Source organism: Rhizobium sp. 768_B6_N1_8 (assembly GCF_051811225.1).
Taxonomy (GTDB): domain Bacteria; phylum Pseudomonadota; class Alphaproteobacteria; order Rhizobiales; family Rhizobiaceae; genus Rhizobium.
Window position 1 is genome coordinate 288022 of sequence record NZ_JBPWPV010000002.1, and the last position, 56281, is coordinate 344302.

Sequence of the window (56281 nt, forward strand, 5' to 3'; positions counted from 1 at the left end):
TGGAGTGCGGCAGAAGCGCATCTGAAGCTGTTCAATGAGATCGCTGCCGGCTTCAAGAAGGACCACCCCAACGTCACCGTGACCTTCGAGTCGCTGCCGTTCGACACCTATACGACGGCGCTGACCACCCAGATTGCCGGCGGCAATGCGCCTGATATGGCCTGGATCTTCGAGACAGCTGCCTATGACTTCGTCAATTCCGGCGCGCTCTATCCGCTCACCGATACGCTGAAGGCGACGCCAGGCTACAATCTCGACGAGGTGAGCGCGACTGCCACGGAGCGCTGGCAAAAGGACGGCACGCTCTATGCCTATCCTTTCTCCACTTCACCCTTTGCGGTGTTCGTCAACAACGACCTGATCAAGGCGGCAGGGGCAAAGACACCTGCCGAGTTGATCGCGGCTGGCGAATGGACCTGGGACAATGCCATTGCTACCGCTTCGGCCGTTGGCGAGAAGGGCAAGGGTGGCCTGATCGTGCGCGATTTCAACTACCAGATCTGGCAGAACCTTGCTTCGATCTGGAACGGCTTTGGTGCGGCTCCCTGGAGCGCCGATGGCAAGACCTGCACAATGACCGAGAAGCCGATGGTCGATGCGCTCACCTTCGTCCATGACGCGATCTTCAAGAAGAAGGCGATCCCCGGTCCCGGTGAAAATGTCGATTTCTTCGCCGGCAATGCGGCGATGACCATCACTCAGATCAGCCGCGCCTCGCTGCTGCCGAAGGATAAGCCCTTCTCCTGGGATCTCGTGCCGCTGCCGAAGGGACCGGCAGGAGATTACGCGCTGATCGGCCAGGCCGGCATCGGCGTCATGCAGTCGGGCAAGAACGCCAAGACAGCCGCTGAATTCATCGCCTATATGACGAACGCGGAAAACTCGGCCAAGCTCAGCCAGTTCTTCCCCTCGGCCCGCAAGTCGCTACTCAACGCCGAGGTGCTGAAGAAGACCAATCCGCTGCTCAGCCAGGAACAGATCGACAAGGTCGTCATCGCGGGCATCGCGACCGGCAAGGTCATTCCCGGCCATACCGGCTTTGCCCAGATCCAGCAGACAGTTCGCTCCGGCCTCGATGCCGTCTGGCGTCCGGATGCGGATGTCGCCGGCACGCTCCAGACGATCTGCGGCCAGATCGGCCCGCTGCTCAAGCGCTGAGGAGATAAGAGATGGCTGTCACGCAGGATAACGCAATACCGGAAGGCCGCTCCTCGTCGCCGTTCTGGACGGTTGCGCGGCGCGACAGCCTTGCCGGCTTTCTGTTCATTGCCCCGCAGTTGATCGGCATCATCGTCTTCGTGCTGATCCCGCTCGGTCTGGTCTTCTGGTATTCGCTGCACGAATGGAACGTGCTTGCCAATACCTTCACGTATACGGGTACGCAGAACTACCAGATGCTGATTGAGGATCCGAACCTGCTGCAGGTGCTCGGTTCGACTGCCATCTTCTCCGCCGGGCTTGTGGTTCTCAACCTGTCGCTGGCCTTGCTGCTGGCGGTGCTGTTGAACCAGAAGCTCGCGGGCATCACGATCTTCCGGACGTTGTTCTTTTCGCCTGTTGTCGTGTCGCTGGTGGCCTGGACGATCGTCTGGGGGTTTCTGTTGCAGAAGAACGGCGGCATCAACGGCATGCTGCTGCTGTTTGGCATCGAGGGTCCGAATTGGCTGCGGGGCGAAACCTCCGCGATGATCTCGGTCATCGTCGTGCAGGTGTTCAAGAATGTCGGCCTCAATATGATCCTGTTTCTTGCAGCCCTTCAGGGCGTGCCGAACGAGCTCTATGAGGCGGCCCGCATCGATGGCGCCCCGCGCTTCAAGCAGTTTCGCCGCATTACCCTGCCGCTGATCAGCCCGACTATCCTTCTGACTTCGATTATCACCATCGTCGGATCTCTGCAGGTCTTCGCGCAGATCGCTGTGCTGACGCAGGGTGGTCCAGGTCTCTCGACGACGGTGCTCGTCTATTACCTCTACCAGCAAGCCTTCCAGTTTCACTTCTTCGGCTACGGTTCGACGCTTTCGATCCTGCTCTTCCTGATCGTGGCCATTCTGACATTCGCCCAGTGGCAATTGCGCAAGAGGATCGTATTCTATGAAAGCTGAGATCTCGCCGCGGATGAGGGTTATTCTCTACGGGCTGATGTGCGTGCTGCTCATCCCCTTCGTCTTCCCGACCTGGTGGATGGTGACGTCTTCGGTGAAGCCGATCAGCGATATCTTCGCCTTTCCACCGCAACTTTTCCCGCAGAGCTATGACTGGACGACCTATGGCAAGGTCTTCGGGCTGCAGCCTTTCGTCAAGCAATACTGGAATTCGGCCTATATCGCCGCCCTGGTGACGATCGGCACGATGATCGTTTCGTCGATGGCCGGCTACGCTTTCGCACGCATCAGGTTTCCCTTCGCCAACACGATCTTCATGGTCGTGCTGCTCGGCCTTTTGATCCCGTCGGAAGTCACGATCGTGCCGCTCTTCCAGATGTTTTTGAAGGCGGGCATGGTCAACACCCATTGGCCGCTGATCCTCGTGCCGATCTTCGGTGCGCCGAGTGTTTTCGCCACCTTCGTCATGCGGCAGTTTTTCGTGACGTTGCCGGTCGAGTTGGAAGAGGCAGCGCGCGTCGATGGCCTCGGACGTTTCAAGATCTTCCGCAAGATCGCGCTGCCACTTGCCAGGCCGGCACTGGCCTCCGTTGCGATCTTCACCTTCCTGCATTCCTGGAATCTCTATCTCGAACCGATCGTGTTCCTGTCGAGCGCGGAGAAGTTCACTTTGCCCCAGGCTCTCACCCAATATACCGACGCCTATGGCGGGCCGATGTGGAATATCCAGCTCGCCGCGGCAACACTCACAGCGTTGCCTGTTCTCGTCGTCTTCATCATCGCGCAGAAGCAATTCGTCGAAGGGCTCGCGCATACCGGCCTCAAGGGCTGAAGAACCGGATTTTCCTCATGGCTGACGTTACCCTTTCCCATGTCCGCAAGAGTTATGGTGCACTCGACATCATTCATGGCGCCGACCTTGGCATCCGCGACGGCGAATTCGTCGTGCTGGTCGGGCCTTCGGGCTGCGGCAAGTCCACATTGCTCAGGATGATCGCCGGGCTTGAGACGATTACCGGCGGAGATATCAGGATCGGCGGGCGGGTGGTCAACGATCTAGACCCAAAGGATCGCGACATCGCCATGGTCTTCCAGAACTACGCGCTCTATCCGCATATGACGGTCGCGACCAATATGGGCTTCTCACTGGAGCATCGCGGTACCAGCAAGTCGGAGATCGCGAAGCGGGTGAAATGGGCGGCCGATATTCTCGGCCTGTCTCAGCTTCTCGATCGCTATCCGCGCCAGCTCTCCGGCGGCCAGCGCCAACGCGTCGCCATGGGCCGAGCGATCGTTCGCAATCCGCAGGTCTTTCTGTTCGACGAACCTTTGTCGAACCTTGACGCCAAACTGCGCGTCGTCATGCGAGGCGAGATCAAGAGCCTGCACCAGAGGCTCAAGACCACGACCATCTATGTCACCCATGACCAGGTGGAAGCCATGACCATGGCCGACAAGATCGTCGTGCTGAACGCTGGCAGAGTGGAACAGATTGGCGCGCCGCTTGACCTCTACGACCGCCCGGCCAACCAGTTCGTGGCCGGTTTCATCGGATCGCCATCCATGAATTTCCTGAACGGCACAATCACCGACAAGGGCTTTGCAGCACCCGGCATTGTCTTGCCACTGCCACAGACTGCACCTGAATTGAGCGACCGCGAGGCTGTTTACGGCATCCGGCCCGAACATTTCTCGCTCGACGACGCTGGCGTGCCGGCCGAGATTGTCCTGGTCGAGCCGATGGGTTCGGAAACCCAGGTGACGATGAAGCTCGGCGAGACGCAGGTTGCCGGCGTCTTTCGTGAGCGCGTATCGATGTCTCCGGGCGTGAGGATCCGCGTCCGGCCGGAGCTCTCCAGTATCCACCTCTTCGCCGCCGATGGTGGCCAGCGTCTGAACTGAGGCCGTTCCCATGCCTTCCTATCCGGAAACCAGGCTAACAAAAGCGCTGCGCGAGGGCGAATTCCCGATCATCGTCTCGCTCGCGCGTCACGATCTCGACCTCGCCAGGGCTGCTATCGACGCGGGTGCCTTTGCGATCAAGGTCCATCTCAACGCCTATCATCGCGCCACAGGCACCACCTTCGGCAGCTTTGCCGAAGAGCGACCGTTTTTCGAGGATCTTGCAACGCTCGGCGTGCCGCTTCTTGTCATGGCCGGGCAGGAAAGGGTTCCGAGCCCGCAAGAGATGGACGCGCTCGCCGATCTAGGTTTCGAGGGATTCAACATCTATGTCAGCGACATGCAGCCGCATCTGCTGCAATCGAAGCTACGGCCCATTCCTGCGCTTGGCGAGGCGAGTACCGACGAGGACCTGACGAAGATTCTCGACATTCCCGGTGCGATGATGGAAGCCTCGGTCGCTTCCTTTGCAGACTATGGAAAGCCGCTCGACGGGACCGATCTTGATCGCTACCGGACCATCGCGAGCAAGGCGGGTATTCCGGTCATCGCGCCAAGCCAGAAGAAGTTTGTGCCGGATGATATGCCGAAGCTGAGGGACGCGGGTATCGCGGCCCCTCTGCTTGGCGTTATCGTCACCGGCACGACGCCGGAGAGCATGAGAGCGGCGGTCAAGCCGATCGTCGCCGCAACGCGACGATGAATCTCAGCGCCGATGGCGCGGTCTTACTCCGCGGCCAGCTTCGCCTGGCCGTTGGCCTCGACAATCGACTGCAGCACGGAAAGCTCCTCGGCTGTCAGATCCGTGAGCGGAGCGCGCACGGCGCCCGGATCGCGGCCGATGACTTTCAGCCCGGCCTTGATGATGGAGACTGCATAGCCCTTCTTGCGATTGCGTAGCGCAACGAAGGGGAAGAAGAAATCCTTCAAGATCTGGTCGACGGTCTTCTGGTCGCCTGCCCTGAGCGCCTTGTAGAACCGTTGCGAAACAGCCGGCACAAAGTTGAAGACGGCCGAGGAGTATGTGGTAACGCCGGCGGCGAAATAGGCCTGAGCGTAGACTTCGTGGGTCGGCATGCCGCCGACATAGACAAGCCGGTCGCCAATCTTGGTCGTGATCTCGATGACCCGATCGACGTCGCCGACACCGTCCTTGAAGCCAACGAGATTGGGGCACTCATCGCAAAGCTGAGCGATGCTGTCGGCCGACAGGATCGCATTGTCCCGGTTATAGACGATCACGCCGATCCCGACCGACTGGCAGACAGCCTTCACATGGGCGACAAGCCCGGCCTGCTCGGCAAACATCAGATAGGGCGGAAGAAGGAGCAGACCATCGGCACCGGCCTTTTCGGCAGCGCGCGCAATATCGACGGCAAGTGACGTGCCATAGCCAGTGCCGGAGATGATCGGCGTTTTGCCTGCGGCAGCCTTGGCGGCGCGAATGACGGCGGGGATTTCGGCCGGATTGAGGGAGAAGAATTCGCCCGTGCCGCCAGCGGCAAAAAGTGCGCTTGCATCAAAACCGGCCAGCCAGTTCACATGGTCGCGGTAGGCGGCTTCATTGAACTTGTTCTCGCTGTCGAAATGCGTCACCGGGAAGGAGAGGAGGCCGTCGCCCACGGCTTTCTTGATGGCGTTGGGATCCATGTTGAATTCCTTGAATAGTTGCTGATTGAAGGTGAGCGCCTCGCTCACATATGACCGGCTTCCATCGCCTCGAGCACCGCGGCTATGTAACCGTAGCAGAAGCTGAAGGCGACGCCCGTCGCGTCGCGGCCGCTGATGCGCGGCACATGGTCTGGCATGACCATATATTTGTAGCCGACCTCGCGGTAGACCTTCAGCGACCGCACCATGTCCATGTCGCCTTCATCGGGAAACGTTTCCATGAAGGAGAGTTTGCCGCCACTGATGTTGCGGAAGTGCAGATTGAAGATCTTTCCGCGCGTGCCGAACCAGCGGATGGTGTCGTCGATCTCCTCGCGCGGATTGTCGAGCATCTCGCCGATCGAGCCCTGGCAGAAATTCAGGCCATGATAGGGGCTTTCGTGCATCTGCACGAATTTCTTCAGTCCATCCACAGTGCCAAGGACCCTGGTGACGCCGCGATAGCCCGGTGGCGTATAGGGATCGTGCGGATGGCAGGCAAGGCGCAGCCTGTTGCTTTCGGCAACGGGAACCACGCGCTCGAGGAAGTAGTCGATGCGCTCCCAGTTCTCATCTTCTGAGAGGACGCCGGCAAGACCGGGCGCGGCCTGCTGATCGGCCCTTTCCCAGCGAAAGGCTTCGTTCAGAGAACCGCCACGGCCTTTTTCGAGCTCCGTCCTGGGAATGCCGATGAGATTGAGATTGTATTTCGTGGCGGGGATCCCGGCCTTTGCGCAATTCTCGATCATCCGGCAGACGGCATCGATCTGCTGGTCGCGTTCCGGACCTCCGAGCAGGATATCGGGATAGGACGCCTTTTCGATCGGCTTGGAGGGGAGGGGAAGCTGGATCATGTCCAGAACGAGGCCGAAGCTCTCTACATGATCACGATGACGCTCGAGATCCTCCAGCGTCCAGCTCGACGGCGCACCGGGCGGGTCAGCGGAAATATGCTTTACGCCTAGCTGAGCAAAAACGCGAAAATCATCGTCGTCCCGCGCAGCGACCTGGGTTCCCAAATACACGATTAACCTCCCGATCATTCAAATCATGTCATATGACATAATATGAATTTCTGTGGTTGTCGAGCCTCATTGCTGCTCTGCAAGCATCCGGTATCGTCGCTGGCTCGCCATCATATGCGCGCGCATGGCCTGTCTCGCGCGGTCGGGATCCTGCTCGGCGATAGCCGCCAGGATCTCACCATGCTCTGCATGGACTTTTTCGAGATAGGCGCGGTCATTGGCCTCCGGCAAGGTCGGGAATTGGCCGCGCGGGATCGCGCGCGGTCCGAAATGACGCAGGGCATCGATGTAGAATCTGTTGTTAGAAGCATTGGCTATGGCGGTATGGAATTCATAATCGGCCTCGACTGTGGGCTCACCGCTCTCGATGAGTTGGGCCATTTTCCGGTTGGCAAGCCGAATTGCCGCCTCCTGTTCGGCTGTTCGGCGATAGGCCGCAATAGCGGCAGCTTCTCCTTCGACAGCCATGCGAAACTCCAGCAATTCCAGCGTTTCCGGAATGCTCTTGACTTCGACCGGCGTCAGGATCAGCCTGCCATGTGCATTGGGATCGGAGACGAAGACACCCTTGCCTTGAACGGGACGGACGAATCCGGCCGCGCGCAGGTCGGCGATCGCCTCCCGCACGACCGTACGGCTGACGCCGAAGGCCGCCTCAAGCTGCGGTTCGGTTGGAAGCTGATCTCCCTCGCGAAGCTTTCCCGTTTCGATCTGCATGCGCAGCTGGTCGATGACCTGCTGCGCCAAACGCTGTCTGCCACGCGTGCCCGCCACCATTTCGTTGTTCCCCATTTTCTCGTCCTCGTCCGCATGGCACTTGCAAACTTCTTTGAAAAGTCATAATACGACATACGGACGACATATTATGTCTTGTATAGTAACTCAGGGAGGAGTTGCAATGAAGCATTTTTCTAGAAGCCTGTTTGTTGGCGTCGCATTCTGCGCGCTGACCTTGGCGGCGCCGGCACTTCGGGCGGCCACGCCTGCCGATCAGCTGGTCATCGGCACCTCGCTTGCCCAGGTTCTTTCGCTGGACCCGCAGCAGGCGACGGAGGCCAAGGCCAACGAAATCATGTCGAATCTCTACGACCGCTTGGTTGCCTCGACGCCTGACGGTAAGATCGTGCCGCAGCTTGCTGAAAGCTGGCAGGTCGATGACAAGGGGATCACGTTCAAACTGCGCGATGCGACCTTCGCCTCCGGAAATCCGGTGACGTCCAAGGACGTCGTCTATTCGCTCGGCCGTTTGCTGAAGCTCGATCAGGCCGCAGCCGCCAACCTCAAGCGTGTCGGTTATACGAAGGACAATGTCGATCAACTGGTCAAAGCCGTCGACGACAAGACGGTGCGCATCGATCTTTCGGGCGAGGTGACATCGGAGCTTCTGCTTTACCGTCTGGCCATGGTCATTGCGAGCGTCGTCGACAGCGTTGAAGTCCAGAAGCATGTCGCCAACGACGACTATGGCAACGCTTGGCTGAGAACCCATTCGGCCGGCTCCGGACCGTTTACGTTGAACCGCTGGGCGCCCAATGAACTTGTCATTCTCGACGCCAACAAGAATTATGTTGGGGGTGCTCCGAAGATGCGCCGCGTCATCGTCCGCCATGTTCCCGAAAGCCAGGTGGAGCGCCTGATGCTGGAGCGCGGCGATATCGACATAGCAAGCGCAATGACCGCGTCGGATCTCGCCACCTTCGACAACAAGAAAGGTTTCGAGATCCAGCGTGTGCCCACAGGCGGCTTCTACGTGCTGTCGATGAATGCCGGTAACAAATACCTATCCAACCCGAAGGTGCGCGAAGCGATCGCCTACGGTATCGACTACAAGGGGATCGAGAAGACCATCATGGGTCCCTACGGGCGTGCGCGTACAGTGCCTGTTCCCGAAAACTTCGAATATGCAATCCCAAGCCCCGACTGGCACCTCGATGTCGCCAAGGCGAAGGCGCTTCTTGCCGAAGCCGGTTTCAAGGATGGCTTTTCGGTCAGTCTGAAAACCATCGCACAGACGCCCCGCATCGATCTTGCCACCGCAATCCAGGCTTCGCTCGCTCAGATCGGCATCAAGGTCGACATCCAGCAGGGCAACGGATCCGACATCATCGCAGCCCACCGTGCCCGGAATTTCGATCTCCTCATTCCGCAGACAGGCGCCTACATGCCGAATGTGCTCGGGGCGATGGAGCAGTTCGCCTCCAATCCCGACAATTCTCTCGAGGCAAACAATGCAGGTAACTTCGTCTGGCGCTCGGCATGGGACATTCCCGAACTGACGGCTCTGACGGCAAAAGCCTCGCTCGAGGCAGACCCGAAGAAACGCGGCGAACTCTACGTCGAGATGCAGGAGATGTTCGTGGATCAGAAGCCGGCCGTCCTGCCGATGTTCGAGCGCTTCGAGCCCATCGTGCTGAATGGTGACGTCCATGGCTATGTCGGCCATCCGAACCAGACGACGCGCCTTGAGGGCGTCACGAAAGCCGAGACCGATTAAGCAAGGTCGCCGATCATGAAGGAACTCTCCGTCAAGGAACTGGCGCGCCGGGTAGCACACCTGGCCGTCAGCCTGTTCATCCTGCTGTGCGTCACTTTCGTGATCGGCCGTATTCTTCCCGCCGATCCGGTCGGAGCGATCGTCGGCGAGCTGGCAGATCCAGCCGCCTATGCCGCCATGCGCCAGAAGCTTGGTCTGGACCTGCCGATCTACCAGCAGTTCCTGATCTACCTGAATGGCCTGGCGCATGGCGATTTCGGAACGGCGGTGCTGACTGGCAATCCGGTCTCTTCGGATCTTGCCCAGGCATTTCCCGCAACCTTCGAACTCGCCACCCTGGCGATCCTGATCTCGACCTTCGTCGGCGTTCCGCTTGGGCTGACGGCGGCGCTCTTTCGAGACACGTTTATCGACACGATCGCCCGGATCGTGGCGCTTGTCGGTCATTCGATCCCGGTTTTCTGGTTCGGGATCGTCGGCCTGGTCATCTTCTATGCCGGACTGAACTGGGTTGGAGGCCCCGGCCGTGTCGATGTCTTCTACGAGGGCATGGTGACGCCGCAGACGGGGCTACTTCTCGTCGACAGCCTGCTGCAGGGAGAAACGGAGATCTTCTGGAACGCGGCTGGTCACATCATCCTGCCGGCTGTCATCCTGGCCTATGCCGCCATGGCCTATATCACCCGTATGACCCGCAGCTTCACTCTTGAGCAATTGAGCCAGGATTACGTGATTGCCGCGCGTGCAAAGGGTGTCGGCCCGGCCCGCACCGTCATCGGTCACGTCCTGCCGAATATCGCCGTCCAGTTGATCACCATCCTGGCTATTTCCTATGGCGGACTCCTAGAAGGCGCCGTGGTGACGGAGATCGTCTTTTCCTGGCCGGGTATCGGTCAATATATGACGAACGCACTGATGATCGGCGACATGAATGCCGTCGTTGCCGCCACCATCATCATCGGCTTCATCTTCATGTTCCTCAATTTCCTGGCGGACATCGCCTATGCGATATTCGATCCGCGGACGCGGGAGGCTGCGCAATGAGCGATGCAATCCAAACCGACCTCACTGTGCGCCCACCGAGCCTGCCGGCACGGATCTCGGGCTCAACGATGCGGATCGTCTCAAGACTGGGGCAGGAACCGCTCGGCATGGCCGGCTTCGTCATTCTGGCGGTGCTCTGCGTCGTCGCGATCCTTGCGCCTTTGCTCGCGCCCTATGATCCCAACATCCAGGTCCTGTCCGACGCGCTGCAGCCGCCGAGTGCCACACATTGGGCGGGCACCGACGAGTTCGGCCGGGATATTCTGAGCCGCCTGATCTACGGGACGCGGATCACCGTCCAGACTGTCCTTTCGATCTCCCTTATCGTTGGCCCGATCGGTCTGCTGATCGGTGTTGTCGCCGGCTTCTTCGGAGGTCGAACGGACGCGCTCTTGATGCGGGCGACGGATATCGTCCTGTCTTTTCCCTCGCTGATCCTGGCGCTGGCATTCGCCGCCGCACTCGGAGCAGGGCTGACGACGGCAATCATCGCCATTTCGCTCACGGCATGGCCGCCCATTGCGCGCCTGGCGCGCGCCGAAGCGCTGGTCGTCAGGAATGCCGACTATGTTGCCGCGGCCCGCCTTTATGGCGCCTCGCCCCTGCGCATCCTGTTCGTCTATATCGCTCCCATGTGCATTCCGTCGGTGATCGTACGCCTGACCCTGAACATGGCAGGCATCATTCTGACGGCTGCCTCGCTCGGCTTCCTCGGATTGGGCGCGCAGCCGCCGGCGCCCGAATGGGGCGCGATGATATCGAGCGGGCGCAAGTTCATGCTCGACTATTGGTGGGTTGCGGTTATGCCGGGTGTTGCCATTCTCGTCACCAGCCTCGCCTTCAACGTCGCAGGAGACGCGCTTCGCGACATTCTGGATCCCCGTCATGCAAGGTCCTGATATGAAGCCAGTCCTCTCCGTCGAAGACCTCAATGTCAGCTTCGGCAGGAACGCCGTGCCTGCCGTTTCCCATGTCAGCTTCGAAGTCGGGCGCGAGCGCGTCGGCATCGTCGGCGAGTCCGGCTCCGGGAAATCGACGACCGGTCGCGCAATCATGCGCCTTCTGTCGGCAGGCGCTACCGTCTCGGCAGGGCGTCTCGAACTTGACGGCAGTCCGCTTCTGTCTCTGTCCGAGAGGCAGATGGGAAAGATACGCGGTAAGGATATTGCGCTTATCATGCAGGACCCCCGCTATTCGCTCAATCCTGTGCTGACTGTCGGCAAGCAGATCGCCGAAGCGGCTCGCCTGCATCTCAACCTGCGTGGTGCAGCGGCGAGCGCTGCCGCCAAAGCAATGCTCGAGCGCGTTCGCATCAGGGACGCAGAGCGCGTGATGGCGCAGTATCCGCATCAGATATCCGGTGGCATGGGGCAGCGTGTCATGATTGCGATGATGTTGCTTGCCAAGCCGAAGCTCGTCATCGCCGACGAACCGACCTCGGCGCTCGATGTCAGCGTGCGCAAGGACGTGCTGACGCTGCTGGACGAACTCGTCCGGGAGAACGATTCCGGCCTGCTGCTGATCAGTCACGATATCCGGATGGTTTCCGCCTTCTGTGAGCGGATCATCGTCATGTATGCGGGGCGCATCGTCGAGACGCTGACACGGCTGGAAGATGCCAGCCACCCCTATACGAAGGGGTTGATCGCCGCGATGCCGGATCCGCGACATCCCGTCCGGCGGCTTGCGGTCCTCGACCGCTCGAAGATCGACCTGGAGAGAGCATGATGATCGAAGTCCGCGACCTCAACGTCACATTCTCGTCCGGCAAACAGCAAAATCATGTCGTCAAGGACATCAGCTTCAGCGTCGCTCGTGGGGAAACGCTGGGCATCGTCGGCGAATCCGGCTGTGGCAAGTCCACTGTCTTGCGATGCCTGTCAGGCATGGAAAAAGGCTGGTCGGGCGAAATCACGCTCGCCGGTCGCACCGTCGGCAAGTCGAGAAGCCTCGACGACCTTAAATGCGCTCAAATGGTGTTCCAGGATCCTTACGGCTCGCTACATCCGCGCCACCGGATCGGCACGGCACTCGCGGAGCCTTTGCGGGCGATGGGCAAACAAGAAATCTGGCAAAGCGTCGAGCGTTCTCTGCGCCAGGTCGGTCTGCCGGCCGCATTTGCAAACCGGTTCCCTCACGAACTTTCCGGCGGCCAGCGCCAGCGTGTCGCAATCGCGCGGGCACTGATCCTCTCCCCGCCGATCCTGCTTCTCGACGAGCCGACTTCGGCGCTCGATGTCTCGATACAGGCGGAAATCCTGAATCTGCTGGCGGACCAACGCGACGAGATGGGGCTGACCTACGTGCTTGTCAGTCACGATCTGGCGGTAATCGCACATATGTGCGATCGCGTGCTGATCATGAAGGATGGCCGGTTCGTCGACGAGCTCTCGAAACGGGATCTGCAGGATGGAAAAACGCACAACGAATATGCGCGTGAGCTGTTCGAAGCGACTTTCATCTGACACTTTCTATGTTGCGGCGACGGACCATGGGCGCTGCGGCGCCTCGGCATGATGCCGACCGGCCAGAAATCATTCCTAGGCTTCGGGCGCATAGACCGAGGCGGATCGCTGTCGCAGCGACGTGCGGCGCACCTCGCAGATCCTGGCGGATAGCTCAGTAACTGATCAGTGAATAGGGAACATCATTCGAACCGAAGCGAGGCTGGACGCCGAGCAGCGGGGCTGCTCGACCAATGATTTCCTTCACCATCGGAGCAGCGGTTGACGCTGCAGTTCGCCCGCCGTGCTCGCCGGTTTTCGGGGCATCGATGATCGAGAGAATCATGTATTTCGGCTTATCCATCGGAAAGGCCGCGACGAAGGCGTTGAAATTCAGGTCGCTGGCATAGCGTCCATTGACGACCTTGTCGGCGGTGCCGGTCTTGCCGCCGACGTTGAAGCCCTCGACCTGGGCGCCGCGGCCGGAGCCCTTCAGCCCGTTCCAGGTGAAGAGGTAGCGCATATCCGCGCTCGTGCTTTGCTTGATGACGTTTCGCGACAATGCTGCGGCCTGTTCCGGCGACCGTGGTAGGAAGGTCGGCGAAATGAGGTTGCCGCCATTGATAAGAGATGCAGCCGCAGACGCCGTTTGCAGCGGGGTCGTCGCGACGCCGTGGCCGAAGGAGATCGTGACGGAGTTGATCTTCTTCCAGGTGCGTGGCTGTGTCGGCGTTGCGACACCCGGCATCTCCGTCTCCATCTTGGAGAGAAGGCCGAGCTTGGTCAGGAACTGTTGATGCCCTTCAATGCCGACCATATCCGCGACGGCGGCAGTGCCGATGTTCGACGAATACTGAAAGACTTCCGGGATCGACAGGGGCCTGTGCTTGCCTTTGAAGTCCTTGATCGTGAAGCCGCCCATGCGGATCGGACGGGATGCATCGACGACGGAGTTTAGTGTGATCTTTTCCGCGTCGAGGCCCATTGCCAGGGTGAAGCTCTTGAAGGTCGAGCCCATTTCGAATGTCGCATTGCTGATCCGATTGAACCAGCCTTTCTCGTAGTCCTTGTCCGGTCTGCCGTCCGCCAATGTGCGCGACGGCTCGTTAGGGTCGTAGTCCGGCACCGAGGCCATGGCCAGGACCTCGCCCGTCTCGACATCGAGAACGAGTGCGCCGGCGGCGTCTGCCTGATAGGCGTTCATCGCCTTGGCGGCGACCTCTCGGGCGATGTTCTGGACGCGGATGTCGATCGACAGCCTGACGGGCTCAAGTGGAACCCCAGATGTCAGTCCCACAGCCCTCAGATCGGCCAGGCCCTGCTGGTCGAGATACCGCTCCATGCCGGCCAGTCCTTGATTGTCGACATTGACGTGGCCGAGAATATGCGACGCAGCGCGCGCGCCGGGATAGAAGCGACGTTTTTCCGGTCTGAAGCCTATGCCGGGAAGGCCAAGGGCCAGGATGTCAGCTTGCTGCCTCGGCGTGAGTTGGCGCCGCAACCACTGGAAGCCGCTGTCCATCTTGAGTTTCTTGTGGGTCTCCCTCCAATCGAGGCTCGGGATGACGGCTGCGAGTTTCTCCACCACTTCGTCGGCGTCGATGATGCGACGGGGGTCTGCATAGAGGGAGACCATGTTCAGGTCGGTAGCAAGGAGCTGGCCGTTGCGATCGATGATGTCGGGCCGGGAGGCGACGCTGTTGGGATTGCCAAGCGAGCTGGCGGCAAACGGCTCAGCCAGCCCATACTGGAGGAGGCGACCTCCGATCAGTAGGAAGCCGAATACGAAGCCGGCGATCAAGATTCCCAGGCGCCGCCTTGCCTGGCCGCTCCGCTTCTTTCTCGTGCCCGGGATCTTGTCGTGAATGCCGATCCTCTGACGTTCGACGCGGATGTGGGAACGGCTTTTGATCTTTAAAATTCGCGAGATGATAGTCATTGCGCTAATCCAGAACAGGCGGCGGAAATCGAAGAAGCACCTCCGAAAACGCGGCGCGTTTTCAGGCCTGTTTCTCCTGGGGCAACTGGTGACGAGATTTGCGTCGAATAATCTAAGAATTTGTTAACCGTCGCTTCTAGAAGTGCCACCGGCACCGTGCTCGACGCCATGTCAAGCCATCCGCGGAGCGTTGTCTGGAGATCCAGATGGCGGCCAGCAATATCAGCCGCATCGTCGGGGTGATGAAGGACGCCGGCCTCTGCGGCATGCGATAAACTCCCGATCGCCTGAAACGAGCGATAGAGGTGCGGATTGGTCACCATTGTACCAACAGCTACCACTCCCGAACAAACCGCAACCCCTCACGGCGAAACGTCATGACGTCAATATTTTCCGCGCCGTTCTCGGGACCAGTTGGTTCGCTGGCGAGTTCCTATACGTCGATCAATCGTTGAGCGGTAAACTTATCCGTTACCAGCATGTCGATGACGCCAACGCGAAGGGCGCCTGAGATCGCTGCCGTCTTCTTCGCGCCGCCAGCCAGCGCGATGACCCGATCCACCCGCGCAAGGTCCTCGAGTGGAAGGCCTATGACCCGGTCATCCAGCGGCGTTTTCACCGGTTTGCCGTCCTTGTCGAAGAAACGCAGTGAAATGTCACCGACGGCGCCGGCCTCGGCGAGATCGGCGAGTTCCCGCGACGAAAAGATGTTGCCGGAACGGGCAAGCAATTCGGACGGCTCAACCGCGCCGATGCCGACGATGGCGAGCGTGATGCTGCCGAAGAGATCCATGGTCTCACGGACGAAGGGATCTGACTGCATCAGGAGCCTGGCTTCCCTCGACGTTGTCACGCCCTGTACGGGAAGCAATTTGGGTTCGGCCCCGGTGAGGCGAGCAAGCCGCGTGGTGAGCTGCGTTGCATGTGTCTGCACCGAGGGGTCGCCCATGCCGCCGAGGGTCTGGACGACGTATTTTACCTGGGCGCTTTTCTGCGGATGGATGTTTTCGACCATCTTGAAGATGGTCTGGCTCCAGCTCGACACCCCGACGATCTCGCCAGGTGAAAGTGTGATCTCCAGAAGATGGGCTGCGGCTTCCCCGATCCGGGCCATGATTGCCCCGTCCCGGTCCTCGCTGCACTCGACGACAATTGCTTCGGGAAGGTCGAACTTTTGTCGCAGCGCCCCCTCGAGCTCGCTATAGGTGCCGACCGGCGGGATGACGCTGGTGCGAACGATATCCTCGGCCTCGGCCCTCTTCAGCATTCGCGAGACAGTCGCCTGGGAAAGCCGCAGATGCTGTGCGATCTCCGCCTGCCGCCGCCCTTCGATGTGGTACATCTGGGCAACCCTGGAAATCAGGCGGAGTTCGTTGAGGCGGGACATGGGCGATACCGGCTTGAATTTTTATTCACATTTAACCGGTGTCGGTCGCGACGTCGAGCGGGCCAGCGCATCATTCCATGTATTGAGAAGGCCGATGCGGTCGATCTCTTCTGGGCGGATCACTTCGGTGCTTCGGGGCAGTGCCTCGATCACATCGAGATCCTTCCACAGGCCGAGCGAAAGCCCGGCCAAATAGGCTGCACCGAGGGCTGAAGCCTCCGGCGCTTGGCATTGTATGACGGCATGTTCGATGAGATTGGATACGCACTGCATCAGGAAGCGGTTCTGGCTCGGGCCGCCATCGACGTATAGGGCGCCGAGTTGACCGCCGCTCTGGGCGCGCATGGCGGCGATCACGTCATGCACCTGGCAGCCGATCGAATCCGTCACCGAGCGGGCCATCTGGGCGCGGGTCGTGGAAAAGTTGATCTGAGCGAAGAGAGCGCGGGCGTCGGAGCTCCAATAGGGGGCGCCAAGGCCGACGAAGGCGGGCACGAATCCCGGTCCGCCCGGCTCGGCCGTCGCCGCAAGGTCGACGAGGGCGGCCACATCGGGAAGGCCCAGAATGCCGGCCATCCAGGGAAGGCTTGCGGCCGAAACGAGGATGTTGCCTTCGAAGGCGAAGGTCGGCACGCCAGCGATCCGCCAGGCGACCGTCGTGGTGATGCCGTTTTGCGGCGCGATGAAGCGCGGCAATGTCGTCATGACTGAGGAGCCGGTTCCAAACGTCACCTTGCCGTCGCCGGGCTTGAAGGCGCCGTGACCGAAGAGCGCTGCATGGCTGTCGCCGATGGCGGAGCGGATCGGCGTGCCATCGGCAATGCCGGGAAGCCCCTGTGTCGTGCCGAAATCGGCAGAGCTGTCGAGCACTTCAGGGAGCAGGGTAATATCAACGCCGAAGATTTGGCCGAGCTCTTCGCTCCAGACCTGGCCATTGAGGTCGAACAGCTGGCTGCGGGCGGCATTGGAGGCATCGCAGACGTGGCGGCGTCCACCCGTCAGGCAATGGATTAGCCAGCTGTCGATCGTGCCGAGATGCACGCGGCGTCCGGCCGGAACGCGATCGAGCAGCCAGCGGAATTTCGATCCGGGAAACATCGGGTCGAGGGGCAGACCGGTAAGTGCCTGTACGCGGTTGAGATGACCTTCGGCGATGAGGCGCTCGCAGTCAGGCGCGGTACGGCGGCATTGCCAGCTGAGCACGGGACCGAGCGCTTCGCCGGTCTCAGCATCCCACACCGTGACAGATTCGCGCTGGTTGGACACTGCCACCGCCTCGACAGTGACGTCGGACACTTTCGTCAGGCAGGTCTCGATCGCTTCGCAAACGGAGGCAAAGATCCGGCGAGGATCCTGCTCGACCCAGCCCGGTTGCGGATAGGAAATGCCGACGGCGGCCGAGCCTCTAGCGAGCACCTCTCCTGTTTCGGAAACCAGAACTGCCTTCGAATTGGTGGTGCCCTGGTCGATTGCCAGAATAGCCCGCATCGTCTTCTCCTCAGACAATGGCCGGGGCGGATGCACGCCCCGGCTCAATAGACCTGCTATCAGATTATTTGCGCTTGATCAGCGCCTCTGCCGCATCGGCGATCGCCGCCGGTGCCATGCCGAATTCGTCGAGGAGGAATTCCGCCGAACCGGTCGGCGCATAGATGCCGGGAACGCCAAGACGCTTCATCGGCACGGGCGCGTTGTCGACGACCACTTCGGCGACGGCTGAACCGAGGCCGCCGAAGACCGAATGTTCTTCCGCCGTTACGATCGCACCGGTCTCGTTGGCTGCGGCGATGATGGCGGTCTCGTCGATCGGACGAACGGTCGCCATGTTGAGCACGCGTGCCTTGACGCCGCGCGCGGCCAGGATTTCGGCGGCTTTCACCATGCGATGGGTCAGCGTGCCGTTGGCAATCAGCGTGACATCGGAGCCCTCACGCAGCAGGTTCGCCTTGCCGACTTCGAACTTATGGCCTTCGGGCAGCAGATCCGGAACGCCGACGCGCGACAGGCGCAGGAAGCAGGGACCATTGTAGCTTGCGGCCCATTCGACGGCGGCGGCGGTCTCGATCCGGTCGCAGGGGGCAATGACGGGCAGGTTCGGCAGCACGCGCGTCCAGGCGAAGTCTTCGATCGAATGATGGGTCGGGCCGAGTTCGCCATAAGCCATGCCGGAGGAAATGCCGACGAGTTTGACATTGGCGTTCGAGTAGGAGATGTCGGCCTTGATCTGCTCGAGCGACCGGCCGGTCAGAAACGGCGAAGCGCCGCAGACATAGGGCAGGCGTCCGCCATTGGCGAGACCGGCGCCGACGCCGACCATGTTCTGTTCGGCAATGCCGACATTGACGAGGCGATCAGGGAATTTCGACTTGAAGCCGCCGAGCTTGGAGGAGCCGACCGAGTCGTTGCAGACGGCAACGATGGTTTCATTCTCGGCAGCCAGCCGTTCGAGCGTCGCGGCAAAGGCATCGCGGCAATCATAGAGCTTCGGTGGGTTTACGGGCGCGTTCATTAGAGTGCCTCCGACAGTTCTGCCAATGCGGTTTCATACTGTTCCTTGCTCGGAACCTTGTGGTGCCAGTCGACGCGATCCTGCATGAACGAGATGCCGTGGCCCTTATTGGTGTGCGCGACGATGCAATGCGGGCGGTCACTGCGATGCTCGAGAGCGGGCACGATCGCGTGCATGTCATTGCCATTGATTTCGCTGACCTCCCAGCCGAAGGCCTCGAGCTTGGGGCGAAGCGGCGCGAGATCGTTGGTGTCCGATAGGGAGGCGCCCTGTTGGAACCTATTGTGGTCGATGACCAGCGTCAGGTTGTCCAGGCGGAACTGGTATGCTGCCATGATGGCTTCCCAGTTGGAGCCTTCCTGCATCTCGCCGTCACCTGTGATGACATAGGTGTGGTATTTCGCGCCCGAGAGTTTCGCCGCCTTCGCCATGCCGACAGCGACAGGCAGCCCGTGTCCCAGAGGCCCCGTATTGGTTTCGACACCCGGCACCTTGTTGCAGTTCGGATGGCCGTTCAGCCGGGAATGCGGCTTCAGGAACGTCGCGATTTCCTCTTCCGGAATGAAGCCCCGCTTGGCGAGCGTCACATAGAGCGCGCAGGCCGTATGGCCCTTCGACAGCACGAACCTGTCGCGATCGGGATGTTTGGGCTGGTCGGGCCAGATATGCAGCACACGGAAGTAAAGCGCGGTGAGGAGATCGATCACCGACATCTCGCCACCAATATGGCCGGCGCCTGCCTCGTATACGGCCTGGAGGTCGCGCAGACGTATCTGGCGAGCAACACGTTCAAGTTCGGAAGGCTCCATCGTTTCCTCTTGTGCATAAATATTCATGTAGTTATATTTTTGCATACAAGCGGCCTTAGTCAAGCCCCTTATTGGTCATTGTGCTTCGCTCATCGGCCGGAAAGCTGGTTGACAGCATCTAAGCAAGTTGTTAATGAATTTTCCAGCAGGTATGAATAAATATTCTTGCTTGAAGAAATATTGGCCGCCGGCCTTAATCCCAGGGAGGAACGATGGTGGCGATCGACGTGAATGAACAGAGCCGTCCGTCCGGCACGTGGGTAAGCAAGCTCACGGGGGCAACCGGCCCGCTCATCGGGCTGCTTTTGCTCTGCCTGTTCCTGACCTTCAGCACTGATGCATTTCTCTCCGTCCGCAATGGTCTGAACATTCTCGACCAGATCACCGTGCTCGGGATCATGGCAGTGGGCATGACCTTCGTGATCCTGATCGGCGGCATCGACCTTTCAGTCGGTTCGGTCCTGGCTCTCGCGATGATGGTGATGGGCTGGACGGCGAATGTCGCCGGCCTGCCGCTCGGCATCGGCATCGTGGTGGCGCTCATTGCCTCGATGATCAGCGGCCTGATCGTCGGCATCATGGTCACCTGGTTCAGGGTGCCTGCCTTCATCGCGACACTGGCGATGATGTCGGCTGCGCGCGGCGTGGCGAACATGATCACCGACGGCCAGCAGATCGTCGGCTTCCCCGACTGGTTCATGATGCTGGCCATTGACCGCCATTTCGGCATTCTGACTGCAACCGTCTTCCTGATGCTGGCTGTCGTCGCCGCTGCTTGGGTTTTCCTTCACTTCCGCGCAGAAGGCCGCATGCTCTATGCGGTCGGCGGCAATCCCGAAGTTGCTCGTCTTGCCGGCATCAACGTCCAACTCGTGACTATTCTTGTTTACATGGCGAGTGCCGTCCTTGCAGGTCTTGCCGGTATCGTTCTTGCTGCCCGTCTGGACTCGGTTCAGCCGTCCAGCGGTTTTGGCTACGAGCTGGACACGATCGCGGCCGTCGTCATCGGCGGAACCTCTCTGTCGGGAGGCGCAGGCGGTATTGGCGGCACGCTGATCGGCGTCCTGATCATCGGCGTGCTGCGTAATGGCCTCAACCTTCTCAACGTCTCGCCCTTCCTGCAGCAGGTCATCATCGGCGTCGTCATCGTTCTCGCTGTCGGCGCAGAAACGATCCGGAAGCGGCGGGCTGCCTGATCATTCCGCCCGCAGACGATGCGGGCGTGAAGAAATTCCTCTCCGAGAGGTTTGGAGCGGAGCTATTGCCCGAGGGGGAGGATACCCGAGGGTTCACTAACAACGGAGGAACTGACATGAAATTTGCGCGCACTCTGCTCGCGTCTGCCGCCCTGCTTGGCCTCAGCCTCGGATCCGTTCAGGCGGCCGAAGTCAAGAAGCTCGGCCTTGCCGTCGCCAATTTGCAGGCAAACTTCTTCAACCAGATCAAGCAGTCCGTCGAAGCTGAAGCCAAGAAGCGTGGCATCGAGGTCCTCACCGTCGACGCCAAGGGCGATGGCCCGACCCAGGTCAACCAGATCCAGGACCTGCTGACCCAGAATATCGACGCACTGATCTACATCCCGGCAGGCGCTGCTGCAGCCAGTGTGCCGGTCAAGCTCGCAAAGCAGGCCGGCATTCCGGTCGTCAACGTCGACCGGAATGCTGAAGGCGCTCCGGGCGATACCTTCCTGGCGACCGATTCCGTCGCCTCCGCCAAGGCGGTTTGCGACTACATCCTCAAGGAAGCCGGCGGCAAGGGCAAGATGGTCATCATCCATGGCCAGAAGGGCACCACGCCTGAACTGGACCGCACCAAGGGGTGCCAGGAATCCCTGAAGGCCTATCCGGACGTGAGCGTCGTCGCCGAGCAATATTCCAACATGTGGAGCCAGGACGAGGGCTTCCAGATCATGCAGAATATGCTCCAGTCGAATTCTGATGTCTCGATCGTCTTTGCCCAGGCAGATGGACTGGCGCTCGGTGCGGCCCAGGCGATCAAGGTCGCTAATCCATCGCAAAAGATCGTGGTCGGTGGTTTTGATGGCGACACCGCTGCGCTCGAGGCCCTCAGCAAGGGTGTGTTCGACGTGACCGCGACACAGCAGACGCAGAAGATGGGCCGCGATGCGGTGGAGAACGCGGTCAAGCTCGCTGCCAAGGAAAAGGTGCCACCGGTTCAGCTGATGGACGCCACGCTGACGACCAAGGAAAACGTGGCAGGCTTCATCGCCAACCATCCGTAATCAGTCAAAATCTCGAGGAGGTGTGCTGTGACCGAGCCGGTTCTTTCCCTGAGGGGCATATCCAAGCGCTACGGACCGCTCCAGGTTCTGAAAAATGTGGACCTGGACGTCTATCCCGGCGAGGTGGTGGCACTTCTCGGCGAAAACGGCGCCGGCAAGTCGACGCTGTCAGGCATCATTGCCGGATCACGCACACCGTCCGAGGGCACGATGACATGGCTGGGGCAGCCTTATGCCCCGGCCGCTCCACGCGAGGCGATCGACAAGGGCGTCGTGCTGATCCATCAGGAACTGCAGCTTCTGCCGCATCTTTCAATCGCTGAAAATGTCTTCATCGGTCGTTGGCCGATGAAGAACGGCGTGGTCGACCGTACCCAGATGGTCCGCCGCGCCCAGGAACAGCTCGCACGGCTGAACCTGCACATTCCCGCGACCCGAAAGGTTGCCGGTCTTTCGACCGCCAACCAGCAGCTGATCGAGATTGCCAAGGCGCTGGCGCTCAATGCAAAACTCCTGATCCTCGACGAGCCGACCGCAGCCCTTGGCGGGGCGGAGACGGAAGCCCTGTTCGAGCAGGTGCGCAAGCTCCGCGCCGAGGGCGTAGGCATCATCTACATCTCCCACCGCATGGAAGAGATCAAAAAGATCACCGATCGCATCGTCGTGCTTCGCGACGGAGAGCGCGTCCATGAATTTGCCGACAGTTCGACGCCGGTACGCACGATCGTCGAAAGCATGGTCGGCCGCTCGCTCGATCGCATGTTTCCGACCCTTCCCGAGCCGACCAGCAGGCCCGTGCTCGAAGTGTCCGGCCTGACGTCGCCGGATGATTCCTTCCGGGATGTAAGTTTCGACGTTCACGCGGGCGAGATCCTCGGCATTGCCGGCCTCGTCGGTGCCGGCCGCACCGAGCTCGTGCGCGCGATTTCCGGTGCCGATCCAATCAGCGCCGGCTCGGTCCGGCTGGAAGGCGAGGCGCTGAAGCTGCGCAGCCCTGCGGATGCGATCGCCAAGGGCATCGTGATGGTTCCGGAAGATCGCAAGGATCAAGGGCTCGTCGTTGCACACAAGATCAGCGAGAACATCATCTACGCCAATCTCGACAAGCTTGGCGGGCGCTGGCTCACTTCGAGCGTGAAACGCGTTTTCGCCGAAAAGGCGGTGGCGAAATTCGGCGTCAAGGGGCGTGCGGAGCAGTTTGCCTCCGACCTCTCGGGTGGCAACCAGCAGAAGGTCGTCATCGCCAAATGGCTGATGCGCGATCCGAAGGTCGTGGTGCTGGACGAGCCCACACGCGGTATCGATGTCGGAGCCCGCGCCGGCATCTACGATATCATCGTCAACCTCGCCAAACAGGGCGTCGCGGTCATCGTCGTAAGCTCCGATCTCGAGGAGGTTCTCGGCGTATCTAACCGCATTCTCGTGCTGGCGCAGGGCAAACAGGCAGGCATTTTGAAGCGTGACGAGGCGAACGACGTCTCGGTCATGGAACTGGCGACAATCTAGGCAAAGACAGAAAGGAAGAGCGGTGTCCGACATCTCTCTGAACGCACCTAAACTATTTGATCTCAGCGGCCAGGTTGCCATCGTGACGGGCGCCGGCAGCGGCATCGGGCAAAGGATCGCCATCGGTCTTGCCCAGTGCGGCGCCGACGTGGCGCTTCTCGATCGCCGCACTGATGACGGTCTTGCCACGACTGCCAGCCATATCAGGGCTGCCGGTCGCCGCTCGATCGAGATTGCTGCCGACGTCACCAGTAAATCGTCGCTTGCCGAAGCCGTCGCCCGCACCGAAGCCGATCTCGGTGCGCTCTCGCTTGCTGTCAATGCCGCCGGTATCGCCAACGCTAATCCCGCCGAGGAGATGGAAGAGGATCAGTACCAGACGCTGATGGACATCAACCTGAAGGGCATCTTCCTGTCCTGCCAGGCCGAGGCACGCGCCATGTTGAAGAACGGCCGCGGGTCGATCGTCAACATCGCCTCCATGTCGGGCGTTATCGTCAATCGCGGTTTGAGCCAGGCCCATTACAATGCCTCGAAGGCGGGCGTGATCCATATGTCGAAGTCGTTCGCCATGGAGTGGGTCGGGCGCGGCATCCGCGTCAACACGATTTCGCCGGGCTATACCGCAACGCCGATGAACACCCGGCCGGAGATGGTACATCAGACCAAGCTCTTCGAAGAACAGACGCCGATGCAGCGTATGGCCAGTGTCGATGAGATGGTCGGTCCTGCGGTCTTCCTGCTCTCGAATGCTGCAAGTTTCGTGACGGGTGTCGATCTGCTCGTTGACGGCGGCTTCTGCTGCTGGTGATGACATGCGTAAGCTGATCGCAGGCAATTGGAAAATGAACGGTCTCGTCTCCTCCCAAGCTGAGATCGAGGCGCTGAAGGGGCTAACGGGCAGTGCGACGTGCGATATCGTCGTCTGCCCGCCCTTCACGCTGATCGACCGCGCCGTGGCGCGGGTCAAGGATACTGATCTCGCCATCGGCGCGCAGGATTGCCACGCGCAGTCGTCGGGTGCCCACACGGGCGAAATTTCTGCCGAAATGCTTGCCGATCTCGGTGCGCGCTATGTCATCCTCGGACATTCCGAACGCCGTGTCCTGAACGGCGAGGACGATGAGATTGTGCTGGGGAAGGCGCTTGCCGCGCATCGGGCAGGCTTGATTTCGATCGTCTGCGTCGGTGAGACACGCCATGAGCGCGACGAAGGCCGGGCAATCGAAGTCGTCGGCGAACAACTGCGGGGATCCGTCCCCGAGGGTGCTACCAGCCGAAATCTTGTCATCGCCTATGAACCCGTCTGGGCAATCGGAACCGGACTGGTGCCGACCCACGAACAGATTGAGGAGGTCCATGCGGCGATCCGGCAGATGCTCGAAGAGCGGCTGGGCAGCGATGGCCATTCGGTCAAGATCCTCTATGGCGGCTCGGTCAAGGCATCCAATGCAGAGGCGATATTCGGGCTTCGCAATGTGGACGGAGCGCTGGTCGGCGGCGCTTCGCTGAAGGCCTCGGAATTCGCAGGAATTATTTCGGCAGCCGTTTGAACTCTGAGTGCGGAGACAAGTGTCGCCAGTGCAGATCGGTGCGCTCACGCCGGCGCCGTTGAAAGGAAAAGAGAATGCAACGTTTTGAAAACAAGACCGTCGTCATTACCGGCGCAAGCCGCGGTATCGGTGCAGCGATCGCCAAACGCTTTGCGCGCGAAGGCGCCAATCTCGTCGTTTCGGCCAATGAAGACAGCGTGCATGGCGTGGCAGAACAGATCAAGTCAGATGGCGGCAAGGTTATTTCCTTCGTTGGCGACGTCACTGACAAGTCAAGCGTCAAGGCCCTTTATGACGCAGCCGAGCAGGCATTCGGCGCTGTCGACGTCTCCATCCAGAATGCCGGCGTCATCACCATCGCCCGCATCGAGGATATGACCGAGGGCGAGTGGGACAAGGTCATGGCCGTCAACACCAAAGGCGTGTTCCTCTGCGCCCAGGAAGCGATCGCCCGCATGCGCAAGCACGGCCGCGGCGGCCGTCTCATCAACACGGCCTCCGGCCAGGCGCGCGACGGCTTCATCTACACGCCGCATTATGCCGCCTCGAAGATGGGCGTCGTCGGCATCACCCAGAGCCTTGCCAAGGAAGTCGCCACCGACGGCATCACCGTCAACGCCTTCTGCCCGGGCATCATCGAGACCGACATGTGGGCCTATAACGACCAGGCATGGGGCAAGCTGCTCGGCAATTACGGCCCCGGCGAACTGATGAAGGAATGGGTCGAAGGCATTCCGATGAAGCGCGCCGGTTCCGGCGAAGACGTCGCCGGCCTCGTCACCTTCCTTGCCAGCGACGATGCAGCCTACATTACCGGCCAGACCATCAATGTCGATGGCGGCCTCATCATGTCCTAGCTCTGTTCGACAATAGGAAACGGTGCTTTCACCTCTGCGAGGCAGTTCCCGCGGCGAGATCTGCACCCAACCTCTTGCAGAACAAGGCCTTCATCATCTATCTAAGTAATGTTCTCAGGGCGGGGTGCAATTCCCCACCGGCGGTATCGAGGCAACTCGGAGCCCGCGAGCGCCTTCGTGGAAGCGAAGGGTCAGCAGATCCGGTGAGATGCCGGAGCCGACGGTCATAGTCCGGATGGAAGAGAGCAACGCAGAGGACACCGCTCGGCACGCGGTGTTTCATATGCTTGTTCGCCCAAGGGAAAATGGTGGCTTTTGACAGGCCATGTACGCCGCACACTGCGGCTAACCCTTGAAAGGCAGAGAAGATGGCAATTTCCAAAATCGAAGATGCGATCGTCGCGATTGCGCGTGGCGAGATCGTGGTCGTCGTCGACGATCGTGATCGTGAAAACGAGGGCGACCTCGTCATCGCATCCGAGGCAATCACCCCGCAGGCGATCGCCTTCATGATGAATTATGCTCGCGGCCTCATCTGTGTGGCAATGGAAGGCGAGCGGCTGGACGAGCTGCAGATCCCGCAGATGGTCCCCAACAATACCGAACTTTTGAAGACGGCTTTCACCGTGTCGGTTGACTATATTCCTGAAACGACGACCGGAATTTCGGCGGCTGACCGCGCCGCGACGGTTCGCGCACTCATTGCCGAGACGTCCCGCCCCGAGGATTTTGCGCGGCCCGGCCATATCTTCCCGTTGCGTGCGCATCCGAACGGCGTGCTTTCTCGTCCAGGTCATACCGAGGCGGCTGTCGACCTCGCAAGGCTTGCCGGCCTGTCGCCGTCAGGTGTCATCTGCGAGGTGGCCAATGATGATGGCACGATGGCACGCCTGCCCGAGCTTGAGCAGTTTGCCGAACGGCACGGCCTCCATCTGATCACAATCGAGGATCTCATTGCTTATCGGGGCGTGAGAGCGCCTGTTAAGGCCGCCTAGTAAGCGTGTCTTGGCCTGGCGTAAAAGAGCCACGGCGAGCCAAGATCGCGTGGGTGCCGTTTGTGTAGTCTGCAACGAGGCACTCGCGCTCTGGCACGGATAAGCAGCGTGAGCTATTAGCTCGACGAAGGCCCGATCACGCGGGCCTTCGATGTTTCACCATGCCTTCAGACGACGAGTGCTAGCGCCGGTCCCTGATCGTCCGTCTTGCGTTCCTGGCCGGCCGTGCCTTCCAGGCTCTCGGAAGCCAGCAGATTGAACTCCCGACGTTCTTTCTCCGATACGATCGCGAGGTCGATGACCTTCTGCAGGTTGGCGGCATGGCGGAAGGTGGGATCGTCCTGCTTTCCGGTTCTGACCGCTTCGGCAAAGCGCTGGTAGTTGGTCAGCACTGACGGCACCTCGATGTCACGCCAGGTGGCGCTTTCAATATCGTCACCGAAGCAGCCCCGAAGATCTGAGCCGTCAGGACGATGGATGACTTCGAGGCTGCCTTTTTCGCCATAGATGCGCAGCTTCAGTTCGTTGAGATGACCGGTCGCCCAGCGTGTCGCATGGATGACGCCGAGAGCGCCATTGGCGAAATCGACAGACATGGTGAAGCTGTCATTGGCGTCGAGCATATATTCACCGATCTGTCCGCCCGGCGCCTTGTTGAAGGTCTTGAGACGCGCAAAGACATGGTCGATATCGGTCGCGGCGCCATAAGCGGCGAAATCGAGAATATGAATGCCGACATCGCCGAGCACGCCGTTCGATCCATGGCCGGTGGACAAGCGCCACAGCCAGCGCGATTCCGTGCGCCAGTCGCCCCAGGCGCGGGACACCAGCCAGCTCTGCAGATAGGAGGCCTCCACATGGCGGATGGTGCCAAGTTCGCCTGCCAACACCATCTCGCGCGCCCGTTGCAGCGGTGCGACGTTGCGATAGGTGAGGTTGACCATGTTGATGACGCCGGCGGCCTCAGCCGCGTCCGTCATCTCAAGCGCATGGGCGTAGTTTTCTGCCAGCGGCTTTTCGCAGAAGACGTGTTTGCCGGCGGCGATCAGCGCCAAGCTCGTCGCATGATGTATCCGGTCAGGCGTGACGTTGGTGGCGGCATCGAATTCGCCCCAGGCGATCGCTTCCTCGAGCGTGCTGAAGCGCTTTCCGATATTGAAATGATCGGCGAACTCATCAAGCCGGGTCCGATCGGTGTCGACGGCGCCGACCACCTCGACACCATCGATGGCGAGGAAGTTGGCAACCTGGTTTTTGGCCATCATGCCCGTGCCAAGAACAAGTAGACGCATTGCTCTTCTCCTCAGCGGTAACCGGCTTCGCCGGCTTGATGCAGTCTCGGACCACGCTCGACGATCGGCTCCAGTGCCTTCTCTACCGGCACATTTGGGGCATCGGTGATGCTCTTCAGGTCGCCCTGCGGGTTATAGGCCCACTTCACGCCGTTGATCAGCACCTTCTGCACGTTCGCATCGTGATAGGTCGGGTAGGTTTCGTGGCCGGGACGGAAATAGAAGATGTTGCCGGCGCCGCGGCGCCAGGTGAGGCCAGACCGGAAGACTTCTCCGCCCTGGAACCAGGAGATGAACACCGTTTCCAACGGCTCCGGCACCGAGAACTGCTCGCCGTACATTTCTTCGTTTTCCAGCTCGAAATGCTCGCCGAGACCAGCAGCGATCGGATGGCGCTGATTGATCGTCCACAGACGCTCGCGCTCGCCCGCCTCGCGCCATTTCAGCGCACAGGGCGTGCCCATCAGCCGCTTGAAGATCTTGGAGAAATGGCCGGAATGCAGCACGAGAAGGCCCATGCCCTCCCAGACCCGCTTGGCGACACGCTCGACGACGACGTCAGAGACTGCGCCATGGTCCTTGTGACCCCACCAAGTCAACACATCGGTCTCGGCAAGGCGGGCCTCCGTCAGGCCGTGTTCCGGCTCCTGCAGCGTGGCGGTCGTTGCCGAAATCGCCGGATCGGTGTTCAGCGCCTTGGCGATCGTGGTGTGCATGCCATCAGGATAGATCTCCCGGACAATGGCGTTGGTATTTTCGTGGATGTTCTCACCCCAGACGATGGTGCGAATAGACAAGTTTTTGCTCCTTCACAGCAAGTAGCGGACCGGAACCGATGGGAAGCGGTCGGATCCTGTTTGTTTGATTGGTGGTCAGGCTGCGCCCTTGAAAGGGACCTTTTCGAGTGCGCGTCCGGATTGGTCGAAACGGTGAATGCGATCCTTGACCGGCGACACGCCCAGTTGCTGGCCGGGCTGGTGGCTCGATACGCCGGTCTCTCGCACGGTCAGCGGCTCGGCGGAGCCGATGTCGAGATAGACGAAACTGTCCGAGCCGAGGATTTCTGAGTGGATGACAGTGCCCGTCCAGACAGGATCCTGATCTCTAAACTCGATATGTTCGGCTCGCACCCCAATCGTATGGGCATTATAGGGAGCCGCGAACGGTCCGGAGAGGAAGTTCATTTTCGGCGAGCCGATGAAGCCGGCGACGAAGATTGAGTTCGGGGTCTCGTAGAGCTCGATCGGAGTTCCGATCTGTTCGACGACGCCATCACGAAGAACGCATATGCGATCGGCAAGCGTCATGGCCTCGACCTGATCGTGGGTGACATAGATCATCGTGGTGTCATGCATGCCGCGGTGAAGCTTGGCGATCTCCAGTCTTGTGGCAACGCGCAAAGCGGCATCAAGGTTCGACAATGGTTCGTCGAACAGGAAGACCTTCGGGTCACGAACGATGGCGCGGCCAATGGCTACGCGCTGGCGTTGGCCGCCTGAAAGCTGGCGCGGCAGGCGCTCCAGATAGGGTGAGAGCTGCAGCATGCCGGCTGCCTGTTCGACGCGCGCCTTGCATTCTTCTCTGGTTCGGCCGGAGAGCTTCATGCCGAAGGCCATGTTTTCGTAGACCGTCATATGCGGATAGAGCGCATAGGACTGGAAGACCATCGCGATGCCGCGCTTCGACGGGGAAAGACGATTGACCGGCTGACCATCGAAGGAAAGCGTGCCTGACGTTATGTCCTCCAGTCCTGAGATCAATCTAAGCAAGGTGGACTTGCCGCAACCGGACGGGCCGACGAAGACCATGAACTCCCCCTTCCGGATGTCCATGCTAACGCCCTTGATGACTTCGAATGCCCCGAAGCTCTTGCGGATATTGTCTAATCTAATTTGTGCCATGTCGCGCTTTCCTCAGCCTTTGACGCCGCCGGCCGTCAGCCCGGAAATGATCCGGCGTTGAAAAATAAGAACAAGGATGACGACGGGCACGGTAACGATGACCGATGCCGCCATGATATTGCCCCAGGGGATTTCGAACTGACTGCCGCCCGAAAGGAGAGCGATCGCTACCGGCACCGTCCGTTGCGCATCCGACGAGGTGAAAGTCAGCGCGAACAGAAATTCATTCCAGGCCGTGATGAAGGCAAGCAGACCGGTGGTGACCAGGGCCGGCCACATCAGCGGCATGAACACCTGCGTGATGATGACCCAGGGGGAGGCGCCATCGACGATGGCCGCTTCCTCGATCTCGATCGGCAGATCCCGCATGAAAGTCGTCAGCACCCACACCGTGAAAGGCAGAGTGAAGATCATATAGGAGAAGATCAGCGCGAAGGGCGTGTTGAAGATGCCGATCCAGCGGATGAGTTCGAATAGCCCTGCGAGCACAGCGATCTGCGGGAACATCGAGACGGACAGAATGGTCAGCATCAAGAGGGCCCGACCCCGGAAATGCACGCGGGCAAGCGCGTAGGATGCGGTCACGGCGAGCAGCAAAGAGGCGGCGACCACGAGGCAGGCAATGAGCAGCGAATTGCCGAGGCTGCGGATGAAGCTGCCGGTCGTCAACACGCCGGTATAGTTTTCCAGCGAGATCGAGGTCGGCCAGTAGGTGACCTCGAAGAGCGCGGTGCCGACTTTGAAGCTTGTTAGGATCGCGTAGTAGAACGGGAAGACCGCGATGATGACGATGACCGCGACCAGCAGATAAAACAGCGTATTCTTCGTGGCTGTGAGCAGCATCAGCGTTCGCCTCCACCGAGATTGACGCGGCCGAGCCAGATGTAGAGCACGGTAACGGAGGCGATGATAAGAAAGAGAACAGTGGAGGCGGTTGCGCCATAGGCGAACTTGTCGAAATCGAAGAGGTTTTCGCGCGCCATCACCGACATTGTCTTGGTCTGGGCGTTGTTCGGTGTCAGCACGTAGATCAGGTCGAAGATGCGCATGGCGTCGAGCATGCGGAAGATCACGGCGACCATGATTGCCGGGCGGATCAGCGGCAGGGTCAGACGCCAGAACACTTTGATGGGGTTGATGCCGTCGATCTTTGCGGCCTCGTAAATATCGGCCGGAACCATTTGCAGGGCGGCGAGGATCAGCAGCGCCATGAAGGGCGTTGTCTTCCAGACGTCGACGATCAGAACGGCGATCATCGCTGTCTGGGGATCAGCGGTCCACGCGATCTTCTGGCTGATGAGCCCGAGGCTGAGAAACATGTCGTTGAGGATGCCGAACTGATCGTTGAGCATCCAGGCCCACATTTTCGCGGAGACGATGGTCGGGATCGCCCAGGGAATGAGGATAGCGGCGCGCACGACGCCGCGGCCAACGAATTGCGCGTTCAACACAAGGGCGACGATGAGGCCGAGCGCGGTTTCGATCGTCACCGACAACAGCGTAAATTTTGCCGTGTTCCAGACCGCGCCCCACCAGGCGGGATCGGCCAGCAGTCCCCTATAGATCGTGCGGCCGCTCTTCAGGGTAACCCAGGAGAGGTAATTGTCGAAGCCGACGAACTGAGCATCGCCGAGGTTCGTCAGCGACGCGTTGGTGAAGCTGAAGTATATGGTGCGGAACAGCGGCCAGCCGGCAACGATGGCCAGGATCAGCAGGGTCGGAGCCAGGAAGATCCAGGCGGATCGGACACGTTCCGAGCGCAGATCCGAAGAGATTGCCTTCGTGCGCGCGCCCGTGCTCAGATTTTGGGAGACTGCAACTTCACTCATGGAATATCCGCTTCATGAGACAATCGACGACGGCGTATCGGAAGCGGCAGCGGCGAGATATCCGACGCTGCCGCCTCGATCTGTTACCAGCCGCTGCCTTGCAGCGTCGTCAGATCGGCTTCGAGAAGCTCTAGATTTTCTTCGGCTGTCCCACTGCCGGAGAGCGTATTGTGCACGGCGGTCCAGAACTTGGCGGAAACCTCGTTATACTTGACCTTGGCAACAGCCGACGGACGCGGCACAGCGTTTTCGAAGATCGGCTTCCAATTCGGCATGAACGGCTGCGCAGCAGCAATGTCCTTGTCGTCATAAAGCGCCGACAAGGTCGGCAGGTTGGAAAGCTCGATGGCACGCTGCTTCTGGCTTTCCTTCGACGTCAGGAACTTGACGAGTTCGATCGCCGCATCCGGGTTCTTCGAATATTTCGAGACGGCGAGATTCCAGCCGCCGAGCGTCGAGGAGGGCTTGTCGCCTTCTGCGGCAACGGGAAGTGTCGTCACGTCGAACTTGCCCTTGACCGGACTGTCGGCGCCGTTGCCCAGCGCATAGGCATAGGGCCAGTTACGCATGAAGACGGCGTTGCCGGTCTGCCAGACACCGCGGGATTCTTCCTCCTGATAGGCGAGCACACCGCTCGGTGAAATCGTCCCGATCCAGCCCTTGGCGCGATTGAGTGCTGCCGCGGCCTTCTCGTTGTTAATCGAAATCGTGCCGTCGGTCTCGATGATCTGGCCGCCGCCCGAGGACTTGACCCATTCCAGTGCATCGCAGGTCAGGCCTTCATAGGCATTGCCCTGGAAGACGTAACCCCAGAGATCCTTCTGGCCGGCGGCGCGTTCCTTTTCCTGGATTTCCTTGGCGGTTGCCTCCATCTCGTCCCAGGTCTTCGGCGGCTGCTTGCCGTATTTCTCAAGCAGATCCTTGCGGTAGAAGAGGGCCGGCGCATCCGTATAAAGCGGCATTGCGACCAGACGGCCGTTCACGGTCTGGGAGGCAACGATCGCCGGGAAAAAGTCGCCGACGACGTCCTTGGTGGCATCCTTGAGATCGACGAACTGGTCTGCCAGCTGCGGGGCCCAGATAACATCCGTCTGGTAGACATCGACATCCGTGTTGCCGGCTGCGAGCCAGAGCCGATATTGCGAAAACTGTTCAGTGGATGAGGGCGGCATGGTGACGATCTTGACCGTATTGCCGGTCGCCTTCTCGAAGGCATCGAGCTGCTTGCGGAACAGATCGAGGTTCTTGCCGGTAGAGCTCGCTGAAATGCTGATCTCGGCGGCAAAGGACGGAACTGACACGCCAATAAGCGCAGCCGCGAGGGCGGCCGCAGTGAAACGAAACTTCATTTTCTCCTCCCAAAGACCAAATTGAAATCGATTTGGTTGTGAAAAACTGTCAGAAGGTCGATACCGTGTCAAGGGAGGTTCTTGATTGCGACCTATACTTGTTCATAAATGCGGAATATCGTTTAAAATCAACTGAAAACCCAAATGCCGTGATTTCCTAATTCGCGCTAGTGTTCATCTGGCGGCAGATGAAATTGAAATCGATTTGAGAAAATATAATCGACGGCATAGAATGTGGAATTTGCGAGGCCGATGGTATAGATGCCCGGCAGCGCAGGCGATGAAAGTTATTTCGGTCAATGAAACTCAAAGAGTTCGCAAAACAACTTGGATTGTCTCCAACGACCGTCAGCCGTGCGCTCAGTGGCTATCCCGAGGTAAGCGAGGTGACGCGCGCCCGCGTCGTCCAAGAGGCGGTGCGGCTGGGCTACCGGCCGAACGTCAATGCGGTCAGACTGAAGACCGGGCGGGTTGGTGCCATTGGCGTCGTCATGGGGCGTGCCGGCGAGTTTCATTTCGCGGAATTCATGGCCGGTATGGCGGAGCGTCTTATCACGGAAGACACCGATATCCTGGTCATTCCGATGGCCAATCCCGAATATGATGCCGAGATGCAACTCTACAGACGGCTGGCGGAAAGTCAGCGGGTGGATGCGATCATCGTGCATTCGCCTCGACCCAATGACCAGCGTATCGCGCTGCTGCATGAGCTGGGAATGCCGTTCCTCGTTCATGGCCGTTCAGACATCGACGTGCCGCACCCCTGGCTCGATATCGACAATGAAGGGGCTGTACGCCGCGCGACCTCGCATTTGATCGATCTCGGTCATACGAGGATTGCGATGATCAATGGCCGCGAGGGCGCAACTTACGCGCTGCATCGCGACATCGGTTACCGCAGCGCCTTGCAGAGCCACGGGATCGAGGTCGATCCGCAACTGATCGCCAACGGCAATTTCACCGACGAGCTCGGTTTCCGCTTTGCGCGGTCATTTCTCGAGCAGCCGAAGCGGCCGACCGCGTTTGTCGCGGGGTCGATGATGACGGCGCTCGGCATTTACCGCGCCGCACGTTCGCTGGGGCTCCAGATCGGCAGCGATGTCTCGGTCATTGCCCACGATGACGTCTTTCCGTATCTGACAGCCGACAACATGGTCCCCTCGCTGTCGGCAACCCGGTCGTCGATGCGTGCGGCTGGTACGCGATGCGCCGATCTCGTCCTGCAGCTTTTGGCCGGGCGTTCGCCGACGGAGATTCACGAATTGTGGCCGGTTGAACTCATCCTGCGCGAGTCCACCGGACCGGTGCGGACGTCCCCGACCTGAGCGATTGGGCGTTTGTGAAGCCTTGCTGACATCATCGCGCTGTCTTGTGCGATCGCCAGGAACCCGCGCGTCGCCATCGGATACAAGGTCGAGTCGGGACCGGCCGCGATAGTGTCAACGATTCACGAAGCTTTGGCCTCGAAAGTTGGGGCGAAATCACCCAGCGATTTCGCCTTCAGGATCGTGCCTTCGATATCCTGCCCCACGATTGCTTCGAGATCGGCAAAGCTGTCGATGACGTAGTAGATCGGCTGGAGGATATCGATCCGGTAGGGCGTCCTGAGCACGCTCAGCAGATCGAACGGCCGAAATTCGCATGCCTTGCCTTCCATCGCCGCCTTCGCTTCGCTTGGCGATGAGACGATCCCTGCGCCGAAGCAGCGGCGGCCCTGCGGCGTATTGATCAGGCCGAACTCGACGGTGAACCAGAAGATGCGGAACAGATGCCAAGAATAGCCTTTGCCAACGCGAACAGCTATTTCGCCGAAATGCCGTACGAAATTGGCATAGCTCTGGTTGGTGAGCATCGGGCAGTGGCCGAAAACCTCGTGGAACAGGTCCGGTTCCTCAATATAGTCGATATGCTCGCGACGGCGCAGGAAGGTTGCGAGCGGGAATTTGCCTTGTGACAGAAGTTCATAAAAGCGAGAGGGCGGAATGAGCGCCGGCACGCCTTCCACGCCGAAGCCGGTGGTCTCGTTCAGGCGTCTGTTCACATCGAGAAGCTGAGGCACCTTGTCGGGCTTCAGCCCTAGCATTTTCACGCCATCCAGATATTCGCGGCAGGCCGTACCGGCGAGCAGCTTCATCTGACGCCGGTAGAGTTCGCCCCAAATCGCATCTTCCTCAGGGGTATAGGCATATAAACCGTGCGGGCCAGGCAGTTTGGCGGTGTAGCTGCTTTCCTTGGTCATATTCTGATCCTCCCGGGATAGCGTTTCTGCCATTATCCCCCGGATTCTGAGGATTTTCTTTTCTTTCGTGCTGCCAATTGCCATAGTGATGGCAAATATTCCCAAATGTGGTACAGAAAATGAAAGAACCTGGGAATTTTCGCCGCAAGCTTCTGCAACTTATCCAAGCCGACGGCAGTCTTTCTCTGGCAGACCTGGCGGAAAAGGTCGGCATGTCGCAAAGTTCGGCCTGGCGGAAGATCCAGGAACTGGAAGCCGACGGTGTCATCCGTAAGCGTGTGACACTACTCGATCCCGGAAAACTCGATCTCAAGCTCTGCGTGATCGCGCATGTGACGCTGGAGGATCACCACGAAGAGGCGGTCGCCTCTTTCGCTTCGGTGGTTCTGGAGCGGCCGGAGATCATGGAGTGCTATGCCTTGTCAGGCGCTTTCGACTACATGCTGAAGATAAGGGCGAGGGACGTGGAAAGCTACGAAGCCTTCATGACCCGCTACCTCATGCGCAATCCGCATGTGCGCACAGTCGTATCGAGCTTTGTGCTGCGGGAGCTGAAATTCTCGACCGAACTGCCGCTCTGACGCTTGGTGCCAGATCACCGCGTGCTGTCGCCATGCCGATGACCCGGCATGTGTATCGGAAAGCCTTCGAATGTCTTCAGCGTGTCGAGCACGATCGAGGTTTTTACGTGCTGCACCGACTCGTGGGGTAACAGGACGTCGTTGACGAATTTGGAGAGGTCCGCGAGCCCGCGGGTCGCGACCTTCAAGTGATAGTCCATTTCACCTGTCAGCGCATAGGCTTCGAGAACTTCCGGCAGTCCATTGATCAACTGCGAAAATCTGCGGGCATTGTCTCTGTTATGGGTGGCAAGCGTCACGGAAATGACCACCAGCATATCCAGGCCTAGCTTCTGTTGATCCAGATTGGCCCGGTAGCTGCGAATATATCCCTCAGTTTCCAGTCTCGTCCGCCGGCGCGAGCATTGCGAGGGTGAAAGCGCGATCCGCTCCCCCAGCTCATTGTTCGTCAAACGGCCGTCTTTTTGAAGCTCCTGGAGCAGGCGCAAATCCAATTTGTCGAGCTGTTCATCCATTGCGCGGAATCTCCAAAATCCTCACGAACCGTGCATAATCTCTTCCTCTGGCATGAAGAATGCAAGAACTTTGCATGCGTTTTGGGCCACACTTTGCATATCGAAGTCCAGTTCCCAGGAGGAAAAAATGGGCCCTTTTCCGCATGATGCACCGCCCTCGGAAATTACCGCCGACAACCCGGCCGGCACCGACGGATTCGAATTCGTTGAATTCGCCCATCCTGAGCCCGAGAAGCTGCGCGAGCTCTTCACGCGCATGGGCTACATCCCAGTCGCCAAACACAAGACGAAAGACATCACCGTCTGGCGGCAGGGCGACATCAACTACGTCCTGAACGCCGAACCCGGCAGCCATGCCGCTCGTTTCGTTGCAGAGCATGGTCCCTGCGCTCCCTCGATGGCATGGCGCGTCGTCGACGCCATGCACGCCTTTGATCACGCGGTGTCGAAAGGCGCCGTTCCCTATGAAGGGGATGACAAGGCGCTCGACGTCCCGGCGATCGTCGGCATTGGCGGCTCGCTGCTCTATTTCGTCGAGACCTATGGTGCAAAGGGATCGGCCTACGATGCCGAGTTTGATTGGCTCGGCGAGCCTAACCCGCATCCCCAGGGGATCGGTTTCTATTATCTCGACCATCTGACGCACAACGTCTTCCGTGGCAACATGGACAAGTGGTGGGACTTTTACCGCAACCTGTTCAATTTCAAGCAGATCCACTTCTTCGATATCGATGGGCGCATCACTGGTCTGGTGAGCCGCGCCATCACGTCGCCCTGCGGCAAGATCCGCATCCCGCTGAATGAATCGAAGGACGACACGAGCCAGATCGAGGAATATCTGAAGAAATACAGGGGTGAGGGCATTCAGCACATCGCCGTTGGAACGGAAGATATCTACGAGGCCACGGACAGGCTTGCCGGCAATGGCCTGCGCTTCATGCCGGGACCGCCAGAAACCTATTACGACATGTCCTACGAACGCGTGAACGGCCATAGCGAACCTGTCGAGCGCATGCAGAAGCACGGCATCCTCATCGATGGCGAAGGCGTGGTGAATGGCGGCATGACGAAAATCCTGCTCCAGATCTTCTCCAAGACCGTGATTGGACCCATCTTCTTCGAATTCATCCAACGCAAGGGCGACGAGGGCTTCGGCGAAGGCAATTTCCGCGCTCTCTTCGAATCGATCGAGGCCGATCAGATCAAGCGTGGTGTCATCGGTACTGCGGCGGAGTAAACTCTCGGGGCCACCTCGCGCGTCTGAAAGGACGCGCGACGCCGAGAGTTTCCGGGGAGGAGTTGAGCAATGGACCAGTCATCAATCCAGGCTTCCGAGGGTGAAGCCTCGACGACAAACAAGCTGAAATATATGCCGGGGTTCGGTAACGACTTCGAAACAGAGTCGCTTCCCGGCGCCCTGCCGCAGGGCCAGAACAGCCCCCAGAAATGCAACTACGGTCTTTATGCGGAGCAGCTTTCCGGCTCGCCGTTTACCGCGCCGCGCGGGACGAATGAAAGGTCCTGGCTTTATCGCATTCGCCCGAGCGTGCGTCACACAAGCCGCTTCTCGAACGCGTCCTATCCGCTCTGGAAAACCGCGCCTTGCCTGGACGAACATTCGCTTCCCCTGGGGCAGCTTCGCTGGAATCCCATCCCCACGCCCACCGAGAAGCTGACCTTTCTTCAGGGGGTGCGGACAATGACGACGGCAGGCGATGTCACGACCCAGGTGGGCATGTCAGCACATGCTTACGTCTTCAATGAGGACATGGTGGATGATTACTTCTTCAACGCCGATGGTGAACTGCTGATCGTGCCGCAGCTCGGCGCCGTCAGAGTGTTCACCGAAATGGGCATCATGGACGTGGAGCCCCTGGAAATATGCCTCATCCCACGCGGCATGATGTTCAAGGTTCTCCGTAATGGCGAGCAGGGGGTCTGGCGCGGATATATATGCGAGAATTACGGCGCGAAATTCACGCTCCCGGACCGTGGTCCCATCGGGGCGAACTGCCTGGCGAACCCGCGCGACTTCAAGACACCGGTCGCCGCTTTCGAGGACAAGGAAAAGCCTTGTCGCGTCCATGTGAAGTGGTGCGGAAAATTCTATGTTACCGATATCGGCCACTCACCGCTCGATGTGGTAGCGTGGCACGGCAACTACGCCCCCTTCAAATACGATTTGCGGACATTTTCTCCTGTTGGTGCGATCCGCTTCGATCATCCCGATCCGTCGATTTTTTCGGTGCTGACCGCGCCCACCGAAGATGCAGGCACGGCGAATGTCGATTTCGTGATCTTTCCGCCGCGCTGGCTGGTGGCAGAGCACACGTTCCGTCCGCCTTGGTACCATCGCAACATCATGAGCGAGTTCATGGGCCTGATCCATGGCCAGTATGACGCCAAGGAGGAGGGCTTCGTCCCCGGCGGCATGAGCCTGCACAACATGATGCTTGCCCACGGGCCGGACGCCCTCGCCTTCGAAAAGGCATCCAATGCCGAGCTCAAGCCGGTGAAGCTGGATCACACCATGGCCTTCATGTTCGAGACCCGGTACCCGCAGCAATTGACGAAATACGCAGCCGAGCTTGAAACGCTGCAGGATGATTATCTGGAATGCTGGGACGGCCTGGAACGCAAGTTCGACGGAACCCCCGGTATCAAGTGATGGCCTCAAGTGAGGATCGGTCAGGCATCCTCTGGCACAGGAATGGGATATGAAGCTTGCGACGTTGAAAGACTCCACGAGAGATGGCCGGCTCGTTGTCGTCTCCCGCGACCTTACCCGCTGTTCCGAAGTCGGTCACATTGCCCGCACGTTGCAGGCGGCTCTCGATGACTGGGAGCACGTGGCTCCAAGACTCGCGCAGATTGCCGAAGGTATCGAGACCGGTGCCCAGCCGACGATCCGGTTTCATGAACACGACGCCGCATCGCCCCTGCCGCGGGCCTACCAATGGGCTGACGGTTCGGCCTATCTCAACCATGTTGAATTGGTACGCAAGGCGCGGGGCGCCGAGATGCCGGCGAGTTTCTGGACCGATCCGCTGATGTATCAAGGTGGTTCGGACGGTTTCCTCGCGCCGCGAGATCCGATCGTGGTGGCTGACGAGACTTATGGGATCGATATGGAGGGTGAGGTTGCCGTCATCGCCGGCGACGTTGCTATGGGTTCCGGTCCTGAAGCAGCGCGCGATGCCATCCGTCTGGTGATGCTCGTCAATGATGTGTCGCTGCGCGGTCTCATACCGGACGAGTTGGCAAAGGGATTTGGCTTCTTCCAGTCCAAGCCGGCATCGGCATTTTCTCCGATCGCGGTGACGCCGGACGAGCTCGGAGCGTCGTGGGACGGCGGCAAGGTGTGTCTGCCGCTGCTTGTGAGCTTGAACGGCAAGGCATTCGGCAAGGCGAATGCCGGCATCGATATGGCGTTTGATTTTGGCCAGCTCATCGCCCATGCCGCCAAAACCCGCAATCTGGTGGCCGGAACGATCATCGGCTCGGGAACGGTTTCCAATAAGCTGGATGGCGGAGCGGGCAAGCCCATCGAAGACGGAGGAGACGGCTACTCATGCATCGCCGAGATCAGGATGATTGAGACGATCGAGACCGGATCGCCGAAGACTCCGTTCATGAAGTTCGGGGATCAGGTCCGCATCGAGATGAAGGATCGTGCCGGCCATTCGATCTTCGGGGCGATCGAGCAGACGGTCGAAAGATACAGGGGAGCTGGGCTGCAATGAACGAGGTCGTTCTCTACGATTACTGGAGGTCATCGGCGAGCTATCGCGTCCGCATTGCGCTCAATCTCTTGGCGATCGACTACAAAACAGTGTCCATCAACCTGTTGGAGGGAGCGCATAAGAAGCCGGAATATCTGGCGCTCAACCCGCAGGGGTTCGTGCCGACATTGGTGATCGACGGGAAAGCTCTGACCCAGTCGCTGGCGATCATCGAGTATCTGGCCGAGGTTCGGCCGGAATGCGGATTGCTGCCAGCGGATATTGCCGATCGCCAGAAAGTGCGCGCCTTCGCATACGCGGTCGCCATGGACATCCATCCGATATGCAACACGCATGTCGTGGCGCACCTCATGACCGTAGCGGACAAGACCGACGCCCGCGAGGAATGGATGAAGCATTTCATCACGGACGGACTTCGTAAACTGGAAGCGATGATCGACCCAGCCGACAAAGGGTTCAGCTTTGGGGATACACCGACGATGGCGGACCTCTGTCTTGTTCCGCAGGTCTACAATGCCCGCCGCTGGGGAGTGGACATGACCGATTTCAAGCGCATCGTTGATATCGATGGCAAATGCGCCAAACTGCCAGCCTTCCAGGCTGCCCATCCTGACCGCGCGAAGTCTTAACACAAAACCAGCTTCGGCGTAATGATCCGCGGTCTTGCTGGTTGTTTGATTGAGCCACTGCGATACCTGCGTGAGCTGAGGCTGATCATCCCTCGAAGAGAACAAACGCTGCCCATAGCGACGGATCGCTGGCCTTGTCGATTTTGCCGCTTATGGCCTCGATGCGGGTCCTTCGGAGTGCTGCGGCATAATCGAGCTTGTCTGCCGTCAATATCTGATAGTAGCGCGCCATGAAATTGGCGGTGCCTTCGTCATCGACCGACCACAGAGTGAGCAGTGAGCGCCTGGCCCCTGCAATGGCAAGCGCCGTCGGCAGACCGCGAACATTGCCTATGCGGCTTGGATCGCCAAGTGCCGTCTGGCAGGCCGACAACACGACGAGATCGGTTGAGGAGAGATCCCAGTTCATCAGTTCTCGTGCATAAAGAATGCCGTCATTGTCATTGGCATCCGGCTCTTGCGCTGCGACTTTGCCGGCAACGATGAGGCCGCTGCGCCATAGGGCGTCAGTGGTTTCCTCATCGGTATCAGCGTCAAAGAAACCATGGGTCGCAAGATGGATGATGGAAGCGTCGGCTGAAGCCTTGCGGATCGGTACTTCCATACCGGTGGTTCCACTCAACGAAACTACATCGAGGCCGGCAGCTTTCAGATCATTTCCCACGTCATGGATCTCACGGCGCGTAAAGGGCAGGGGGCGCTGGTGCCAGTATTTCAAATCGCCCACGACGAGCGCCTTTTCGCCCGGGGCCGGCCGGTCGCGCTTGGGTGTAAAGAAGATCGCATCCTCACGCGTCAGCATGTGCACCTCGAATGCCTCGTCGAGATGTCTACCGTCATCCGTCTTCATCATGGCGAATGGGATGCTGTAGAGTGCTCCGTCGGGAACGACGTAGAGCTGCGTCTTGTCTTCGAGCACACCCTTCAGTGGGCCGAAAAGCGACTGGTAGAGCTTACCGAAGCGCCTGTCCGGATTCTCTTCCGCTGCTGCCTGTCGAACGATCGCGCCGAGGGCGCCGAGATCGAAGATGGCGGGTGCCTCACCCTTGCGACGCACGATCGCCTGAAGCCTTGAATCTGCGCTGTCGGCATCACCGTTACGTGCGCGCCGTGAACTGACGAAGAAGTCGATCATCGCTGCGTTTGTACCGAGAACGTCTTCCACGGATTGCGTGGCGATGTTTTGGCCGAGTGATTTCGGCAATCGGTCGCGGGTCGCTTTAAGTTCGGTCAGGATCTGCCGGACTTCGGTGTCTACATCGCCCGAAGAAAGCAGCTCCTGCTGTTGACCCAAAAGCCGCACAACGGTTTCGGCGAGCTTATGCACATCGGGATTGGTGGTTGTCTCTGCTGCCATGCGCAGGCGGGTGCGCTCGCCGCTCTCCATGGTTTTCCAGCGCGCCACTGAATCGGCATAGAGCGTTGCGGCTTCCGGACTGGATAGCGCGAATTCGCCGAATGTGCGCAGCATATCATCGGCGAGGCGACGCGTTGTCTCCGCGACATAGCGGTTGCCTGATGATCCGACCTCGCGCAGCATCCAGTCGAACATCCTCTCGTCGAGCTGCTGGAAGCTTTGGAGCGTCTCGGCATCCTTCCGGCGCATGTGGGTTGTCGCGACCTCCAGCAATGCATCGAAGGTCAGGGGATGGAGCTCGCCAAAGGCTCCTTTTGATATCTCATAGGCTTCCTGGCGGAGGGCAAGGGCACGCTTGGTGTCGTCCCGCATCTCGAACTGCTCGGCCGCAAGCTGCGCTGTTTTGATCCGCATCAGGTCGGGTGCGCTGCGCCAGTCCTTTATCGCTGCCATATCCTCCAGCGACTTGTTGTCCATCCGCGCGTAGCGAAGGAAATAGGCCTGCGTGTATTCCTTCCACCTTTCGCCCTGTGCGGCGTGCTCCGAGTGCGGATCGGCGATTTCCAAACCGATCTTGCGCTGCTCTTCGAAGGCCTTTAGCGCTCCATCCCTGTCGCCGAGGGCGAGCAGATCAAGACCGAGATTGGAGGCGCTGACCAGCGCCTGGATGCTGGCGTGTCCGTAATGGGCGATACGCAGTTTGAGGAGGGCTTCATCAATACCACGGGCGACCTCAGGATGGTCGACCATGCGCAATGCCTCGGCATAATTGTTGGCGGTCCGCCAGGTCAGCGGCACGTCATTTCCGAGTGACGAAAGGGCTGTCTGATAGATTTCCTCCTGGATGTTGAGGCCGGATGCGACGGCGCCATTGTTGACGAGGAACGAAGCCAGATTGTCGCCGCCTGAGATCGCTTCCTCGGATGTTTCGCCGTATTGCCGTTGCAGCATCTCGCGGGCTGTTTGGGCCGTCCGGAGTGTCGCATCGATGTCGCCGCCGGACCTCTGCAGAAATCGTGAATATTCGAACCACAGCGTGGCGAGTTCGCGGCTTTCGATTTTCGCTGCATTCGTGCCGAGGCCTTCCGTATAAAAGGCTTCGGCTGCCGCCATTTGCCCGCTATCTGCAAAGGACTGTGCAGCCGTCGTGTATTCCGAAAGCGTGAGGCCGTAATTTTTGCCGGCGGCGGCATGGCGCAGGGCTGACTGCAAACGGATGAAACCTTCCTGCGTGTCCCCGGTTTCCAGAAAGCTATAGGCGCCGATGATGCGGGCCATGATCTCGGATTTGCTGTCCTCTCCCGACATGGCGACGGTTTTTTCGATATAGGCCTTGACCGATTTCTGCTGGCCCTCACGATCGCCAACCATGCCCTGCGCGTGCAGGAGCAGGTTGTAGAACAGGGCGATTCCATCACCGTCCAGCTCTTTCGACAGCTCGTCACGAGCCGTGAGCCCGTCTCGTGCCAAGCGCTGCCAGGCATTCACCTCTGCATCGAGCTTCAAGGCCTGGAGACCGAAACGCCCCGCCAAAACGCGCTCTCCCTCCTTGCGGAAGTCCTGACTTGCCGACCATGCAAGCGTACGGCCGGCATTCGGATCGCGATCGGATAGCTGGTTGACCTGCTGTCCAATTTCTGCTGCGCGCACTTCGGCGGACCGATGTTGGCCGGTGGCGGCTGGAAAGGCGATGAGGAGAAGCGCAAGCAGCGCGGCGCCGATAGTCGGCAGGGGATGTCTTTTCGTTACCATTATCCGGATCAACATAAATTACGAGAAACGCTAAAGAGCTAGAGCGGGGCGACCATTCGTCGAGAGTCAGGAGGATCGCGATATGCCGGGCAAAGGTTGGCATGGGCAAAGGAGCTGGCGGGGAGCAATCCAGACGGATCTGCGCGGTCCCATAAGGTATCAGTGCTGCAATTTTGTGAATCAAGGATTGAGAGGCGGCTGCATTGGGATAGCGGGTTGAGAGCGCAAAGGGCGTATCGGGTATGCCCGACGATCCGAGGTCATCGAATGGCTCGCGACCTTTCTCCTGGCGGTCGTCGAGCCGACCGCTGACTGAGCATCCCTAAAGTCGGGCTCGGATATCGTACCTGATCCCGTGGCATGAGCAGAAGAGGGGCGGACGATATCAACCGTGTGGTGATATACTCACCCCAGGAGGAAGTCTCGCGCTGGCAGTCGAGGGTTTGCGCGATGACACAGGGCTTGGCCGCGGCATCCCGCCTCGGCCCAGGAAGGGAAGGAGACAACGCATGAACAATGTAGCGATCCACCCAATCGTGGATTCAGGATACCGGGCGACCGATGCGTCATTTGTCGGCGGCACGCTAGTATGCAATTGCGCAAGCAATCCGGTGAAAGTCCGCGTCAAGGGCGATATTGCCCACAACCATGCTTGCGGCTGCACGAAATGCTGGAAGCCGCAGGGTGCGGTCTTTTCCGTAGTTGCCGTCGCGCCAACGGCGAACGTCGAGGTTCTGGAGAACGGAAACAAGCTCGCGGTCGTCGACACGTCCGCGCTGATACAGCGCCATGCCTGCAAGGATTGCGGGGTTCACATGTACGGGCCTGTCGAGCGCGATCATGCCTTTCAGGGGCTCTCCTTCGTCCATCCCGAACGGTTCCAGGAAAGAGGCTGGGCAGCACCCGGCTTTGCCGCCTTCGTGTCGTCCATTATCGAAAGCGGATACGACCCCGGGAAGATGGGCGCCGTACGCTCGCGTCTCAAGGAAGTTGGGCTTGAGCCTTACGATTGCCTGTCGCCCGGGTTGATGGACTTGATCGCCACCTGGACGGCGAAAAAGGCAGGGGTTCTCGCGGCCTGACATGCCGCGGAAATTCGCTTTCGGTACCGTCGCGATTCTCGCGGCGGTGCTCCAGGATAAAGGCACTCGACGCGCCTTCGCCCAGATGCGGGTCAGTCCTTGTTCGCCATGGCTGCCCGCAACGCGTCGTTGATACGCTCCTGCCAACCTGAGCCGTCGGCCTGGAAGTAGGCGAGAACCTCGCTGTCGAGCTTCAAGGTCACAAGTTCCTTCACATTCGGCAGAGTGGGCCGCTCGACGGCCGATGTCGCCGGCTTCTTGACAGGTTTGAACAGGGCCTCGGCCGCTTCATGCGGGTTAGCGGGGCGTCTCGGGGTGCGCATGCGCGTTTCTTCCTGATTTTTCGAGCCGGACCATTCGAGCTCGAGACCGGGTTTGTCGACAGGATCTGTCGTATCGTCAAGTGGAAACACCGGAGGCGATCTTCAAGAGTAGGAAAACTGCCGTCCACCCCAGGGAGAGCCCGCCTTCAATCCCGCATGTCCTATGTCCCTAAGCAGCGCATCCCTTCAAGAAGATATCCGCACACATTCTCGCCCTCGCGGCGATCTCTTCGATGTTGGGCGCCGGCAGTTGGCGCAGCATGGCGGCGCGTTGGGGTTCCATGATCATCATGCCGCGCAGCATGCCGCAGGCGGCGTGCGGGTCTTCGAGCTTGATCAGCCCGTGTTCCACCTGGCGGCGCAGCCAGTTTTCCATCGACGTGTTGGTGCGCACGATCGCCTTCTCGTAAAACGAGGTGGCGAGTTCGGGAAAGCGGTCGGATTCGCCGATGACGAGGCGGGTAATCGTGATCGTATCCTGCGAAAGCGTCAGCATGCCATAGGCCATCAGCATGCGCTCCAGTCCCTGGCGAAGCTCGGCCGTCGCCAGTGTGCCGGGGTCGAGCGCCAAGAGGAAGCGTCCGGTGCGATCCGAGACCATTTCGGAAAACAGATCTGCCTTCGTCGGAAACAGGCGATAGAGCGTCTTGGTTGAAACGCCGGCTTCCTGCGCGATCGCAGCGATGCTGACCGCAGCATAGCCATTCTCGTGGAACTGCCTGTTGGCGGCTTCGATGAGCACGCCGCGCGTATCCTCGTCACACCGTACCTGCGGCCTGCCGCGCGGCTTTTTCTCGATATTGTGATTTTCGACCATCGCGATTTTCCAAATTCTTGTTGACTTCTCTTTTTTAACTCATATTTTGGAAAACATCAAGTTTCCTAAATGAGGCTTGAGCCGAATTTCAAGGCCGCGGCCAAGACGACAGCGACCTTCCACAAGGAGAGAGACGATGTCCGTCAAGAAGCTGCATGCCCTGAACAACAACGCCGCTCCGGCCGATATGCCGGCCACCGAAACCACCGGTGAAGCCACACCTGCAACGCTTGACGCCGGCAAGACGCCGCGTGTCACCGAGCCTGCTGCCGCGCCCGCTGCAGAGGCACCGGTCCGCAAGCGCGGCGGCCGCTCGCTGCTGATCGGCGTTGCCGCCATCGCCATTATCGCCGCCGGTGCCTATTACGGCCATAATTACTGGACGGTCGGCCGCTTCGAGGTCTCGACCGACGATGCCTATGTCAAGGCCGACAGCACCACGGTTTCCCCGAAGGTTTCAGGCTATCTTATGGAGGTCCTTGTTGCCGACAATCAGGCGGTGAAGGCCGGCCAGCCGCTCGCCCGCATCGACAATCGAGATTTCCGCACTGCGCTCGATCAGGCCAAGGCCGATGTTGCCGCTGCCGAAGCAACCGTCAACGCCAAGCAGGCTTCGCTCGACATCCAACAGTCGACCATCGCCGCCGCTCACGCCACGCTCGACGTTGACCGGGCCAACGAGACCTTCGCGGAACAGAACAACAAGCGCTATACGAACCTGGCCACCAACGGTTATGCACCAGTTCAGACCGCCCAGCAGGCGGCTTCGGCAATCGCCGCCGCCCAGGCTACGATCGTACGCGACAGCGCTGCCCTCGACGCCTCAACGAAGCAGGTCGAGCTACTGAATGCCGAGCTTGCCCAGGCCAGGGCGACACTTGCCCATGACCAGGCTGTCATGCATCAGGCTGAGCTCAACCTCTCCTATGCGACGATCGTTGCGCCCGTTGACGGTACGGTCGGCAACCGTACGCTGCGCGTCGGCCAGTATGTTCAGGCCGGCACCCAACTGATGGCAGTTGTGCCGACGACAGCTGCCTATATCGTTGCCAATTACAAGGAGACACAGCTGACCGATGTCCATGCCGGCCAGCCTGTTGCTATCGAGGTCGACATGTTCCCAGGCCGCACCTATCGCGGCCATGTCGACAGCCTGGCGCCGGCAAGCGGCCAGGAATTTGCGCTGCTGCCGCCCGACAATGCCACCGGTAACTTCACCAAGGTTGTTCAGCGCATTCCGGTGAAGATCGTGCTTGATGGCGATGCCGCCGAAAAGGGCGATCTGCGACCCGGCATGTCCGTCCAGCCGAGCATCGACACTAAGGTCGATGCTACCAGCAACTAAGCGAAGGGGCAGGAGATCGTGTCATGTCCAGTATCGCAACAACATCAGGTGCTATCCCGCAACCGCGCGCCAGCACCAAGGAATGGATTGCCGTTCTCGCCGGCATGATCGGCGCCTTCATGGCGATCCTCAATATCCAGATCACCAATGCCTCCCTCCTCGATATCGAGGGAGGCATTGGCACAGGCGTCGACAACGGCGCCTGGATCTCCACCTCCTATCTGATCGGCGAGATCGTCGTCATTCCGCTGACGGCCTATTTCAGCAATGTCTTCTCGTTCCGCCGCTATATCCTCGTCAATTCCATCCTCTTCCCGATCTTTTCGATGGCCTGTGCCTTCGCCCATGATCTCGGCACGATGATCCTGCTGCGCGGCCTGCAGGGCTTTGCCGGCGGCGTGCTGATCCCCATGGCCTTCACCATGGTGCTGACCAAGCTGCCGAAGAGCCAGCAACCGCTTGGCCTTGCCGTCTTTGCCTTGTCGGTCACCTTCGCCCCGGCCATCGGCCCGACGATTGGCGGCTACCTGACGGAGAATTACGGCTGGCAGACGATCTTCTTCATCAACACTATCCCGAGCCTCATCATGGCGGCGGCTCTCGCTCTGACGCTTGAAAAGCAGCCGATGCAGCTTCATCTTCTGAAGGAGGGCGATTGGGCCGGCATCTTCACTATGGCAATCGGCCTTTCGGCGCTGCAGACCGTACTGGAAGAGGGCAACAAGGACGACTGGTTCTCCTCGCCCTTCATCGTCAAGCTCGGCATCGTGGCCTTCGTTTTCCTGGCCGCCTTCATCTGGATCGAGCTCACCGTCAAGAAGCCGCTAGTAAAGCTGCGCCTGCTGACACAGCGCAATTTCGGCATCGGCGTGCTGGTCAACGTGCTGGTCGGTGTGGCGCTCTTCGGCACGGTCTATATCCTGCCGCAATATCTCGGCCAGGTGCAGCGCTATAATGCCGAGCAGATCGGTAATGTCCTTGCCTGGACCGGCCTGCCACAGCTCTTGCTGATCCCGCTGGTGCCGGTTCTGATGAAGCGCTTCGATGCCCGCTATATTGGCTTCCTCGGCATCTCGATCTTCGCAATCAGCTGCTTCATGAACATCACGCTCTCGGCCAACAATGGCGGCGACCAGTTCTGGATCCCGAATATCGTGCGCGCCATCGGCCAGGCCCTGGTGCTGACCCCGATCACCGCGATCACCACGGCCGGCATCGCGCCCGCAGATGCCGCTGCTGCCTCGGGCCTCACCAACATGCTGCGCAATCTCGGTGGTGCGGTCGGCACGGCTTCGCTCGGCACCATCCTGACGAAGCGCGAGCAGTTCCACTCCAACATCATAGGTCAGTCGATCACGTTGACCCGTGACGAGGTGCGCGACCGCCTGACCCAGCTCACAGCTTATTTCACCCAGCACGGTGTTACCGATCCGGCCGTCGCATCGCAGAAGGCGATCGTCGCGCTCGGCCAGATCGTCAAGCGCCAGGCGCTGATCATGGGCTTCAGCGATACGTTTGCGGTCATCGGCGTGGTGCTGGCGCTGGCAGCAATTGCCTTGCTTTTCACCAAAAAGCCGCAGGCTGGTGGAGGCGCAGGCGCGCATTGAGGCGCCCGGTCGAAACAGAAACAGGCCCACCGGGCCTGTTTTTTTGTTGCGTCTCATGCGGACCGATTACCGGCGATGGGGATATGCTTTTCAGACGCCCTCATGCCGCCTTCAGCAAGGGCAGCAGCTGTGCGCCCTGCCGTTTGATCTCCGAAAGATAGGGCGTGTCGGACAGAACGAAATGGGTGATGCCGAGCTCCTGGTATTTGCGCAGCGAACGGGCGACATCTGCGGGGGAGCCGACCAGCCAGGTCGTGCCCGCGCCGCCGCCGCCGAATTTGCCGGGCGTGGTGTAAAGATTGTCGTCGAGCACTTCACCGCGCTGATGAAGGTCGAGCAGGCGCTGCTGGCCGACGGCGACGGCCCGCTGGTGGTCGTGCCAGCCGGCACCGCTATTTTCTGCCATTTCGGCGACCTTCGCCTCGGCATCGGCCCAAGCTTCTTCTGTCGTGTCGCGGACCAGCGTCGTAATCCTCAGGCCGAATTGAAGCGGCGGCAGGTCGCGGTCGAGATCGCAACTCAATTGCTTCAAACGGTCAATCCGCTCCCGTATGCCATCGAGCGGTTCACCCCAAAAGAGCTGGACGTCAGCTTCGGTGGCCGAGACGCGCTCGGCCGCTTCCGATGCACCACCGAAATAGAGTTTCGGATGGCGGCGCTCGCCGCGAGCCTCGATGCGTGGAACGACGGTGGATTCGCTGACCCCGAAATGCTCGCCGGCAAAGGTGACGTTTTCCTCGGTCCATAGTTTTCGCACCAGCCGCATGAATTCCTTGGTGCGGCCATAGCGATGCGCCTGATCGCCTTCGCTGTCACCATAGGCGGCCAGATTGTCTTTGCCGGAGACGATGTTGACGCGCACACGTCCACCGGTGAGATGATCGAGCGAGGCGGCTGCCGAGGCGAAATTCGCCGGTCGCCAGTAGCCGGGGCGGATCGCGATCAGCGGCTCGAAGGTTGTTGTCCGTGCGGCAAGTGCAGTTGCCAGAGTAAAGGTGTCCGGCCGGCCCCAGCCGGTGCCGATGAGCGCGCCCTTCCAGCCATGCTCTTCAAGTGCCTTGGCATGGCTCGTCAGCGTTTCCAGGCTATTGTGGTTTTCTGCTGCCGAATCGCCGCGGTGGCCGGGTTTGACGGCATTGGGGATGTACCAGAGGAATTCCGGATTGCTGCTCATGCGATGCGCCTGCGGTTCTCTATGATTGGATAGGATAGCCGGGTTTCCCTGCGAGCCCGGCTGCCCCGTGTCTCTGCGGTGATGTATTACCCGGCGGCCCGGGCGGCTTCGCCCTGCTGCGCCTTGAGTGCCAAGCCATTCGGCGGGCGGCGAAGGCCGAGGTTCTCGCGCAGTGTCGTGCCCTCGTACTCTTCCCGGAAAAGACCGCGCTTGCGCAGGATCGGCACCACCTGATCGACAAAATCCGTCAAACCTGTCGGCAGGACAGGCGGCATGATGTTGAAGGCGTCGGCGGCACCCTTGTCGAACCATTCCTGCATCGCGTCCGCCACCTGTTCCGGCGTGCCGACCACCGTGCGGTGGCCGCGGGCAGTCGCGACCGCCAGATAGAATTCGCGCAGCGTCATATTGTTGCGGGAGACCAGATCGGTGACCAGCTTCAGGCGGCTCTTGTTGAGCTCGGTGTTGTCAGGAAGCGGCGGGGCAGGATCGTCGAGCGAATAACCGGAGAGATCGACGCCCTTGTAGTGCCGCGACAGGATGTTCCAGGCGACCGAGGGGTGAACGAGCGACTGGATGTAGTCGTAATTTGCTTTCGCCTCAGCCTCCGTGCCGCCGAGCACCGGGAAAATGCCGGGGCTGATCAGTAGCTCGTCCGGGCTGCGGCCGTAGCGGGCAAGACGTCCTTTGACGTCGGAGTAAAATTCCTGAGCGTCTTCCAGCGTCTGGTTGGCGGTAAAGATCATCTCGGCGGTGCGCGCTGCGAGCTCGCGTCCGGGCTCGGATGCGCCGGCCTGGACGATGACGGGGTAACCCTGAACCGGGCGTCCGACATTCAACGGCCCGCTGACACTGAAGAACTGGCCCTTGTGATTGAGCTGATGCACCTTGTCCGGATCGAGGTAGACGCCGCTTTCCTTGTCGCGGATGAAGGCATCATCCTCGTAGGAATCCCATAAGCCCTTCACCAGGTCGACGAATTCCTCGGCCCGTGCGTAACGGTCGGCATGGGCCGGGTGGCCCGGGATAGAGAAATTCTTGGAGACATCGGCGCCTGTGGTGACGACATTCCAGGCCGCACGCCCCTTGGAAATATAGTCGAGCGAGGCGAATTTACGGGCGAGCAGATAGGGGTCCTCGTAGGTGGTGGAGGCAGTCGCGACAAAGCCGATATTGCTCGTCACCTGCGAAAGCGCCGCCCATAGGGTCACTGGCTCGAAATGAGCGCCCTGGGCCGTGCGGCGCAATGCTTCCGGATCCTTGGCGCGCTCCCAGCCGGCGGGGCTGTCGGCAACGAAAACCAGGTCGAACTTGCCGCGTTCGGCGGTCTGAGCCAGTTCGCGATAGTGATCGATATTCAAGCCGGCATCGGCTTGCGCGTCCGGGTGGCGCCAGGCGGCAATATGATGGCCCGTTGCCATGATGAATGCGCCAAGCCGTATCTGTCTTTTCTGACTAGCCATGATGACGATCTCCGTTGGTTTCAGGCGGCGCGGCGGCCGGGGGCATCAACCCCGAGCCTGCTCAGAAGACGGGTTCGGATCTGTGCGAAGCGCGGATCGCCGTGATCGCGCGGCGCCGGCAGGTCGATGCGCAGATCCTCCACGAAACGGCCCTCGTCGAGCACCAGGATCCGGTCGGCGAGCGAGATCGCCTCATCGACATCATGGGTGACGAGGAGAACGGCGGGGCGGTGTTTTGCACAAAGCTCCCGCAAGAGGTCATGCATCTTCAGCCGGGTCAGCGCATCGAGCGCGCCGAAGGGCTCGTCTGCCAGCAGCAGGGCCGGCTCGCGCACCAGTGAGCGGGCGAGCGCCACCCTCTGCTGCTCACCGCCGGAAAGCTGGTTCGGCCAGGCAGTCTCCCGTCCTTCGAGACCGACTTCGGCGAGCGCCTTGCGTCCGGCTTCCTGCCCGGTTTCACCCGGCAGGCCGAGCGTGACGTTCTGGATGACCGTGCGCCAGGGCAGCAGGCGGGCATCCTGAAAGACCACCGAGAGTTTTTCCGGCGTCTCGAACGTACCCGTTCCCTCGACCTCGTGGTCGAGGCCGGCAAGGGCTTTGAGGAAAGTGCTCTTGCCTGATCCGCTTTTCCCGAGCAGGGCCACGAACTCGCCCTCGCCGATATCGAGATCCACGCCGTCGAGGATCGTCTTTGCAGCAAAACGCCGCACGAGATTTGCGACGTGGACGGCAGGCTTTAATTGGCCAGAGTGCGGCGCCATGACAGGACCCTCCGTTCGAGCAGTCGGACGAGACCGTCCGAGACGAGGCCGAGAAGCACATAGACCACGAGGCCGACGAGAATGACGTCGGTCTGGCCATAGGTGCGGGCAAGATCGATCATGTAGCCGAGGCCGCTGGTGGAGTTGATCTGTTCGACCACCACGAGCGACACCCAGCAGAGCGTGACGGCAAAGCGCAGACCGAGAAGGAAACCGGGCAGGGCGCCGGGCAGTACGACCTGGAAGATAAAGTCCTTCTGGCTCATGCGCAGCGTCTCGGCGAGCTCGACGTAACGGCTGTCGATGCTACGCAGTGCATTGTGGGTGTGGATGTAGATGGGGATGATGACGGCAAGCACGATGGTCGTGACCTTCATGCCTTCACCAATCCCGAACCACAGGATAAAAAGCGGGATCAGCGCCAGCGTCGGGATGGCGCGCTTGATCTGGATCGGGCCGTCGATCAGCGCCTCGCCGATGCGGGACAGACCGGCGATGACCGCGAGGGCCGTGCCGATGACAAGGCCGATGCTGAGACCGAGCAGCGCGCGCGTCGCAGACGTCACGAAGTTGTCCTGCAGGCGGCCCTCGGCGATCAGCCGTCCGAAGGCCTCGACGACCGTCCAGGGCGCCGAGAGAATGCGCGGATCAATCCACCCCAATGCCGATCCGGCAACCCAGGCCAGCACCAGCAGTGCCGGACCGATCTGCAGTCCGAAGGGTATCTCGCGTCCGGGGCCGAGCCTGCGGCGGGCGCGGGAGGCCGCGGGTTTTGTCGAGGCGGTGACACCAGCGCTTCCGCGCGACGATATCCGTGATGTCTTGACGTTATCTGCATCCCAAGTGGTTGCCATGCTTGCGATCTCCTCTTTTCGCTACGGAACGGCACGCGCGATCACTGGCTTCTTGGCAGAGCGCCTGCAGCGATTTTTTCGAAGCGGTTGTCGAAGATCTGTTCGACGTCGAAGGGCTTGTAGCCAAGCTCGCTGGCCAACAGGTTGATGGTTTCCTGATGGCGCTTCTTCACGTCCGCCCAGCTATCGGGGATGACCTGGGTACCTGCGAGCTTGATAAGAAATTCGGCATCCTCGCGGCTCAGGCCCTGCTGGCCGATGTAATATTCCTTGATCCAGATCTCAGGATTCTGATCGACCCATTCGGTTGCGCGCGCCCAGAGGCGGACATATTCGCCAAGGGCGGCTGCTTTTGCGGGATCGTCCAGCACCCATTGTGGTGCATAGAGATGGGAGGGGTCATCACGCAGGCCGTGCTCGACGAGGCTTGCGCCATCGGAGCCATACTGGCTGATGTAGCGGCGGATATTGACGCCGCCGAGCGGCGCGATATCGACCTGCTTGCTGGCGAGTGCCTTCGGATAGACATCGCCGGTGCTCGGCAACTCGACCAGCGTGGCGTCTTTCTTCGTCAGGCCTGCGGCATGGAGCGCGCGAAGCACGAGCGTGCCCTGGGCCTGGCCGGGGCTGAAGGCGATACGCTTGCCGCGGAAATCTGCGAGCGACTTGACGTCGACGCCAGGCGCGATGCCGAAACGGTAGATTGGATTGGCAATCGGGTCTTTTCGTTCGCGATAGGCGATGTTGCGGACGGGCAGGTTGTTCCAAGTTGCGAAGATCGACGGGATTTCGGCCACAGAGCCGACATCGAGAGCGTGCGCGCGGAAGGCTTCGGAGGTCTGCGGGCCGCCGCTGAGATTGGCCCATTTGACCTCGAAGGTGAGTTCCTTGATGAGGCCGGAAACCTCAAGGGCCTTCTGCGTCACCGGATCACCGATCGTCAGGACCGTTCCCGATGGCACCTTGTCGAGCAGCGGCGCACTCGCCTCGGCCACTGCCACGTTGCTGAACATGCCGAGGGAGACGAGGCCAAGCACAGCCGTTCCCAATATTTTTGCCAATGTCATCGTTGATGTTTTCCGTTTGAGGTTGCAATGTCAGGAAGCGATGACGGGAAGGGTGTCGAATTCCCTATAAAATCTATAGACTATTTATTTCTTTCGTTCACCGGTTCATGAAAAATCCTACCAATTGTGCAGGCGTGACAGACGCGCGTGTTGCCTGTTGAGCGCGTGGCGATTTCCAGCTCAGGCGAGAAGACGCGGCCTTGCGTCGTGATGTGGTCGGGGTCAGAGCAGTGAAGCCAATGCAAAACCCAAGCCATTTCGTCGTGGAACATTACATCAGGATCTTCTGTTAACTTTCGAGAAACCTTGTCTTGCTTCGGAGTGTGTATGAAATGCTCGCACTGTGAGGCGTGGTTACATTCCTTTACGTTCCGCTGTTAAAGTCACATCCGAAAGATCTGCTGAAGCGACTTTACGGTTGGACTAATGATGCTTGGTGCCGAGATCCTTGCATTCCTGCAGGCATGTCCGATGGCGGTGATCGTGCTCGACACCACCGGTCATGTCATCTTTGCCAATGCCGAAGCCGGGCATCTCCTCCATCTTGAAGACCGGCCTCGCGGCGCGGGTATTACCGAACTCATGCCGGAATGGCCGTTGCTCTCGGGCGTCTCCACTGCCTTCATCAGCGATCATTCTGGTCATTGTCGGCTATGCCGCGTACAGGTCGTGAGCTGGCCTACTGGCACGGAGACGGTCACGGCTGCTTTCCTCGAGCCGGTGGATGACAAGCGTCCTGCTGGTTATGCGGCGCGCGAGGCCAATCTGCGCCTGCGCTATGTCATCGAGATGCTGCCGGAGGCGGTCTGCGTGTTCGACGCCAACGACCGCTATGTTCTCTGGAACCAGAAATATGCCGAGCTTTACGCTGATATAGCCGAGCATCTCAGGCCCGGTGTCGCCTTTGAGGATATATTGAGGACCAGTCTCGCCGGCGACGGGATGCGCGAGCTCGTCGAGGACAAGGAGGCGTGGTTCACGGCCCGCATGCAGAAATTTCGTCAGCCGGTTTCGCAAGAAGAGCAGCAGTTGCGGGATGGCCGGTGGCTGCGCCACGACGACCGGCGCACGCCCGACGGCGGCGCGATCGGCATGCGCATCGATATTACCGGCCTCAAGCAGCGGGAAGACTGGCTTCGCCAATTGTTCAACGCCAACCCCATGCCCATGCTTTTGTGCGATGGCGATAGCCTCGCCATTCTGCAGGCCAACCAGGCAGCTGTTGATTTCTATGGTTTCCAACCTGCGACGCTACTGTCGAAGCGAGCCTGCGACATGCATGTCGACGGCGAACTCCAGGCATTCGAGAGGGTCCTCCTCCATCTCGACGGTGACTGTGATGCACGGACGATCTGGCGACAGACGACGCGGGACGGGTCAGAGCGCCACGTGCTGATCTATGTTCGTCAGCTCCACGAAGGGGCCGAGCATCGGCTGCTGCTCACGGTGGCCGATGTCAGCGACAGAATTCTTGCCGAGACTGAAGCCAATCGTTTGGCGCATCACGACATTCTCACAGGCCTGCCAAACAGGATGCAATTCTACAAGGCGCTCGAAAAAGCCCTTGCATCGGAGGACCGGGAAAAGGTCATCATCTGCTGTCTGGATCTGGATGGGTTCAAGCCCGTCAATGACACGTTTGGCCATGCTGCCGGGGATGAAGTGTTGAAAAATGTTGCCAAACGGCTGCAGATGCATGCGCGAGGTCATTTGGTCGCGCGGCTCGGGGGCGATGAATTCGCAATCCTGATGACGGGAGAAAGAGGCGAAGCCATCGATCTCGCCGAGCGCTGCATCGGCGCCTTCGAGCAGCCTTTTACCATCAATGGTCTTGCCATCCGCCTCGGCATCAGCGTCGGCATTGCTGCAGCTGACGGAGTGGACCACGAAGCGCTCATGCAGGAGGCGGACCGGGCGCTCTATCGCGCCAAGGCCGATGGTCGCAACATCTGGCGCATGACACTTCAGGATCTGTCTGTTCCGAAGCGGGCCAAAGCCTGATCGGTCCGTCAGCTCTCGTCCTGCCTTGCTGCAAGCAGCCAATCGCGAAACGTTCTTGCCTCGCGCGAGAGGCCCTTTGCCTCGATGAGCCAGTAGGCCTTGTCCATATCGGAAGCCCTCTCGAAGAGGGAGACGAGCGAAC

At 60.0% G+C, this 56281-nt stretch carries 53 protein-coding genes and 1 riboswitch (2 of these 54 running past the window's edge); of the genes, 27 read left to right on the forward strand and 26 right to left on the reverse strand.

The window, feature by feature from the left end; translation table 11 throughout:
• The 5 genes in view from AB8B33_RS25580 to AB8B33_RS25600 are tightly spaced (at most 17 nt apart) and all read left to right on the forward strand, a layout consistent with a single transcriptional unit that may run on beyond the window.
• Positions 1-1158 carry the 3' portion of an ABC transporter substrate-binding protein gene (locus tag AB8B33_RS25580; RefSeq protein WP_439017506.1) on the forward strand. Its footprint begins 114 nt before the window's first position, so the window shows 1158 of its 1272 coding nt (coding positions 115-1272); its start codon lies off the left edge, out of view; it ends in the stop codon at positions 1156-1158.
• Positions 1159-1169: 11 nt separating this feature from the next.
• Complete coding sequence (locus tag AB8B33_RS25585) at positions 1170-2102, forward strand: carbohydrate ABC transporter permease (RefSeq protein ID WP_113324585.1); 933 nt, start codon at positions 1170-1172, stop codon at positions 2100-2102.
• On the forward strand, positions 2092-2934 hold the full coding sequence (locus AB8B33_RS25590) for a carbohydrate ABC transporter permease (RefSeq protein WP_439017507.1): 843 nt from the start codon (positions 2092-2094) through the stop codon (positions 2932-2934). Before AB8B33_RS25585 ends, AB8B33_RS25590 begins: the two co-directional genes overlap by 11 nt.
• 17 nt (positions 2935-2951) lie before the next feature.
• The gene (locus AB8B33_RS25595; RefSeq protein WP_439017508.1) at positions 2952-4004 is read left to right on the forward strand and encodes an ABC transporter ATP-binding protein; all 1053 of its coding nucleotides are present in this window, start codon (positions 2952-2954) and stop codon (positions 4002-4004) included.
• A 10-nt stretch (positions 4005-4014) separates the two neighbouring features.
• Positions 4015-4707, forward strand: coding sequence for a hypothetical protein (locus AB8B33_RS25600; protein ID WP_439017509.1), 693 nt, complete (start codon positions 4015-4017; stop codon positions 4705-4707).
• A 23-nt stretch (positions 4708-4730) separates the two neighbouring features.
• Here AB8B33_RS25600 and kdgD read toward each other — a convergent pair whose 3' ends face one another.
• From kdgD to AB8B33_RS25615, 3 genes are all read right to left on the reverse strand, one after another.
• Positions 4731-5654 carry a 5-dehydro-4-deoxyglucarate dehydratase gene (kdgD, locus tag AB8B33_RS25605; protein WP_439017510.1) on the reverse strand — a complete coding sequence of 308 codons (924 nt, stop codon included), beginning with the start codon at positions 5652-5654 and terminating at the stop codon, positions 4731-4733.
• 44 nt (positions 5655-5698) lie between these two features.
• A complete protein-coding gene (locus tag AB8B33_RS25610; protein WP_439017511.1) occupies positions 5699-6679 on the reverse strand; it encodes a mannonate dehydratase in 981 nt (326 codons plus the stop codon).
• Positions 6680-6745: 66 nt separating this feature from the next.
• Positions 6746-7456, reverse strand: coding sequence for a FadR/GntR family transcriptional regulator (locus tag AB8B33_RS25615; RefSeq protein ID WP_439018849.1), 711 nt, complete (start codon positions 7454-7456; stop codon positions 6746-6748).
• A 121-nt stretch (positions 7457-7577) separates the two neighbouring features.
• On the opposite strand from AB8B33_RS25615, the gene AB8B33_RS25620 reads away from it, so the two are divergent.
• From AB8B33_RS25620 to AB8B33_RS25640, 5 genes are read left to right on the forward strand one after another with little or no spacing between them, the layout of a single operon-like run.
• Positions 7578-9173, forward strand: a complete 1596-nt coding sequence (locus AB8B33_RS25620; RefSeq protein WP_439017512.1) for an ABC transporter substrate-binding protein — start codon at positions 7578-7580, stop codon at positions 9171-9173.
• A gap of 15 nt (positions 9174-9188) precedes the next feature.
• Positions 9189-10217 (forward strand): ABC transporter permease, encoded by a 1029-nt coding sequence (locus AB8B33_RS25625; protein ID WP_439017513.1) that lies wholly within the window; start codon positions 9189-9191, stop codon positions 10215-10217.
• Positions 10214-11116: an ABC transporter permease gene (locus tag AB8B33_RS25630; protein ID WP_439017514.1), complete on the forward strand. Its 903-nt coding sequence runs from the start codon at positions 10214-10216 to the stop codon at positions 11114-11116. Before AB8B33_RS25625 ends, AB8B33_RS25630 begins: the two co-directional genes overlap by 4 nt.
• Positions 11103-11945: an ABC transporter ATP-binding protein gene (locus tag AB8B33_RS25635; protein ID WP_439017515.1), complete on the forward strand. Its 843-nt coding sequence runs from the start codon at positions 11103-11105 to the stop codon at positions 11943-11945. The genes AB8B33_RS25630 and AB8B33_RS25635 overlap by 14 nt, the downstream gene beginning before the upstream one ends.
• Positions 11945-12682, forward strand: a complete 738-nt coding sequence (locus tag AB8B33_RS25640; protein ID WP_439018850.1) for an ABC transporter ATP-binding protein — start codon at positions 11945-11947, stop codon at positions 12680-12682. The genes AB8B33_RS25635 and AB8B33_RS25640 overlap by 1 nt, the downstream gene beginning before the upstream one ends.
• A 154-nt stretch (positions 12683-12836) precedes the next feature.
• Here the strand turns inward: AB8B33_RS25640 and AB8B33_RS25645 are convergent, their stop codons facing one another.
• From AB8B33_RS25645 to AB8B33_RS25670, 6 genes are all read right to left on the reverse strand, one after another.
• Complete coding sequence (locus tag AB8B33_RS25645; RefSeq protein WP_439017516.1) at positions 12837-14600, reverse strand: peptidoglycan D,D-transpeptidase FtsI family protein; 1764 nt, start codon at positions 14598-14600, stop codon at positions 12837-12839.
• Positions 14597-14923, reverse strand: coding sequence for a hypothetical protein (locus AB8B33_RS25650; protein WP_439017517.1), 327 nt, complete (start codon positions 14921-14923; stop codon positions 14597-14599). The genes AB8B33_RS25645 and AB8B33_RS25650 overlap by 4 nt, the downstream gene beginning before the upstream one ends.
• Before the next feature lie 110 nt (positions 14924-15033).
• Positions 15034-15987 carry a sugar-binding transcriptional regulator gene (locus AB8B33_RS25655; RefSeq protein WP_310382358.1) on the reverse strand — a complete coding sequence of 318 codons (954 nt, stop codon included), beginning with the start codon at positions 15985-15987 and terminating at the stop codon, positions 15034-15036.
• Between the two features lie 21 nt (positions 15988-16008).
• Positions 16009-17475 (reverse strand): FGGY family carbohydrate kinase, encoded by a 1467-nt coding sequence (locus AB8B33_RS25660; protein WP_439017518.1) that lies wholly within the window; start codon positions 17473-17475, stop codon positions 16009-16011.
• A gap of 64 nt (positions 17476-17539) precedes the next feature.
• Positions 17540-18496: a transketolase family protein gene (locus AB8B33_RS25665; RefSeq protein WP_113324573.1), complete on the reverse strand. Its 957-nt coding sequence runs from the start codon at positions 18494-18496 to the stop codon at positions 17540-17542.
• Complete coding sequence (locus AB8B33_RS25670; RefSeq protein ID WP_113324572.1) at positions 18496-19305, reverse strand: transketolase; 810 nt, start codon at positions 19303-19305, stop codon at positions 18496-18498. Before AB8B33_RS25670 ends, AB8B33_RS25665 begins: the two co-directional genes overlap by 1 nt.
• Before the next feature lie 212 nt (positions 19306-19517).
• Here AB8B33_RS25670 and AB8B33_RS25675 point away from each other — a divergent pair, with 212 nt between their 5' ends.
• The 7 genes from AB8B33_RS25675 (at position 19518) to ribB (ending at position 26458) form a co-directional block, all read left to right on the forward strand.
• The gene (locus AB8B33_RS25675; protein WP_310382361.1) at positions 19518-20501 is read left to right on the forward strand and encodes an ABC transporter permease; all 984 of its coding nucleotides are present in this window, start codon (positions 19518-19520) and stop codon (positions 20499-20501) included.
• A 116-nt stretch (positions 20502-20617) separates the two neighbouring features.
• Positions 20618-21547: a sugar ABC transporter substrate-binding protein gene (locus AB8B33_RS25680; RefSeq protein ID WP_113298805.1), complete on the forward strand. Its 930-nt coding sequence runs from the start codon at positions 20618-20620 to the stop codon at positions 21545-21547.
• Between the two features lie 27 nt (positions 21548-21574).
• On the forward strand, positions 21575-23053 hold the full coding sequence (locus AB8B33_RS25685; RefSeq protein WP_439017519.1) for a sugar ABC transporter ATP-binding protein: 1479 nt from the start codon (positions 21575-21577) through the stop codon (positions 23051-23053).
• 22 nt (positions 23054-23075) lie between these two features.
• Positions 23076-23864: an SDR family oxidoreductase gene (locus tag AB8B33_RS25690; protein WP_113321778.1), complete on the forward strand. Its 789-nt coding sequence runs from the start codon at positions 23076-23078 to the stop codon at positions 23862-23864.
• Positions 23865-23868: 4 nt separating this feature from the next.
• Positions 23869-24606: a triose-phosphate isomerase gene (tpiA, locus tag AB8B33_RS25695; protein ID WP_113321779.1), complete on the forward strand. Its 738-nt coding sequence runs from the start codon at positions 23869-23871 to the stop codon at positions 24604-24606.
• Positions 24607-24680: 74 nt separating this feature from the next.
• Positions 24681-25463 (forward strand): glucose 1-dehydrogenase, encoded by a 783-nt coding sequence (locus AB8B33_RS25700; RefSeq protein ID WP_439017520.1) that lies wholly within the window; start codon positions 24681-24683, stop codon positions 25461-25463.
• A 106-nt stretch (positions 25464-25569) separates the two neighbouring features.
• Positions 25570-25714, forward strand: a riboswitch (FMN riboswitch).
• A gap of 117 nt (positions 25715-25831) precedes the next feature.
• Complete coding sequence (gene ribB, locus AB8B33_RS25705; protein ID WP_113321781.1) at positions 25832-26458, forward strand: 3,4-dihydroxy-2-butanone-4-phosphate synthase; 627 nt, start codon at positions 25832-25834, stop codon at positions 26456-26458.
• A gap of 167 nt (positions 26459-26625) precedes the next feature.
• Here the strand turns inward: ribB and AB8B33_RS25710 are convergent, their stop codons facing one another.
• The 6 genes from AB8B33_RS25710 to AB8B33_RS25735 all read right to left on the reverse strand — a co-directional run bounded on the left by AB8B33_RS25710 (position 26626) and on the right by AB8B33_RS25735 (position 32829).
• Positions 26626-27750, reverse strand: a complete 1125-nt coding sequence (locus tag AB8B33_RS25710) for a Gfo/Idh/MocA family protein (protein WP_439017521.1) — start codon at positions 27748-27750, stop codon at positions 26626-26628.
• Positions 27751-27761: 11 nt separating this feature from the next.
• The gene (locus AB8B33_RS25715) at positions 27762-28547 is read right to left on the reverse strand and encodes a ThuA domain-containing protein (protein WP_439017522.1); all 786 of its coding nucleotides are present in this window, start codon (positions 28545-28547) and stop codon (positions 27762-27764) included.
• Positions 28548-28622: 75 nt separating this feature from the next.
• Positions 28623-29651, reverse strand: coding sequence for an ABC transporter ATP-binding protein (locus AB8B33_RS25720; RefSeq protein ID WP_439017523.1), 1029 nt, complete (start codon positions 29649-29651; stop codon positions 28623-28625).
• Positions 29652-29663: 12 nt separating this feature from the next.
• Positions 29664-30494 (reverse strand): carbohydrate ABC transporter permease, encoded by an 831-nt coding sequence (locus tag AB8B33_RS25725; RefSeq protein WP_113322513.1) that lies wholly within the window; start codon positions 30492-30494, stop codon positions 29664-29666.
• Positions 30494-31480 carry a carbohydrate ABC transporter permease gene (locus tag AB8B33_RS25730; RefSeq protein ID WP_113322514.1) on the reverse strand — a complete coding sequence of 329 codons (987 nt, stop codon included), beginning with the start codon at positions 31478-31480 and terminating at the stop codon, positions 30494-30496. The genes AB8B33_RS25725 and AB8B33_RS25730 overlap by 1 nt, the downstream gene beginning before the upstream one ends.
• An 83-nt stretch (positions 31481-31563) precedes the next feature.
• Complete coding sequence (locus tag AB8B33_RS25735; RefSeq protein WP_439017524.1) at positions 31564-32829, reverse strand: ABC transporter substrate-binding protein; 1266 nt, start codon at positions 32827-32829, stop codon at positions 31564-31566.
• Between the two features lie 299 nt (positions 32830-33128).
• Between AB8B33_RS25735 and AB8B33_RS25740 the strand changes: the two genes are divergently transcribed.
• Positions 33129-34154 carry a substrate-binding domain-containing protein gene (locus tag AB8B33_RS25740; protein WP_439017525.1) on the forward strand — a complete coding sequence of 342 codons (1026 nt, stop codon included), beginning with the start codon at positions 33129-33131 and terminating at the stop codon, positions 34152-34154.
• Positions 34155-34276: 122 nt separating this feature from the next.
• Here the strand turns inward: AB8B33_RS25740 and AB8B33_RS25745 are convergent, their stop codons facing one another.
• The gene (locus tag AB8B33_RS25745; RefSeq protein ID WP_439017526.1) at positions 34277-35068 is read right to left on the reverse strand and encodes a phenylalanine 4-monooxygenase; all 792 of its coding nucleotides are present in this window, start codon (positions 35066-35068) and stop codon (positions 34277-34279) included.
• A gap of 119 nt (positions 35069-35187) precedes the next feature.
• Between AB8B33_RS25745 and AB8B33_RS25750 the strand changes: the two genes are divergently transcribed.
• Complete coding sequence (locus AB8B33_RS25750) at positions 35188-35649, forward strand: Lrp/AsnC family transcriptional regulator (RefSeq protein ID WP_113322518.1); 462 nt, start codon at positions 35188-35190, stop codon at positions 35647-35649.
• Between the two features lie 14 nt (positions 35650-35663).
• On the opposite strand, the gene AB8B33_RS25755 is transcribed toward AB8B33_RS25750, so the two are convergent.
• On the reverse strand, positions 35664-36164 hold the full coding sequence (locus AB8B33_RS25755; protein WP_439017527.1) for an Lrp/AsnC family transcriptional regulator: 501 nt from the start codon (positions 36162-36164) through the stop codon (positions 35664-35666).
• A 127-nt stretch (positions 36165-36291) separates the two neighbouring features.
• Here AB8B33_RS25755 and hppD point away from each other — a divergent pair, with 127 nt between their 5' ends.
• From hppD to maiA, 4 genes are all read left to right on the forward strand, one after another.
• Positions 36292-37401 (forward strand): 4-hydroxyphenylpyruvate dioxygenase, encoded by a 1110-nt coding sequence (gene hppD, locus AB8B33_RS25760; RefSeq protein WP_439017528.1) that lies wholly within the window; start codon positions 36292-36294, stop codon positions 37399-37401.
• A gap of 69 nt (positions 37402-37470) precedes the next feature.
• Positions 37471-38832 (forward strand): homogentisate 1,2-dioxygenase, encoded by a 1362-nt coding sequence (hmgA, locus tag AB8B33_RS25765; protein ID WP_439017529.1) that lies wholly within the window; start codon positions 37471-37473, stop codon positions 38830-38832.
• Between the two features lie 49 nt (positions 38833-38881).
• The gene (locus AB8B33_RS25770; protein WP_439017530.1) at positions 38882-39907 is read left to right on the forward strand and encodes a fumarylacetoacetate hydrolase family protein; all 1026 of its coding nucleotides are present in this window, start codon (positions 38882-38884) and stop codon (positions 39905-39907) included.
• Positions 39904-40536, forward strand: coding sequence for a maleylacetoacetate isomerase (maiA, locus tag AB8B33_RS25775; RefSeq protein WP_439017531.1), 633 nt, complete (start codon positions 39904-39906; stop codon positions 40534-40536). Before AB8B33_RS25770 ends, maiA begins: the two co-directional genes overlap by 4 nt.
• An 85-nt stretch (positions 40537-40621) precedes the next feature.
• Here maiA and AB8B33_RS25780 read toward each other — a convergent pair whose 3' ends face one another.
• Positions 40622-43645 (reverse strand): CHAT domain-containing protein, encoded by a 3024-nt coding sequence (locus AB8B33_RS25780; protein ID WP_439017532.1) that lies wholly within the window; start codon positions 43643-43645, stop codon positions 40622-40624.
• 509 nt (positions 43646-44154) lie between these two features.
• Between AB8B33_RS25780 and gfa the strand changes: the two genes are divergently transcribed.
• Entirely contained in the window at positions 44155-44727 is a 573-nt protein-coding gene (gene gfa, locus AB8B33_RS25785) for an S-(hydroxymethyl)glutathione synthase (RefSeq protein ID WP_439017533.1), read from the forward strand.
• A 92-nt stretch (positions 44728-44819) separates the two neighbouring features.
• On the opposite strand, the gene AB8B33_RS25790 is transcribed toward gfa, so the two are convergent.
• Together AB8B33_RS25790 and AB8B33_RS25795 are read right to left on the reverse strand one after the other, a co-directional pair.
• Entirely contained in the window at positions 44820-45050 is a 231-nt protein-coding gene (locus tag AB8B33_RS25790) for a BrnA antitoxin family protein (protein ID WP_439017534.1), read from the reverse strand.
• Positions 45051-45219: 169 nt separating this feature from the next.
• Positions 45220-45867: a TetR/AcrR family transcriptional regulator gene (locus tag AB8B33_RS25795; RefSeq protein ID WP_113322525.1), complete on the reverse strand. Its 648-nt coding sequence runs from the start codon at positions 45865-45867 to the stop codon at positions 45220-45222.
• 136 nt (positions 45868-46003) lie between these two features.
• On the opposite strand from AB8B33_RS25795, the gene AB8B33_RS25800 reads away from it, so the two are divergent.
• Positions 46004-47212 carry an HlyD family secretion protein gene (locus AB8B33_RS25800; protein ID WP_439017535.1) on the forward strand — a complete coding sequence of 403 codons (1209 nt, stop codon included), beginning with the start codon at positions 46004-46006 and terminating at the stop codon, positions 47210-47212.
• A 23-nt stretch (positions 47213-47235) separates the two neighbouring features.
• Entirely contained in the window at positions 47236-48819 is a 1584-nt protein-coding gene (locus AB8B33_RS25805) for a DHA2 family efflux MFS transporter permease subunit (protein ID WP_439017536.1), read from the forward strand.
• A 100-nt stretch (positions 48820-48919) separates the two neighbouring features.
• On the opposite strand, the gene AB8B33_RS25810 is transcribed toward AB8B33_RS25805, so the two are convergent.
• The 5 genes from AB8B33_RS25810 to AB8B33_RS25830 form a co-directional block, all read right to left on the reverse strand.
• Positions 48920-49993: an LLM class flavin-dependent oxidoreductase gene (locus AB8B33_RS25810; RefSeq protein WP_439017537.1), complete on the reverse strand. Its 1074-nt coding sequence runs from the start codon at positions 49991-49993 to the stop codon at positions 48920-48922.
• An 86-nt stretch (positions 49994-50079) separates the two neighbouring features.
• A complete protein-coding gene (locus AB8B33_RS25815; RefSeq protein WP_439017538.1) occupies positions 50080-51456 on the reverse strand; it encodes an LLM class flavin-dependent oxidoreductase in 1377 nt (458 codons plus the stop codon).
• Between the two features lie 20 nt (positions 51457-51476).
• On the reverse strand, positions 51477-52217 hold the full coding sequence (locus AB8B33_RS25820) for an ABC transporter ATP-binding protein (protein WP_113322529.1): 741 nt from the start codon (positions 52215-52217) through the stop codon (positions 51477-51479).
• Positions 52193-53071: an ABC transporter permease gene (locus tag AB8B33_RS25825; protein WP_113322530.1), complete on the reverse strand. Its 879-nt coding sequence runs from the start codon at positions 53069-53071 to the stop codon at positions 52193-52195. Before AB8B33_RS25825 ends, AB8B33_RS25820 begins: the two co-directional genes overlap by 25 nt.
• A gap of 41 nt (positions 53072-53112) precedes the next feature.
• A complete protein-coding gene (locus AB8B33_RS25830; RefSeq protein ID WP_439017539.1) occupies positions 53113-54138 on the reverse strand; it encodes an ABC transporter substrate-binding protein in 1026 nt (341 codons plus the stop codon).
• A gap of 426 nt (positions 54139-54564) precedes the next feature.
• Between AB8B33_RS25830 and AB8B33_RS25835 the strand changes: the two genes are divergently transcribed.
• Positions 54565-56139, forward strand: a complete 1575-nt coding sequence (locus AB8B33_RS25835) for a diguanylate cyclase domain-containing protein (protein WP_439017540.1) — start codon at positions 54565-54567, stop codon at positions 56137-56139.
• Between the two features lie 8 nt (positions 56140-56147).
• On the opposite strand, the gene AB8B33_RS25840 is transcribed toward AB8B33_RS25835, so the two are convergent.
• Positions 56148-56281: the 3' portion of a LysR substrate-binding domain-containing protein gene (locus tag AB8B33_RS25840; RefSeq protein WP_439017541.1), read on the reverse strand. Its footprint extends 736 nt past the window's final position; 134 of the gene's 870 nt are visible here — the last part of the coding sequence; its start codon lies beyond the right edge, outside the window; it ends in the stop codon at positions 56148-56150.

Coding starts and splice junctions, on each gene's coding strand:
- AB8B33_RS25585 (WP_113324585.1), top strand. CDS start 1,170: ATGGCTGTCACGCAGGATAACGCAATACCGGAAGGCCGCTCCTCGTCG.
- AB8B33_RS25590 (WP_439017507.1), top strand. CDS start 2,092: ATGAAAGCTGAGATCTCGCCGCGGATGAGGGTTATTCTCTACGGGCTG.
- AB8B33_RS25595 (WP_439017508.1), top strand. CDS start 2,952: ATGGCTGACGTTACCCTTTCCCATGTCCGCAAGAGTTATGGTGCACTC.
- AB8B33_RS25600 (WP_439017509.1), top strand. CDS start 4,015: ATGCCTTCCTATCCGGAAACCAGGCTAACAAAAGCGCTGCGCGAGGGC.
- kdgD (WP_439017510.1), bottom strand. CDS start 5,654: ATGGATCCCAACGCCATCAAGAAAGCCGTGGGCGACGGCCTCCTCTCC.
- AB8B33_RS25615 (WP_439018849.1), bottom strand. CDS start 7,456: ATGGTGGCGGGCACGCGTGGCAGACAGCGTTTGGCGCAGCAGGTCATC.
- AB8B33_RS25620 (WP_439017512.1), top strand. CDS start 7,578: ATGAAGCATTTTTCTAGAAGCCTGTTTGTTGGCGTCGCATTCTGCGCG.
- AB8B33_RS25625 (WP_439017513.1), top strand. CDS start 9,189: ATGAAGGAACTCTCCGTCAAGGAACTGGCGCGCCGGGTAGCACACCTG.
- AB8B33_RS25630 (WP_439017514.1), top strand. CDS start 10,214: ATGAGCGATGCAATCCAAACCGACCTCACTGTGCGCCCACCGAGCCTG.
- AB8B33_RS25635 (WP_439017515.1), top strand. CDS start 11,103: ATGCAAGGTCCTGATATGAAGCCAGTCCTCTCCGTCGAAGACCTCAAT.
- AB8B33_RS25640 (WP_439018850.1), top strand. CDS start 11,945: ATGATCGAAGTCCGCGACCTCAACGTCACATTCTCGTCCGGCAAACAG.
- AB8B33_RS25645 (WP_439017516.1), bottom strand. CDS start 14,600: ATGACTATCATCTCGCGAATTTTAAAGATCAAAAGCCGTTCCCACATC.
- AB8B33_RS25650 (WP_439017517.1), bottom strand. CDS start 14,923: ATGGTGACCAATCCGCACCTCTATCGCTCGTTTCAGGCGATCGGGAGT.
- AB8B33_RS25655 (WP_310382358.1), bottom strand. CDS start 15,987: ATGTCCCGCCTCAACGAACTCCGCCTGATTTCCAGGGTTGCCCAGATG.
- AB8B33_RS25660 (WP_439017518.1), bottom strand. CDS start 17,475: ATGCGGGCTATTCTGGCAATCGACCAGGGCACCACCAATTCGAAGGCA.
- AB8B33_RS25665 (WP_113324573.1), bottom strand. CDS start 18,496: ATGAACGCGCCCGTAAACCCACCGAAGCTCTATGATTGCCGCGATGCC.
- AB8B33_RS25670 (WP_113324572.1), bottom strand. CDS start 19,305: ATGGAGCCTTCCGAACTTGAACGTGTTGCTCGCCAGATACGTCTGCGC.
- AB8B33_RS25675 (WP_310382361.1), top strand. CDS start 19,518: ATGGTGGCGATCGACGTGAATGAACAGAGCCGTCCGTCCGGCACGTGG.
- AB8B33_RS25680 (WP_113298805.1), top strand. CDS start 20,618: ATGAAATTTGCGCGCACTCTGCTCGCGTCTGCCGCCCTGCTTGGCCTC.
- tpiA (WP_113321779.1), top strand. CDS start 23,869: ATGCGTAAGCTGATCGCAGGCAATTGGAAAATGAACGGTCTCGTCTCC.
- AB8B33_RS25700 (WP_439017520.1), top strand. CDS start 24,681: ATGCAACGTTTTGAAAACAAGACCGTCGTCATTACCGGCGCAAGCCGC.
- ribB (WP_113321781.1), top strand. CDS start 25,832: ATGGCAATTTCCAAAATCGAAGATGCGATCGTCGCGATTGCGCGTGGC.
- AB8B33_RS25710 (WP_439017521.1), bottom strand. CDS start 27,750: ATGCGTCTACTTGTTCTTGGCACGGGCATGATGGCCAAAAACCAGGTT.
- AB8B33_RS25720 (WP_439017523.1), bottom strand. CDS start 29,651: ATGGCACAAATTAGATTAGACAATATCCGCAAGAGCTTCGGGGCATTC.
- AB8B33_RS25725 (WP_113322513.1), bottom strand. CDS start 30,494: ATGCTGCTCACAGCCACGAAGAATACGCTGTTTTATCTGCTGGTCGCG.
- AB8B33_RS25730 (WP_113322514.1), bottom strand. CDS start 31,480: ATGAGTGAAGTTGCAGTCTCCCAAAATCTGAGCACGGGCGCGCGCACG.
- AB8B33_RS25735 (WP_439017524.1), bottom strand. CDS start 32,829: ATGAAGTTTCGTTTCACTGCGGCCGCCCTCGCGGCTGCGCTTATTGGC.
- AB8B33_RS25740 (WP_439017525.1), top strand. CDS start 33,129: ATGAAACTCAAAGAGTTCGCAAAACAACTTGGATTGTCTCCAACGACC.
- AB8B33_RS25745 (WP_439017526.1), bottom strand. CDS start 35,068: ATGACCAAGGAAAGCAGCTACACCGCCAAACTGCCTGGCCCGCACGGT.
- AB8B33_RS25750 (WP_113322518.1), top strand. CDS start 35,188: ATGAAAGAACCTGGGAATTTTCGCCGCAAGCTTCTGCAACTTATCCAA.
- AB8B33_RS25755 (WP_439017527.1), bottom strand. CDS start 36,164: ATGGATGAACAGCTCGACAAATTGGATTTGCGCCTGCTCCAGGAGCTT.
- hppD (WP_439017528.1), top strand. CDS start 36,292: ATGGGCCCTTTTCCGCATGATGCACCGCCCTCGGAAATTACCGCCGAC.
- hmgA (WP_439017529.1), top strand. CDS start 37,471: ATGGACCAGTCATCAATCCAGGCTTCCGAGGGTGAAGCCTCGACGACA.
- AB8B33_RS25770 (WP_439017530.1), top strand. CDS start 38,882: ATGAAGCTTGCGACGTTGAAAGACTCCACGAGAGATGGCCGGCTCGTT.
- maiA (WP_439017531.1), top strand. CDS start 39,904: ATGAACGAGGTCGTTCTCTACGATTACTGGAGGTCATCGGCGAGCTAT.
- AB8B33_RS25780 (WP_439017532.1), bottom strand. CDS start 43,645: ATGGTAACGAAAAGACATCCCCTGCCGACTATCGGCGCCGCGCTGCTT.
- gfa (WP_439017533.1), top strand. CDS start 44,155: ATGAACAATGTAGCGATCCACCCAATCGTGGATTCAGGATACCGGGCG.
- AB8B33_RS25790 (WP_439017534.1), bottom strand. CDS start 45,050: ATGCGCACCCCGAGACGCCCCGCTAACCCGCATGAAGCGGCCGAGGCC.
- AB8B33_RS25795 (WP_113322525.1), bottom strand. CDS start 45,867: ATGGTCGAAAATCACAATATCGAGAAAAAGCCGCGCGGCAGGCCGCAG.
- AB8B33_RS25800 (WP_439017535.1), top strand. CDS start 46,004: ATGTCCGTCAAGAAGCTGCATGCCCTGAACAACAACGCCGCTCCGGCC.
- AB8B33_RS25805 (WP_439017536.1), top strand. CDS start 47,236: ATGTCCAGTATCGCAACAACATCAGGTGCTATCCCGCAACCGCGCGCC.
- AB8B33_RS25810 (WP_439017537.1), bottom strand. CDS start 49,993: ATGAGCAGCAATCCGGAATTCCTCTGGTACATCCCCAATGCCGTCAAA.
- AB8B33_RS25815 (WP_439017538.1), bottom strand. CDS start 51,456: ATGGCTAGTCAGAAAAGACAGATACGGCTTGGCGCATTCATCATGGCA.
- AB8B33_RS25820 (WP_113322529.1), bottom strand. CDS start 52,217: ATGGCGCCGCACTCTGGCCAATTAAAGCCTGCCGTCCACGTCGCAAAT.
- AB8B33_RS25825 (WP_113322530.1), bottom strand. CDS start 53,071: ATGGCAACCACTTGGGATGCAGATAACGTCAAGACATCACGGATATCG.
- AB8B33_RS25830 (WP_439017539.1), bottom strand. CDS start 54,138: ATGACATTGGCAAAAATATTGGGAACGGCTGTGCTTGGCCTCGTCTCC.
- AB8B33_RS25835 (WP_439017540.1), top strand. CDS start 54,565: ATGATGCTTGGTGCCGAGATCCTTGCATTCCTGCAGGCATGTCCGATG.